We start from the raw sequence: 56,142 nt of genomic DNA on the forward strand, positions 1-56,142 counted from the left end.
GCCGCCGAGTCTCATCCTGATTGACGCTGAATCTCACCTTGATTGCCGCCGCGCAACCATCAGATCTATTCTCTTTATGGGATACGAACCGGTGTTGGCTCGTTCGTCTTTTGTGCAGGCACGTGATATGGCGATAGACGGCGAAGTATGACAGCCGGACATCATTCCAGAGTTCGGAAACACTGGACCGAAACTGGAGAGCATTTATGGGTTGGAAAACGCCAAAGTTTGAATACGTTAATGGGTATAAGATCGTCGAAGTCGATGGACCCGCCTTCAAAGTTTATGACGGTGACCGTCAGTTAGGGGACGATTTTCCCTACTCCGGCGAGGCCGCTGCTTACGCAAATTCTTTGCCGAAGCGAGATCATCAGCGCAACTAGGCAGGAAGCCTGCAAAAATCAAAGGCAAACTTTGTCAATGAATGCGAAGCAAAATTTGACGAACTCCTGTCTCCACTCAGCGTTGGAAATGCTTGGTTGGTCTGGCTTTTTTGCGGATCAGGTAAAGCCGACCGAGGAAGACCTCGTACCCATGCGCGTCGCATCGGTGCACCGGGCACGCATTGAGGCGATGGGCGCCACGGGGTCAGTCAGGCTAGAGCTACCAGCCAATGCCAATACGGCTGACTTCGCGGTGGGCGATTGGGTGCTTGCCGATCCCAAGTCCGACATGTTTGTCAGCCGGCTTGACCGGAAAACCGTGTTTATGCGACGCCCGGAAGTCGGACGTGGCCAACAACTTGTTGCTGCCAACATCGACACACTGTTGATCGTGACGTCGTGCAACGCCGATTTCAATGTTGACCGGCTGGAACGTTACCTGATCATGGCCAACCAGGCGGGCAGCAAACCGGTCATCGTGTTGACCAAGGCTGACACCGCGGACGACGTTGGAGTATTTCAGGCCAAAGCCGAGGCTTTGCAGCGTGACCTACCTGTCGTTGCCCTGAATGGGCGCTCAGCCGATGCAAGCTCCCTGTTGAGTTCCTGGTGCGGCGTTGGCCAAACGATCGCCCTGGTCGGATCGTCCGGAGTAGGCAAATCGACGTTGGTGAACACGCTGACCGGACCTGCATCTGACTCAAAGCAGAAAACCGGGACTATTCGCGAACATGACGCGCAAGGCCGTCACACCACGACCGCGCGCTCGCTGCATGCCATTCCGGGCGGCGGCTGGGTCATAGACACGCCCGGAATAAGAACACTTTACGTCAGCGATATCACCGACGGGATCGACACGCTTTTTTCCGACATAACGGAACTGGCACCGCGTTGCCGATTTCGCGATTGTACCCATGCGCATGAGCCGGGCTGCGCGGTTCAGGCAGCTGTCAAAAGCGGCACTTTGGCCGCCGACCGTATTGAACGCTGGCGAAGTCTTGTTTCTGAAAACCGTGACAGAACACCTGTCATCAGCGGACCACGCGGCAACAAGATCGTTCGCAAAAAGAAATATTGAAGGTCTGACGCCTTGAAGAGATACGAACACAGAACCCGTTTGCAAAGCGGCGTGGCGAAAACACTGAGCAACATCTCGCCGCGCTCGGCTATGCGCTGACGATATCGCTCCGGCCCTTTCAATGCCAGCTTCCCCCTCATCGACCGGGTTCTGAGCGCTTCCGCACGATCGGAGCGTACTCTCTCAATCTCCGTCATGTCGGTCGCGCCGCAACGGGGTGGCTGCCGGGCAGCTTGCATCAGATCTGCAATCGCGAACAAGATGTGTCGTGCGAACGCGCCCGGGTCCTGCCTGCTGACGGAATTTCGCAGACCCAGCTCGCGCCAGGCCGTCCAATGGTCCTGCGTGGTGCTGTAGAAGTCGCGGGCCAGAAGACGACGTCGATAGTGTCGGCAGTCCAACCGTGCGCCTTCGCAATGGCTGGAACAGTCGCGCCTGCAAAGACGGGTATTGAAGCTGTTCGTTCGCAACGGCGGCTGGTTGCAATTCTTGCCGTTGACATTGTTGGTTGTTCCTCATTGGAGCCGATAAGGCCCGAACCTTGGCAGCCGTAAAGGCGTGCCGGGGAGCGGAAAAAAGTGGGGGGGATCTTCGGGTAGTCGAGCCTTTTCGGAAGGGGTACACGGGCCGGGCCGTCCCGGGTGCTGCAGGAAGTCCTGCGAATACGGCACTTGCGACGCTTGACTCGAGTTTTTTCTCGAGGGCGTCGCCGAAACAGCGGATCAAGCATTTGAGACTGCCAACAGAAATTGGCGCGGGGGTGCAGCCTACGCCGCAACGAGAATACCGGCATCCGCATTGGCCGCGGGGACAATGTTGGTTCAGCCTCCTCGCGCGGTGGACGCGGCAATCGGAATCTTCCTATTGGCCATGATCCCGATGCGGCGCTGGCTTGCTGCAAATTTGCAGCGACTGAAGTTATCGCACCTCTCTTTAGCGGGCGCTATTGTCGGCGGGTGCAAGCCGCTTGCAAGTCCTGTGGCAAGCCGGTTAAATCGACCCGCGCCAGCAATCGCTCAAGCCCCTTCAGGCTCTCCTTGTCGCGCATGCTGAACAGGAAATGCGAATGTCGTCTTTTGGATCAACCCTCCTGAACGAGCTGTCGATCACGCCCAATCTCGCCATCGCCGCCTTCCTCGGTATGGTGATCGGGCTGGAGCGTCAGTGGCGACAGCGGTACACGGGTCTCACCACTCATGCGCTGGTTTCGCTGGGTGCTGCGGCCTTCACCTCGCTTGGCATGCTGATCGACGGCGGCACGGATGTGCGCATGGGCGGGCAGGTCGTGACCGGGATCGGCTTTCTCGGGGCCGGCCTGATCATGCGTGATGGGCTGAGCGTTCGGGGCTTGAGCGGAGCGGCGACGGTCTGGTCTACCGGTGCCGTCGGCGTGCTGGCCGGCTATGGCTATTTGCTTGCGGCGTCTGAGGCCTGCGCGTTCGTTCTCCTGATCAACCTCACCATGCCCCGCATCGGCGCGCTGATCGAGCGGCACGCGCCGGAGAAGGAAGCCGTCGAGCGTTATTACATGATCGAGCTGAAATGCCTGGCCCAGGAAGAGGCCGTCGTGCGCTCAGCCCTGCTGCAGGCGATGGAGGCGCGAAAGCTGCGTCTCCGGGGACTTGAAAGTCACTCTGCGAGCGAGGGTGGCATTGTCGCAGTCGAAGCCGTCGTCTACACCGCAAGGGAGCAGAACCAACTGGTCGAGCAGGTCGTCGGCGATCTCAGCCTGTCGCCACTCGTCCTGTCTGGCAAGTGGACATCGACGACCGCGCCCGAATAGCATTCGTGGGCCGTTTACTCGCCGGAATACAGCTTGCCGAGGATCTGCGTGACGACCAAACCCGCCGTTATCTGGTTGGTTTGCGATGGCAGCGACAACGATCCACGCGATTGGCTGCTCACCGTGCTGGTCTGGCGCTTCCGCAATAACCTCTTTCACGGTGATAAATGGGCATACCACCTCCAGGATCAGCTCCCTAATTTCACCCATGCCAACAGGGTCTTGCTGCGTCTCCTCGAACGACAAGGGCAATTAGCCCCAACGTATCATCAAATCTCCAGAAGATAACGTTCATGCGCGATCGAGAAGAACCGGAGCGAACCGATGTTTTCGGCGGGGCGGATGAAGATCTGGCCGGTCTAAAGGCCGCGGATGATGTCGTTGGTCGAACCGCTCATGATATGCAGCTCGATATCGGAATACTTGCGGCCGATGCGGGGCCAGGAGCGCCGGCAGCAGACCGATCGTTGCCGGATAGACGGTTCCGATCCTGATCTTGCGCCTCGGTTTGCTTCAACTGAGCGGATTTCGATTCTGCATCGAGACGCGTCATACGAAGGGCTTCTTAAAAACTTCGCAAACGAACAAAGGCGACCGCAACGACGCGCGTGGCATTGCGCACATGATGCGGGTCGGACTTTTCAAGAATGTGCACGTGAAGACGCTCACAAGCCAGAAGCGTCGTGCTCTGTTGACGGCTCGCGCGCTGCTGCAGGAAAAGGCGATCGCGCTCGAGAACGATATGCGTGGGCTCCTGCGCAACTTCGGGCTTAAGGTCGGCGTGGTATCGGCAGGGACGTTCGAGGAGAGAGTACGCGAGCTCGTTGCGGCGGACGCCGACCTACGGGAGATCATGGAGCCTTTACTCGCTGGACGGCGCAAGCTGCGCGCGGAATTCGCCAAACTGGACAAGAAGGTTGTTCAGGAGGCGCAGCCGGTTCCACAATTCGCGGTCGGCGGGAGCCGCTCTCGGACTCACGACCGTTCTCAACCAGTCCGGCGGAAGCAAAAGGATCGGCCATATCTCTCTATGCGGAGACGCGATGATGCGGTCACTTTTGTATGAGGCGGCGCAGACGATGCTGACGCGTTTAGTCAAATGGTGTTGGCTAAAAGCGTGGGCAATGAACATTGCCAGGCGGCATGGTAAGAAGAAAGCCAACGTTGCTTTGGCGCGCAGGCTTGCGGTGGTTATGCATCGGATGTGGGTAGACGGCTCAGAATTCCGGTGGACACGGGAATCGGCCGGCGCCTTGCCCGTGTAAGAAAGGCAGATCCAAAGAAGTCAGGAAAGCACATTCAGAGTTCCGCTGAGCGGCGGAAGACGTCCTTCGCGGACGATGGTGATGTGAGTTCGTGGGCGCCGCTATATCGATGAAATGTCATCAGGTTGCAGCATAGATTGGACCCATCATCTTGTGAACCCCATGGTGGGAGGGCTGATTGCCGATCCCCGAGAGAAGCACGGGCCGCGAAGGAATGTCGAACGCCGCGCCAGGTGGAACGCTCGAAAAGCGCTTGACCTCGACCCGCCGATTAGAGATGCGCTGCCTGAAGGGGCGGCGGGAACCCCGGGGTCTACTAGTCCCGGCACGCCGCTCCGGCAGCAATACCAATGTGTCCTGCCCTCACCTTCCCGCCCTAACCAACAACCGCGCAACATCGATGATGTTATCGCGCACAGCGGTCGGGTCGTCCTTGCTCCAGGCGAGCCAAGCCCGATCCTGAAGTCGATCTGCGTCACGTTCCTGAGCTCGCAATTGCGGATGGGATGATCCAGCGTCCATTCCGGCGCAGGAGTTTCGGCCAGGAACGCGTGCCAGCTGCCAAGACTTGAGCCACCATTTCTCATCTGCAACAGAGGCGGAGGCGCTCCTTCACAAACTTCCCCGCCGAAAGAACACGAGAGTGGAAACGCTGGCTGCAAAGCCGAAACCGCACTCTCTGGAACGCGCCGCATTGATAAATGCCTTCATCCCAAGGTTGAGTTGAAGGCGCCGCCATCGAGCAGAAGATTCTGCCCGACAATAAAGCCGGAATGCCGGCTGCACAGGAACGCCGCCGCTGCGCCGAACTCCTCTTTGGTTCCGAACCGGCCGGCCGGAATGGCGCCGTGGGCTTCGGCGCGCGCTTGTTCGATGGAGATCCCCCTGGCCACAGAGGTCTTTTCCAGAAACCCCTTGATCCGGTCTGTCTCGTGCGAGCCCGGCAACAGATTGTTAATGATCACGCCGTAGCGCGCCACCTGCCGAGCGGTTCCGGCGACAAAACCGGTAAGACCGCTGCGCGCGGCATTCGACAGGCCGAGCTGGGCAATGGGAGATTTCACCGAGCCGGACGTGATGTTGACCACACGTCCCCATTTGCGCTCGATCATGCCGGGGAGGATCGCGTTCATCAGATAGATCGGCGTCAGCATGTTGGCATTGACCGCCTTCAGCCATTCTTCTTCGTGCCAGTCAGACCAGAGACCGGCAGGCGGGCCGCCGGCATTGTTGACCAGGATATCCGGCTGCGGTTCGGCGGCCAGAAGCTCCTTGCGCCCTTGCTCCGTCGTTACATCCGCCGCAACGATCTGCACCTTGACGCCGTAGGTCTCGGCGATCTCTTTCGCCGTCTCGCGCAGCACCGCTTCCGAGCGCGCATTCAACGTCAGATCGACGCCCGCTTCCGCCAGTTTTTCCGCAACGCCGCGGCCTAGCCCCTTCGAACTCGCGCAGACAATTGCCCGCTTGCCTCTAATTCCCAGATCCATCCTGTCCTCACCTGTCCTTCGTTCCGTCAAGCGGCGGCCTGCTACGCAAGCGCAGCGACATTGTCGCAAAGACGGTCAATTTCATCTATTGTGTTGAGATAGCTCACCGAAGCGCGCGCAACCTCGTTAAGGCCGCGAGCCGTCATGTCGAGCGGAGTGTAGGGTATCCCATTTGCCGCGATCGTAATCCGCTTTTCCGCAAGTTTGCTGCGAAGAGTCTGCGGCGCAATGCCTGCCACCGTAAACGACACTAGTCCCGATTTCTCCGTGCCGAGGTCGCGAACGGTGACGCCCGGAATGCTCGTCAGCTGATCACGCAATTGCCCGGAAAGATGCCTGATCCGCTGGCGGATCGCATCCACGCCGAGGCTGCGCGCCTGTTTCAACGCTGCGCCCAGCCCCAACAGCAAGGCAATCGACTTTTCACTTGTTTCGAAGCACAACGCATCCGTTCGCACCTTCGGTCCATCCTCGCCCCACGATGCGGAAAGCACATCGAGATAGGCTGGCTCCAGCTTTTCGAGGAATGCTTTGCGCAGGTAGAGGATGGCCGCGCCGCGCGGGCCGCGCAGGAATTTTCGGCCCGAACCTTTGAGCATGTCGCAGCCGATGGCGCTGACATCCACGGGCAGCTGGCCGAGCGCCTGCGCCGCGTCAATGAAGTAGGGAATGCCGGCAGCGCGCGTTACCTTGCCGATGGCGGCAGCATCGTTGATGAGCCCGCCATTGGCCGGAAGCCATGTCAAGGCAACAAGCCGAACGCGATCATCGATCATGGCTGCAAGGGCATCGGCATCCACGCTGCCGTCTTCATGGACAGGGATGGTCTCGATGCGCGCACCGACCCTTTTGGCGGCCGCCTGCATGGTCGACAGATTGCCACCCCACTCCTGACGGCCGACCAGAATGCGGTCACCCGCCATAAGCGGTGGCAAGGCGGCAAAGGCCAGCCCCCAAGCAGCGGAACCGCTGCTGGAGAAGGCCATTTCGGCGGGTGTTGCGCCGACGAGACCCGCGGCATCCACCCTTGCCTCATCGATCAGGCCCGCCGCATTGGCGGCGGCTTCCATGGGACCGTAGAGAGATTCACGCTGCAGATGCTCCGTCACCTCCGCAAGCACGGCATTGGAAGGCAGTGACGAGCCGGCATGGTTGAAATGGGTATTGACGGCACAGCCTGGCGTCTCCGAGCGCAGCTGGTCAATATCGAGGGTTTGCGTCACGGTCAGTCCTCCAGTTCGACCAGCGCGTCCACCTCCGCGGCAACACCGCGTGGCAGCGAGCTGACGCCGACGGCGGCGCGGCTATGGCGTCCGGCATCGCCGAACACGGCAACCATCAGGTCCGATGCGCCATTGGCCACCTGCGAATGCTGGGTAAAATCAGGTGTCGCCGATACAAAGACACCGAGGCGGACGATACGGCGCACGCTTGCAATCGTCCCGTCGGTTGCTGCCGCAATCTGCGACAGCACGTTGATCGCCGCGATCTCGGCTGCTCTGCGGCCCTCTTCGGGGGAAACGGACGCACCGACAACACCCAGGACGGCGTTGCCGTCATCGATACGGCTGATCTGCCCCGATATGCTCAACAGATTGCCCGCGCGGACAACGGATACATAGTTGGCAACGGGCGCCGACGCGACCGGCAGGTCGTGACCAAGAGTTGCAAGCTTCTCTGCTATAGTGGCTGACATCATCATCTCCGGCTGAATGTGCTGGCATCATCGGCCGCGCCGCTCCGCAAATCCAATTCAAAACAGCGGCATTACCGATCGATCTGGCTAATGTCTGCAAAGCCCGATACCCTGATTGCCAACCCGATGACACGTCCGCGAAAGCACGAGGCCCGATGCGCTCCTCCACAACCTTGCCGCCGCTGCAGGCACTTCGAGCCTTTGAGGCAGTCGCGCGGCTGATGAGCTTCCGCCGGGCAGGCGACGAACTGCTGATCACTCAAAGCGCTGTCAGCCATCATATCCGTCAGCTGGAGGAGTTTCTCGGCCTGCCGCTGTTCGTCCGCAAAGCACGCGGCATCGTTCTGACCCCCGCGGGCGAGGAATATCATGCATGCACCATCGATGCATTCCGCCTCATCGCCGCCGCCACCACGAAATTGCGCAGCAGGAGCACGAGCGCTGTCGTTCGCATCAGCCTGCTGCCTTCCTTTGCCGCCAACTGGCTCGTGTCACGCTTGCACGGATTTCAATCGCTGCACCCCGACATCAACCTTGAACTCGATCCCACCCTGCGCACCGCAGACGTTGTCGCCGGGGAGACCGATATGGCCATCCGCTACGGCGCCGGAAAGTGGCCCGGGGTCAATGCACAGCTGCTCATGGCCGAACAACTCAGCCCCGTTGTCAGCCCGGCGCTCCTGCAATCGGACCGCACCATCGCAATGCCGCAGGATTTGCTCCACCACACCCTGCTGTTTGCGAAAAAGCCCGTCGACTGGCACGTCTGGGCGGATGCCGTGGGGCTTGATCTGTCCCGCGCCCGTTCCATCCAGCTGACGGACTACAACATCACCCTGCAGGCCGCGCTGGATGGACAAGGCATTGCCATCGGCCGCATGCTGCTCATCCGCGATCATGTGCGGACCGGGCGTCTGGTGCAGCCATTTGCGCAGACGATCACCTCCACCAGAACCGCCCATTGGCTGTTGACACCCAAAGGGTGCAGGATCGCTCCGGCGGCCCAAACGTTTATGGATTGGCTGATCGCCGAAACCAGAGCCGTGTCCGGCCACGAACATGGAGAAACCGACAAAGGCATATGAACTCTATTACTGGGACGGCATACAGGGGCGTGGGGAGTTCATTCTTCACTCGTTCGGCGCAGAAAGTCATAAGACAAGCGGTTTATGGTTTGACGGAAGCGTAGCCGACGTTGGCGAGATAGCTGTTGCATTCGTCCGGCTGGATTGTGCGAACGAGCACTCCGGCGTGACGCCAGGTGTCTTCAACAGTTCGCTTTGGGCATGCCACAGGAGCGCACCACCTCGGCCGATAGGAATTCCGACATGCACCGGGTGATCGAGGCCGAGCGGCTCATGCCGACGTCTCCCAGGGTTGATCACGGAGGCGCCTGTGTTTTCAAAATCCTTGACGGTGCGTGTGACAAGGATGAGATCGTGGACGATCGCGGTCGCGGCGATCAACCCGTTGATATCGCCGCGGGGGCGGATTGCCGCGATGCGGCCCCATTCGACCGCGATTTGGTCGGTTATCGGCAAAATGCGGTCGCCATGGTCGTGGCGCAGCTTGCGCAGCCATTCGGTGAGGTGCGCGGCGGTCTTCGGATCCGACCTCTGTTTCAGGGCAATGCCGCGCATGATTTCGCCGAGGGTGAGCGCACTCAGGTGGATGCCGAGCGGATCGATAGAGCGCAGCCAGGACACCGCCTGCGGCGTGCCGCCTCGCGCCTCTGAGACGGGGTTAGTGTCAATCAGATACATCAGAAGGCCACATCGCGGCTTGGCGTCTTGACGCGTACATTCACCGCAACAGCGAGTTGATCGTCCCAAGCGGGACCGCCAAGCAGATCGTCGACCAGCGTTGGCCGGCCGGCGCGCAGAGCGTCGTAGTCATGAGCGGACAGCACGACGGCCGCGCGCTCACCGCGCAGCATGGGATCGTTCAGCTACTCAGACTGCCGGAAATTGCGAATGCGGTCGAACAGGACCGCGAGGATGGTGGCGCCGCCGATGAACGTTCCTTGCCAGAATGCGTTGATGCCGAGCAGCCCGAGGCTATTGCGGATAACCTCGATGAGCGCTGCGCCAACCAGTGCGCCAAGAGCCGTGCCTGTGCCGCCGGCCAGGTTGGCACCGCCGATCACCGTCGCCGCGATGACCTGCAGTTCCATCCCGGCGCCAATATTGGTTGTCACCGCTCCGAGCCAACCGGTCTGGACGATGCCCGCAACGCCGGCCGAAAGGGCCGAAATCATATAGACACCAACTTTGATCGGGCGCACCGGAATACCGGTGGCAGTTGCCGCCTGTTCGTTGCCGCCGATAGCGTAGATATAGCGGCCCAGTCGTGTCCACCGCAGGACGAATCCCGTCAGCAACGTCAAAGCGATCATGTAGATCACCGGGTTCGCGATGCCGAACAGCCATGCCCCACCGCCAAGCGCAAGCAGCTTGTCGTGGTCCGGGCCAAACTGAAAAACCACCGTGTTGTTGGACGCGACCATCGCCAGACTTCGCGCAATCGAAAGCATGCCGAGAGTGACGACGAAAGGGGGAAACCCGACGTATGCGATGAGCAAGCCGTTGAATGCGCCGATAAGAAGCGCCGTTGCCACGGAGGCCGCAATGCCAACCTCGATACTGTAACCGGAATGCATGACCACCGCGAGGACCATGCTGCATAGGCACAACACCGACCCGACCGATAGGTCGATGCCCCCGGTGATGATAACCAGCGTCATTCCGAGGGCAATGATCGCCACGAAAGTGGCGTTGCGGGTGATGTTGTAAAGGTTCTTCGAGGTAGCGAACGAATCCGTCGCGAAGGACAGGAAGATGCACGCCAGTATGACGGCGAGCAACACCCAGAAGGTCTGGTTGGCGAGGACGGCAGCACCCAGCGTGCGCCGTTTCTGAGCCATCGTCTGGTCGAGCGTCGTTGCCATCGTTTAAGCATTCCCTCGATGCAGCTCTGCGGCGCTCATCCTCTTTCGATGGCGCCGGTAATCAATCCTGTCACTTCCTCAGGCGATGTCTGCGAGATCGGCTTGTCGGCAACCTTTCGGCCGCGCCGCATGACCACGACACGATCGGCAACGTCAAAAACGTCCGGCATGCGATGGCTGATGAGCACGACCGCAATGCCGCGGTCGCGCAGCCCTCGGATCAGATGCAACACTTCGGCGACCTGGCGCACCGATATGGCGGCCGTCGGCTCGTCCATGAGGACGATCTTTGCCTCGGAAATCATCGTTCTCGCGATCGCGACCGCCTGCCTTTGCCCGCCGGACATCTGCCGCACGAGATCACGGGGCCGCGTTTCGGATCGAAGTTCCCTGAAGATTTCTCCGGCGCGCCTGTACATCGCCTTATAGTCTAACACACGCAAAGGGCCGAAACCGCGCCTGAGCTCGCGCCCAAGGAAAACGTTGGCCGCCGCCGATAGATTGTTGCAAAGCGCCAGGTCCTGGTGAACGATTTCAATGCCGTGCTGCCTCGCCTCTATCGGCCGATGCAGCACGATTTCGCTGCCGTTGAGCCGTATCGTTCCCTGGCTCGGACGGTAATTCCCGGCAATCATTTTGACCAGCGTCGACTTGCCGGCGCCGTTATCTCCCATGAGGCCGAGCACCTGCCCCGCCTCCAGCGAAAGCGAAACGTCGCTAACCGCTTGGATGGCACCGAAGTGCTTGGAAATGTTGGTGATCTCAAGTGTCGCCACCAGCCTTCTTGCCTCCCGAAGCGCGCCGGAGCGCCAAGCGGCGCGATCGTTCCACAGTCTTCACCCAGCGGTCGACAGCTTATTTACGCAAATCCTTATGAAGGCGTCAATGACGTCCTCTGCGTAGAAACTGTTTTGTATGACAAATACACGTTGCCCTGTATATTAGGCATCGGTTGGAGACGAGCATGCTTATCCTTGTCACCGGTGCAACGGGCAAGGTCGGGCGGAACCTCATCGCGAGGCTGCTTGACCATCCCCGTTTTTCGAGGGCGCGAATCCGTGCGCTCTGCCACAATCGGCGGCTTGATCCGTCCGAGCGAATGGACGTGGTCTACGGAACGATTGCCGACCGCGGTGTCGCCGAAGCGGCAATGAACGGGGTCACCCATGTCGTGCACCTCGCCACCTGCAAGGAAACGCCGGACGATGTCATGGACATCTCGATCAAGGGAATGTTCTGGCTACTCGAGGCCTTCCGGGGCAGCCAGCCCGCGCGCCAATTCATCCTCGTGGGCGGCGACGCGGCGGTCGGCCATTTCTTCCATCGTCACGATGGCCCGGTAACGGAGAAGACGCCGCACCGCGCCTATCCCGGCTGCTACGCGCTATCGAAGGTCCTCGAAGAAGTGATGCTCGAGCAATACTCGATTCAATATGGAACGAACGGTTGCTGCCTGCGTGCGCCGTGGATCATGGAGAAGGACGACTTCAAACTGACCTTGTCGTTCGGCGACGATGTGTTCGGGGGACCCGACTGGAAGACCTTTTTTTCACCCGAAGAAGCGCGGCGATACGCCGACACAGGGACAGTGCCGCTCCTGCGCGATGCAGACGGCCGGCCGCTCAAACGCAATTTCGTGCATGTCAGCGACCTGGTGAACGCAATCCTTTCGGCGATCGACAATCCACGCGCGGCGCGGCAATTGTTCAACGTCTCTATGGATCTTCCGGTCGATTACGGTGAGGTCGCAGGCTACCTCGCGCGCACGCGCGGCCTCGCTTCGGTCGACGTCCCCAGCGCCTTCCACTCGAACTGGATGGACAACAGCAAGGCGAAATACCTTCTGGATTGGCGCCCTGACTACGATCTCGAAAAGCTTATCGACTCGGCCTGGCAATACGAGCGTCAGCCAAACGATCCTCGTATCGTCTGGTATCCGGGTTGATTTGTGCCGCGGACAGACGCTGTCCGCTTGTTCAATGGGAGGAAAGAATGAGAAAGACAGTATTGTTGGCCGCCGTTGCCGTCCTGGCGCTTTGTGCCGGCCAGGCATTGGCCAAGAAGCAGCTCGTCATCGTCGTGAAGGGGCTCGACAACCCCTTCTTCGAAGCGATCAACCAGGGTTGCCAGAAATGGAACAAGGAGAATCCGGACTCCGAGTATGAATGCTTCTACACCGGCCCTGCCTCGACATCCGACGAAGCTGGCGAAGCGCAGATCGTTCAGGACATGCTCGGCAAGGCCGACACGGCTGCAATCGCAATTTCGCCGTCGAACGCCAAACTGATCGCTCAGACCCTGAAGACCGCGAACCCGACGATCCCGGTCATGACGCTCGACGCCGACCTCGCCAAGGAGGATTCGGCTCTGCGCAAGACGTATCTGGGAACCGACAACTACCTGATGGGCGCGCGCATCGGCGAATACATCAAGAAGGCCAAGCCGAGTGGCGGCAAGATCTGCACGATCGAAGGCAATCCGGGAGCGGACAATATCTTGCGCCGGGCCCAGGGAATGCGCGACACGCTGACCGGTAAAGAGGGGCTAACGGAACTGAAGGGCGAAGGAGGCTGGACGGAAGTCGCCGGCTGCCCGGTTTTCACCAATGACGACGGGGCCAAAGGCGTCCAGGCGATGACGGACATTCTTGCAGCCAACCCGGACCTCGATGCCTTCGGCATCATGGGCGGCTGGCCGCTGTTCGGCGCACCGCAGCCCTACCGCGATCTCTTCAAGCCGTTAGCGGAAAAGATTGCCACGAACGAATTCGTCATCGGCGCCGCAGACACGATTGGTGATGAGGTGGCCATCGCCCGCGAAGGGCTGGTGACGGCACTTGTCGGACAGCGCCCGTTCGAAATGGGCTACAAGGCGCCATCTGTCATGCTGGACCTGATCGCCGGAAAGCCAGTGGAAGATCCGGTGTTCACCGGTCTTGATGAATGCACCAAGGATACGGTCGATACGTGCATCCAGAAGTGACAGGCCCGTCCGTGACACGGTCGTGCGTGTCCGGACAAAACCCTTCGCATCCGGCCGAGCCCGCGTCGCGCCTTTACGGCGCTGGCGCGGGCTGGATCAAGCTCGTCCCTGTTGACGCGAGCGACAGGGATCGACAGCATCGGAACGTGTCGATCGGCAGCCGCGAAACCAACCTTGCCGGCCCTTCGGGGCGAATTGGCGATGGCGATTGCCTGAGCCATCGACCTATGGTTTTTGAGCACATTGGCGCGAGCGAACGCGTATATTGCACATTGTGGGGAGCAGAATGACAAAGAGGATCATCTTCACCGGCGGCAGCGGAAAAGCCGGCCGCCATGTCGTTCAATACCTGGTCGAACGTGGGCACCAGGTGCTCAACCTCGACGCCCGGCCGCTTGACAATCCCAAGGTCAGGACGCTCATCACCGATATCACCGATAGCGGCCAAGTCTTCAACGCTCTGTCGAGCTACACCGGGCTGCACGAGTTCGACCCGTCCTTGAGACCGCAGCCGATCGACGCCGTCGTGCACTTTGCCGCCATTCCACGCATCATGATCGCTCCCGACAACGAACTTTTCCGCGTCAATGCGCTCGGCACCTATAACGTCATCGAAGCGGCTGTGAAGCTTGGCATTCGCAAAGTCGTCATCGCATCCAGCGAGACGACCTACGGCCTCGTCTTCGCCAACGAACCCCGCAACCCGACCTACTTCCCACTCGACGAAGAGTATGATGTCGACCCGATGGACAGCTATGCCCTGTCGAAAGTTGTCAACGAGCAGACCTCTCGCGCCTTCGCGGCGCGCAGCGGCATCGACATCTATGCCTTGCGCATCGGCAACGTCATCGAACCGCATGAGTACGAATTGTTTCCCGGATGGTTCGCCGACCCGGGCTTCCGCAAACGTATCGCCTGGAGCTACATCGATGCGCGCGACCTCGGTCAGATCACGCTTCGCGCCGTGGAAAAGGACGGGCTGGGGTTCCAGATTTTCAACGCAGCCAGCGACGACACCTCTTCCGATCTGCCGACCCGAGAGCTAATCGACCGGTTCTATCCGGGCACGCCGCTCAAGAGGGAACTCGGTGAATTCGAGACACTGCTCTCGAATCGGAAGGTCCGAGACGTGCTGGGCTTTCGCAGCGAGCATGGCTGGAGAAAATACGTCTCCGCTGACTGAAGTACGGGCAAACACTTTGGTGCATGGATCCGGACCTGAGCGGGGTGGGTATCTTTGAGGGGCATGATAGACCGTGGCCGACTTGCGGCGGACGGATTTCGGGCGTGCGCCGGCAAGCGTCCGGTTGAGCACGGCGCAGCCGATGGCGCACCGATTCCAACAAGCCTTCTGACTGCCGTAGCGGCAAGCCAAACACCACGCCCAACGTCAAGGTTGTCTCGATCGCCAGGTCAAAATGACGGTGCTGCCGCCACGTGTCTTGCGTCTTGGCGATAGCCTGAAGTGTCTGGCCGGCCTGCCAGTCGTTCGGGGTGTAGCCGGCGTCGACAGCGACGCGCGATGCGCCGCCCTTCTCCAGCTGCTGGCCGGTGTGGCGATTCTGCTAGAGTGATCCCCTCAGAAAACCTTGCCTTCCTTCAGGTGTCGTCGCCTTCATGTCTCGGCGAAGCTGCTTAAATGTTTCGCAAAGCATCCTGTCTTCATTCTGGGCTACGGGCTCATCGCCACCATGATGCAAGGCGGTCCAGCGGAAAAGTCATGTGAGACGCGGGCTGGTTGACGCGTTTTGTGGAGCGTCTGAAAAAGCTTGGCACTGCGATCCAGACCGCCGTTCTCGCGTAGCGCTTATCCGTTGATCAAGTCCTCGAACGCGTCCGAATTGTCCCCACCCGCTGTCAAATCTCCGGCAGGCCAGCCTTTCGGAAGCCGTCGACAAAGTGGTCTCGTACAGATGCATCGCGCAGCGGCTGGGAGCTGAGCCAATGGCCGATCGTGAAATGAGGGTGGGCGATCAGGAACAATTCTGCTTCTCGCCGCGCCTCCTCACGGTGGCCCAACTGCGCAAGCGTAGCAGCCAGGAATTTGCGTGAGTTGGTGCGATACGTATCTTTCCTGCGGAGTGTAGCGGTTGCCGCCTCATAGTCCCGCGCGGCGTATTGCGCCTGCCCAAGATGACAAAGATACCAGCAGGCTGGATAGGGATTGAGCCGCAGAGCTTTTTCGATCTGCGCTAGTCCGTCGGCAACCCTGCCGTCCAGCACGGACATGTCCGACATGGCGGCCCAGGTGTCGGCGTGGTTGGGGTCCAGCTCCAGGGCCTTCGCGAAGGCGGCTTCCGATTCGTCCCATCGCCGCTCATAAGCCAGAATGGTCCCCAGAACGTAACGGCAGCCGGCATCGTTGGGATCCAGGTCGACCGCCTTCTGCGCGAACGTCGCCGCCATCCGACGGTTGGGATCTTCGGGTTCGCCGAAATGAGTCCACGCAAGCCAACGGTTATAGGCGAGCAGACCGACCGCCTCGGCATATGATGGCTCGAGCTTAACCGCGCGTTGGAGCAGCATATAGGCCTCACGCTCAGTTTGTGGTGACTCTTCCGTCAGGAGGCGGGCGCGCACACACAGATCGTACGCCTCAAAGTTCTTCGGCCGATTGCGCTGCGTCGGGATGGTCAGCCGGCCGACGAGGGCTTCAACAATCTTGGCGTTAACTTCATCCTGTAATTCGAAAACATCTTCCACGGTGCTGTCAAACCGGTCGGCCCACAAGTGCTGGCCGCCAAGCGCATCGATCAATTGGGCATTGATGCGGACACGGCCCATTGCGCGTCTGGCGCTCCCCTCGAGGACGTAGCGGACGCCGAGTTCCTGGGCGACCAGCCGTACGTCGACCGGCTTGCCCTTGTAGCCGTATACGGAATTGCGCGCGATGACGAACAGGCCAGCCGTGCGGGAAAGGTCGGTGATCAGGTCTTCGGTCAAGCCGTCGACGAAAGGCGCGTCCGCTTCATCCGCACTCATATTCGTGAACGGCAATACAGCGATCGAGGGACATTCGGGCAGCGGCAATATGCTCTGCAGCGCATCCGGCCAATGCCACACGTGGACCGGGCGCGTCAGGTTCTTTAGGTAGCGTTCGCCTGCATCAAAGAACCGGTCGCCGATCTTGCCGACGATCTCGCCGTGAACTTTGGCTGAAATGCAGATACCTCCCGGTGCGGCCTGCGTCTCGAGGCGCGCTGCGACATTGACGCCGTCGCCGAGGACGTCTGAACCGTCGTCAATGACATCTCCCAGATTGACGCCGACACGCAAAAGCAGGCGCCGGTCTCCGGAAGCCTCAACAGCAGTGGTGGCCCGTTGCATTTCCAACGCTGCTGCGACCGCGTCCACCGCGCTACCGAATTCGATTAAGAATCCGTCGCCCATGACCTTGAAGATACGACCGTTGTGGCGCATCACAGCCGGCTCGATAACGCCAGAACGGAGTTCCCTGAGGTTCGCCAGCGTCGCGACTTCATCAGCTTCCATCAGGCGTGAATATCCCACCACATCGGCAACGACGATGGCGGCAAGACGACGCTGAAGAGATTGATCCGTCATGTGAGGACAAGCCTAACGACCGATTTAGCAAGTTATTGTTCAACCGCGGGTGAGTCAACAAGTGGCAAGAAGTATGTCCAGGCGATCTCCACCTCCATCGAGCCGTCATCCTTCCTTGTGACCGACCGCGTCGAAGTGGGCTATACGGAAATGAGTATCCACGGAAAGCGGAGGGTTCTTGAACGTCTGGTGATGGGCGGCGATCGGGGACTTTCGGCGGAAGTGCCCGGTTCTGTTCGCGAAATTGCGTTCCGGGGGAGACCCGAACTGCAACTGCGCTAAGTCTGCATTTCTGGCCAACTCTCCAGATGCGGCCAGTCTTCCTCCGTGAAGAGTTTCGGGCGCCGGCGGGCGTACGAAAGTCCCCGAAGAAGGAACCCGCGGGCCACAGTCGAAGGCTATGGAGATCTCGCTCTACGGCTGATTGGTGCGGTGGCGCGAGCACAGCCAGAGAGTGGAGCGATCGATGCGGGCAGGTCGCTTCGTTGCGCATCCGCGCGGCTTTGGCGGCACGGCACCCGGCTCGTCGCAACCCTGTCGGCAGCGATGATCACCACGGACGCATGCGGGTCGGTTGCCGGAGGCGTGAGGCCTGCGGCTGAAGACTTGCCCATTCCATGCCGGGCCATGAAGCCGTCTCCCGGTTTGTCGCCGTCGCATCCGGTGGTCCGCGCGGCTGCCTCCAGCGTTCAAACACCTCGATGACGATCATTCGTCCGCCGCAGCAGGGGCATGGGGAGCGGAAGTCATCCGGTTCGCCCGGTGTGCCGTCATCGATCGGTGTGGCGACGTGCAGAAGTTCGCGCGCGAGCGCGAGGCTGGTCTTGCGGGCTGAGCCGGCGAGCAGGCCGTAGTGCCGGATACGATGGAAGCCACGCGGCAAGAGATGGAGCAGGAAACGGCGGATGAACTCATCGACCGCGAGCGTCATGATCTGCTGCCGGTCGCGGCCGTCGCGGCGGTAGTCCTTGTAGCGGAAGGTGACGCCAGTTTCGTCGAAGGTGATCAGGCGGTGGTTCGAGATTGCGACCCGGTGGGTGTAGCGGGACAGGTAGGCGAGCACTGCCTCCGGCCCCGCGAACGGTGCCTTGGCATAGACCACCCAGCGCTTCTTGCGGACCGGCAACAGATGCCGCAAGAATGCCCGCCGCTCGGCGAGATGAGCAAAGGTGCCGAAGAAGCCGAGCCGCCCGGCGTCGTGCAGAGCGACCAGGCGAGCGAGGAACAGCCGTCGGAACAGCTTGCCGAGTACGCGTACCGGAAGCAGGAAGGCCGGGCGCGATGATATCCATCGGCTTCCATCTGGCGTGATGCCGCCACCCGGAACGATCATGTGGACATGCGGATGGTGCGTCATCGCCGATCCCCAGGTGTAGAGCACGGCGGTGATGCCGATGCGCGCGCCGAGATGCTTGCGATCGGCCGCGATGGTCAGCATCGTCTCCGACGCCGCCTTGAACAGCAGGTCATAGACGAGCGCCTTGTTCTGGAACGCTATGTCGGAGACCTCGGCCGGCAGTGTAAACACTACGTGGAAGTAACCGACGGGAAGCAGATCGGCCTCTCTTTCGGCAAGCCATGTCCGTGCCGCTGCACCCTGGCACTTTGGGCAATGCCGATTGCGGCAGGAGTTGTAGGCGATCCGCCACTGACCGCAGTCCTCGCGGGCCTCGACGTGACCGCCGAGGGCAGCAGTGCGGCAGTTCTCGACCGCCGACATCACCTTCAGTTGCGGCAGGCTCAGATGTCCTGCATGCGCGCGCCGGTACGCCGCCCCGGCTGCACGGAAGATGTCGGCGACCTCGATCGAGGCACGCAAGGCTCAACTGTCGGGGAAGGCTTCCGGCTTGATCAGGCCGAGTTTGTCGAGCGGACTCGTAACTGTGCGGACCGTCCTGGTCGCCACCTTGGCGTAGAGGGCGGTGTTGTTGAGTTTTGCGTGCCCGAGCAGGACCTGGATGATCCTGATGTCCGTCCCATCCTCCAGCAGGTGGGTGGCGAAGCTGTGGCGCAGCGTATGGGGCCCGACCCGCTTGGCGATGTCGGCGGCCTGGGCCGCCTCCACCACGATCCGATAGAGCTGCCGCGTGCTGATCGGCTTCATTGCGTGTTGGCCGGGGAATAACCAGCCGTCGCGATGCATCACACCCTGCTGCCTCCCCACCTTCCACCACTGGCGCAGCAGGGTGAGCAGGTCCTCCGAAAGCATGGCATTGCGATAGCGCCCACCCTTGCCACGCTCGACGCGCAGCAGCATGCGCTCGCTGTCGACGTCGGTGACCTTCAGCATGGAGACCTCCGCGACACGAAGGCCAGCGCCATAGGCGACCGACAATGCTGCCTGGTGTTTCATGCAGGTGGTGGCATTGAGTAACCGGGCAACCTCGTCGCGGCTCAGCACCACAGGCAGGTTACGCGGATGCGCCAGCCGGACGAGCCTGCGTGCCAGGTCCGGGCGGTCAAGGGTCCGGGTGAAGAGGAAGCGTAACGCCGACACGATGCTGTTCATCGTCGGAACGGGAACGCCATCCTGCTGCTGTTCGATCTGGAACCGGCGCAGGTCGTCGGCGGTTGCCGTGTCTGGTGAACGCCCGAGGAAGGTTGCCAGGCGACCGATGTCGCGCAGATAGTTGCGCTGCGTTTCGCGTGAGAAACGTCGCATGTTCATGTCGTCGATCAACCGCTGGCGCAGCGGGCTGACAGGCGTGTTGAGATGGGGGTACTGCATGGTCAAGCTCCTTGTTGAAGAAGCTCGTCATGCTCTGCCCTTGCCGGACGACGTTCAATTCAGGCCCCAACTCCAGCCGGGACACTTTACCTCAACCGCAGACGCCCTCCCGCGCAGCGGGTTCGTTCGACGGCCCAATTGAGACGCTCGGGTCGCACTGACGAAGTATCCGTCCTGACGCTCCTCGGGCGTTCAGATCACTCAACGACGGGAAGCCGGTGGCACGGATGCCTCCTATCCCTCGCCTTGATGGGATATGAACCCGCGGCTCCTGCAGTTGTTGAATTTCATGGATACGATGTCGACGCATAGCGCCGGCTAGGCCGCGCACCCACTTAGAGCCCCCCAGACAGGGCAAGCATGCCAACGTCGCCGGCTTTGCACGTACCAGAGTGGACACTAGGCGTGGATTTCGTCACCAAATGGTGCTATTCGTAGGCACCAAAATCAGGAAACCAAACGATGCGCTCGACTATCAACCTCGACGACGCGCTCATGGAGAGGGCGAGATCCCTAACCGGCACGAAAGAAACCGCCGCCCTGGTCCGCCAAGCGTTGGAGACGCTTGTTCGGGTTGAGTCGGGAAGACGCCTCATCGCGCTCGGGGGAACTATGCCGGATGCGGAAGCAGCCCCACGCCGCCGGAGCGCAGCTGCCAAGTGATCCTTGCTGACACTTCCATCTGGATTGATCATTTCCGACATGCCGATGCGGAGTTGCGTAGAATTATTGAGGACGATCGTCTCCTCTGCCATCCAACAGTGATTGGTGAATTGGCACTTGGCGGCCTTCGGGACCGGGGTAGCGTGATAGCTTTCCTGGCAGCTCAACGCGAAGCGTTCGTCGCAACGCACGACGAAGTCATGATGATGATTGATCGCCACGCCATTTTCAGTATGGGCATTGGCTACACAGATGCCCACTTGCTGGCCTCGGTTCTCCTCGATCCGCGAGCGACCTTGTGGACCAGAGACAAGCGTCTGCGGGCAGCGGCTGAAAAGGCGGGGGCTTTACTGTATGACTCTGCCAATGCGCAGAACTAAATGCTCAATCAAAGTGATAGCCGTTGTTCATGCAGGTCTGAGGGTTGCGCTGCCAGAGCGCAGAATTCCACTCGATACATTGTACGCCCTTCGAAGCAGATAACGAGAATACTGTTGTAGACGTTAGCGTTCGAACAGCGCGGCCGGCCGATCTTGGCACCGCCTTGGAATTTCACCCCGTGCCAACGGATTTGGGGTCAGTAACCCCATCTCAATGTTTGAGCATGTGGCGTTGACCCCGAGGAGGCTGCATCAAAACGCCTGTCAGAAAAAGTAGTCGGGCGACTGGAGCAGTTGGACCTCGTCGAAGAGAGCTCCGTGCGTGGCGAGCCGCTTCTGCAACTGACCCTCGCTGAGCAAGCGATAAAGGCGCGCCTGTTGCAATAGTTTTCCGCTCACGATTGCTGCCTTCGTGATCATTTCTGGAGCAACGAGGGGCAGAAGGGAGCGCAGACAGTAATCTCCTTCGTGCCGACCGCCAGCATTCATGCGCAACATTTGCGGGTCTCGCATCGGCCTTTGATAGTTTCGAGCCCGGCCATCATGTCGATCGCCGCAGTCGACGTGAATGCGATTCACGCGCAGGACTTGTTCGAAGTTCGGCCCGCAGCCGGGGCTACGGGCCGCTTTGCGGGGATTTACTCCTCGATGTCGACCTTCTCGAAGCGGTGCGAGCCCAAGGGCTCCATCACGTAGTTCTTCACCTTCTTCGACATCGGCAGCACAACGGTGGAGTGGGCAATCGGGACCCAGGGCGCCTGGTCGCTGATGATGGCCTGCGCCTCTTCGTAGAGCTTCGTGCGCTCGCCCTGCTCCGAGCTGGTACGCGCCTTCTGCAAGATCTCTTCGAGCGGCTTGGAGCACCAGTTGGCATTGTTGCTGCCGCCAACGCCGGAGCAGCTGAAGAAGTAACTGAGCAGATTGTCAGGATCGCCGTTGTCGCTGGTGCCGCCCAAGATGATGGCGCCATCGCGCGCTTCGTCGCGCGCTTTCTTCAGATACTCGCCCCACTCGTAGGAAACGATCTCGACGCCGATGCCAACCTTGGCAAGATCCGCCTGCATCAGTTCCGCCGCGCGGCGCGCGTTCGGCATATAGGGCCGGCTGACGGGCATGGCCCAGATCTTCATCTTCAGATCCTTGACGCCGGCGTCGTCGAGCAGCTTCTTTGCCGCCTCCGGATCGTAGCCGTAGCCATCGATGGTGCCGTTATAACCCCACATCGTCGGCGGCAGGACGCTTTTGGCGATCTGTCCCATGCCTTGGTAAACGGAATCAACGATCGCCTTGCGGTCGATCGCCATGTTGATGGCGCGGCGTACCTCCAGCTTGTCGAACGGCGCGACAAGGGTGTTCATCGCGAGATAGGAGACGTTGAGACCCGGCTGCTCCAACACGGTCAGGTCCGCATTTTCCTTCAGCCCAGCGATATCGGCCGGCGCCGGGTACGGCGCGACATGGCATTCGCCCGCCTGGAGCTTCTGCATGCGCGTCGTCGGATCGGTGGTGATCGCGAAGATGAGGTTGTCGATCTTCGGCGAACCCGCCCAATAATCCGCATTGGCCGCAAAGCGAATGGCCGCGTCCTGCTGGTAATCGACAAAGCGGAATGGTCCGGTTCCGACCGGCTTGCGGTCGAGGTCTTCGCGCCGTCCCTCCGCCGCCAGCTTGTCGGCATATTCCTTCGACATGATCGAGCCGAAGTTCAGGGCAAGCTTTGCCGGAAGCGAGGCATCCGGCTGTTTCAGCACGAACTTGACGGTCTTTTCGTCGACCTTGACGATGTCCTTGATGACCGACGGCATGTCCATCGCGTTGAACATTTCCCAGTTCGCACCGGGGAAATAGCTGTTCCAGGGATCGGTCTTGTCCAGCTGGCGATGGTAGGTGAAGAGCACGTCGTCGGCGTTGAAATCACGCGTCGGTGTGAAAGCATCCGTCTGCTGGAACTTCACGCCCTCGCGCAGTTTCAGCGTGTATTCGAGATTGTCGTCAGAAATGGTCCAGCTTTCGGCGAGACCCGGAATAACGTTGGTCGTGCCGCTTTCGAATTCGGTCAGGCGGTCATAGATCGTTTCGGCCGAAGCGTCCCAGGTGCTGTTGGCAGAGTAGAGCGCTGCATCGAACCCTTCTGGCGCGCCCTCCGAGCAGTAAACGAGCGTCTTGGCCATGGCCGGTGTCAGGGCGAGGCCCGAAAGCATCGTTGCTGCAAACAGCGAAAAAACGGTCTTGCGCGTCCGTGCGAATTTCAGTGTCATGGGCTTGTTCTCCCTCAGGAATGGAATGCGTAATCTTCGGCAAATGTCTTGCCAGCAGGTCATTCGGCTTTGCCGGCCGTGGTTCCGAGGCCGCGACCGGGCGTCCAGACCGGGTCTGGCGCGGTCCAGAGCACGTCGTTGCGGATCAGTTTCACCAGTTCGCCCGCCTGCAGGTCGAGGAAGCGCTCTCCCTTTTCGGCCGTTGCGCTGCGCGGATCGCCCCAGGTGCCGGTAACGGGCGCGCGCTCGGAGAACGAATAGAAGCGCGACACGTCCGCCGGCACATCGACGGGATGCTGCTGGTTGCCATAGGCCTGGCCGAACATCTCGGTCTTCACCGCGTCGGCAACGATCGCCAGCATGACCGATGCCTCACCTTCGCAGGCATGATGCGCGCCGGTGTCGACCTCGAAGATCTTCCCCGTCTCCTCCGGCGCCAGCATCCAAGGCGTCGTGGCGACGATCGGCATGGCGAACTCGACCGCCAGCTCACGCACGGCAACCGCGAGCGGATCCATGTTGCCGCCATGGCCGTTGACGATGAACAGCCGCGAAAAGCCTGATGTCTTCAGCGAGCGCACGATGCAGCGGATGAGGCGGCTAAGCGTATCGTAGTCGAGCGTGATGGTTCCGCCGAAAGGCAAGTGGTGTTCGCTCATGCCGAGCCAGAGGCCAGGCAGAACGGCGACCGGGATATCATCAGCAACCAGACGGGCAGCGCGAATGGCCACAGCCGATGCGCTGGCGGTGTCAGTGATAACCGGCAGGTGCGGCCCGTGCTGTTCCAGCGAGCCGATCGGCAGAATGGCGAGCGCCCCCGGCTTGCCGGCGATTTCGCGCAGGCTGGGTGCGGTCATGCGCGCCCATTCAACTTCCTTCGTCATGTCAGGCCCTTTCATCAGATCACCTTGAGTCCAGGTCGCAGGCGCCCGGACCGCCACACGCGCGACTGCGTCTGGCAACATTGCGAAACATGCGCAAACGGCAGCCGGCAGAGGGCGCCGATTTGCGCTGGTTCAGGTCACTGTTTTCTCCGGCAAGCGGTGGGTCGGGTTTCGGCTGAGCGCCGCGGAGCGAACAGCGCCAAATTTGCACAGTCGGAAATATCAATCAAATTATTTTTCGTATAAGAAAATTATCTTTCTCAAAAGCTCGACCGCACGCATTAAACGACATCGAGCCGTGCCGCCGCCCATGCCGAGAGGAGGCGGAACGCACCTGTGACGCTCGTCCGCCCTCAACCCTGCGCCAGATGGCACCTCGCCTGGCGCCTGCCATCGCCGAGCCGCTGGAGAACCTGCGGTGCCTCGCAACCAGCGACAGCCTTGGCGCATCGTTCCCGGTAAAAACAACCGGTCGGCAGTTTGCGGTTGTTGGGAAGCTCGCCGATCCGCAACTCTGCAAGGGTCGGCAAGGGCGTTTCGAAACTCGGAGCCGAGGCCAGCAGCGTCTGGGTGTATGGGTGCCGAGGATTGCCAAGAACTTCGTCGGCCGGTCCCGATTCAACGATCTGGCCGAGATACATCACAGCGACATCGTCGCAGAAATGGCGCACCAGTGCGACGTCGTGCGAAATCAAGAGGTATGTCAGCCCCCGCTCCCGCTGCAACTTCAAAAGCAGGTTGACGATCTGCGCCTGCACCGACACATCGAGCGCCGACGTCGGCTCGTCCAACACCAGGAGATCGGGATCCGTGCTGATGGCGCGGGCGATGGCGATGCGTTGGCGCTGGCCGCCTGAAAACTCGTGCGGCAGGCGATCCAGATGTTCCGGCCTCAAGCCGACGGCAGCGGCCAGTTGCTCCGCCTTCGCATGCAGCTCGGCATTGCTGTGGCCGCCGCGAATGTGCAGCGGCTCGCTGATCAGCCGCCAGACCGGCAGCCGCCGATCGAGCGAGGATTGCGGATCCTGGAAAACGATCTGCATCTTCTGCCGCAGGTCGCGCTTCTGCCTTCCCTGTGCTGTTTGAAAATCCTGGCCGTCGATTGCCACCCTGCCCTGCTCATAAGGCGCAAGCCCGATGATCGCCTGGGCGAGCGTGCTCTTGCCGCAGCCGGACTCGCCGACGATGCCGAGGCTTCTGCCGCCGCGAACCTGCAGGGTGACGCCGTTGACGGCGTGCACATGCGAGGTGGGACGGCCGAGCCAGTCTCGGGACGCGGGGAAGCGGACGTTGAGATCGGAAACCTCCAGAACGGGCCGGGTTATCGTGTGGACGCGTTCGGTCATTGCCGGCTCCCCTGCTCTGATATCTCCGGTCCGACACCACGCCGCCAACAGGCCACCTGTCGGCCATCGGCCCCCTCCAGCTGCGGAGACCGGGATCGACAGAGATCAACCGCTTCCTTGCAGCGCGGCTGGAAATAGCAGCCGGCAGGGGGGTGCATCAGGTTCGGTACCGCGCCGGTGATCGCCTCCAGCTCCTGCTTCGGCGCCACCCGTTCCGGCAGGCAGCGCAGGAGCGCCTGGGTATAGGGATGCTGTGGCGCATCGAGAACGGTTCGGGTTGCGCCCTGCTCCACGATTCTTCCGGCATACATCACGTAAAGTCGATCGCAGAGCTGCGACACGACCGCGACGTTGTGCGAGATGAAGATCACCGATGTCCCGGTCCGGCGGGCGCGGTTCTGAATAAGCCGCAGGATCACGGCCTGCACGGTGACATCGAGCGCAGTGGTCGGCTCGTCGGCGATGATGAGCCCAGGATTGCAAGAGAATGCCATCGCGATCAGAACCCGTTGCCGCATGCCGCCGGAGAGTTCGAACGGATAGAGGTTCATGACGCGCTCCGGCTCGCCGATCAGCATGTCGGCAAGAATATCCCGGGCAATGCGCCGGGCATCCGTCAAGCTTGCCTCCTCGTGACGCATGATGACGTCCGTCAGTTGCTTGCCGATGCGGATCGTCGGGTTGAGCGCGTTCATCGGTTCCTGGAAGATGGTCGAGACCATCTTGCCGCGCACATCCTGCAACTGGCTCTCGTCCATGGCGAGGGTGCTATGGCCAAAGATCCTGACGGAGCCGCCGGTGACCCTGTAGCGACCCTTGGGCAGCAGCCCGGTCGCAGCCATGGTCGTCACCGATTTTCCGCAGCCGGACTCGCCGACGATCCCGACGATCTCTGCCTTTGCGACATTGATCGACACATTGTCGAGCGCCTTGATCGCGCCGCTGAAGGTTGGAAACTCCAGCGACAGATTGTGAATGGCCAGTGCCTGACCGCGAGATTCAACGATACCGGTCGTCATCATCTGCCCCTCAAACGCGGATCGAGCATATCGCGGATGCCGTCGCCAACCAGATTGCATCCCATGGCGGTGATCAGAATGGCGAGACCCGGGAAGGTCGCGTACCACCACTGATCGAGCATGTAGCTGCGGCCGCTGCTGACGAGCGCGCCCCATTCGGCAGTGGGCGGCTGGGCGCCGAGGCCGATGAAGCTGAGAGCGGCCGCGATCAACACGACACCACCGAGATCGAGCGTCGCCTGCACGATGATCGGCGACATGGCGTTTGGCAGGATATGCCAGCGCAGAATGTAGAACGGCGAGGCGCCGAAGGTGCGCGACGCCTTCACGAAGACCTGCTCGCGCAAGGAAAGCGTTTGCCCGCGCGCCAGGCGCACATAGGCGGGAATACGCACGATCGCCACGGCCAGCATGGAGTTGAACAGGCTGGGCCCAAGGGCGGCGGCCAGCGCCATGGCCAACACCAGCGCCGGCAGGGCAAGGACGACGTCCATCAGCCGCATGATGGCGGTGTCGACCCGTCCGCCGACCACACCTGAGAAACAGCCGATCAGGACCCCAATCGACATCGAGATCAGGACAATCATGAAGGCGGCGCCGCAGGACGCCCTTGCCCCATAGATCACGCGCGAGAACAGATCGCGGCCAACCTCGTCGGTACCGAACCAGTGGGCGGTGCTCGGCGGCAGCAGGCGCGCCGTCAGCGAGACCTTGTCCGGGTTGTAGGGTGCGATCATCGGCGCAGCGATAATCATGATGAGAACGAGCAGGATGATGGCAGCACCGACCAGGGTCAGCGGGCTCCGTCGGCTGAGATACCAGAGATAGCGCAGCCGTTGGGTGATGGACTTGGTGCTGCGCATCGAGGGGCTCGCCGCGGCAGGTTCGGTCGGCATGACGGCGGACATGATCAGACCTCCCTGATCTGCGGATCGGCGAGCATGTAGGCGAGATCGACCAGGAGGTTGATCAGCACATACCCAATGGAAGCAACGATCGTGAAACCCATTATGGCGGGAAAATCGAGCGTCTGAATGGAGGTAACGACATAGGTGCCCATGCCGGGCCAGGCAAAGATCGTCTCGGTCAGCACGGCGCCATAGAGAAGATCGCCAAGGGCCAGCCCCAGCAGGGTGATGGAAGGGATCAGCGCGTTTCTGAGCGCATAGTTGAAGATGATCATGCCCTTGCGCAGGCCGCTGGCGCGCGCGGTGCGAATGTAGTCTTCCTGCAGGACATCCAGCATCGAGGCGCGAATCTGGCGCGTGATCACACCCATATTAGCAAAGGCCAGCACAAAGCCCGGAAGGATGATGTGGTAGACGGCGCTGCGAAAGGCGTCGAAACGGCCCTGCAGCAGAGAGTCGATCAACAGGAAGCCGGTGATGCGTTCGGGCGCAACGATGCCCATGGCCAGACGGCCGCCGCCGGGCAGGATCTGGAACTTGGCGTAGAAGAGATAGATCAGGATAAGCCCGAACCAGAACACCGGCATCGAGATGCCGCACACCGAGACCGTGCGCGCAATCTGGTCGATCGGGCCGTCCTTGTAGACCGCCGACAGCACGCCAAGCGGCACACCCAGACAGATCGCGATGAAGAGCGCGACTGTTCCAAGCTCCAGTGTCGCCGGCAGAAAGGTGCGGATATCGCCGGCAACAGGGCGGTTGGTGCGGAGCGATGTTCCCAGATCGCCCTGCAGCAGATTGCCGATATAGATGGTGAACTGTTCGACGACAGGTCGATCAAGGCCGAGGTTGCGCCTGACGTTTTCCAGCGTTTCGGCGCTCGCCCGGTCGCCCGCGATCATGCGCGCCGGATCGCCCGGTATGAGATGCGAGATCGTGAAGGTGATGACGGCGACGCCTAACACAACGAAAAGCAAAAGAACCAGACGCGGGATGATGATGCGGGTGATTGCCATGGACGTCGGCCCTTCCGGCAGGAAAACCCTGCCTTGCCTGGGAAACGATGAAACCCTGCCGCCACGGCCGTTGAGGCTGGCGGCAGGTGTTCCGTGGAATTAGGCCTGTCAAGGCCAGGGGATCGCTCTGATCCCGCTCGGTCATTCCGTTTTCGACATCGATCCGAAGTTGTAGACCTGGATCAGCATGGGATTGTAGACATAGCCTTTGACGACCGCACGGCGGGCGAAGATGTCGTTCTTTTCCATGATGTAGAGATAGGGCGCGTCCTCAGTCGAAAGCGTCTGTGCTTCGACATAGAGCTCCTTGCGCTTCGCCTCGTCGACGATGGATCCCGCCTCTTTTACGAGTTCGGTCACCTTGGTGTTGTCGTAGAAGGAGCGGTTGCCAGGGCCACCCATTTTGCCGGCGTCGAACCAATAGTTCATGAACATGTAGGGGTCGGCAAAATCAGGCGTCCAGGCACCGGGCGACATATCGAACTTGCCGTTGGCCACCAGTTCGCGTTTGGTGGTGTCGGCGACAGCCTGCAGATCGAGCTTGATGCCGATTTCCGCAAGAGACGCCTGCAATGCAAGCCCGACCGGCTCCCAGGCAGGATCGGCCTGGGAGAAGGTGTAGGTCAGGTGAATGTCGCTCTTGCCGGACTCGGCAAGCAGGGCCTTGGCCTTCTTGACATCGTATGTGTACTGGAAACCCTGCGGGTCGTGCCCCCACATGCCGCTCGGCACCGCGCCGCGCATCTGCTTGGCCTGGCCGAGCATGATGCCGTCGATGATGCCTTGATAATCGACCGCATAGGAAATCGCCTGGCGAACCCTAGCGTCATCCAGCGGCGGCTGGCGGTTGTTCATGTAGATGTAGTTCACATACATGCTGGGATTGCTCTCGACCACGACGGAGGCGTCCTTCTGCAGCGCCTCCGCCTGATCGAGCGGGATCTGTTCGATGATGTCGGCATCACCGTTGGTCAGTTGCAGACGGCGGGCCGAGACGTCGCCGACGATGCGGACGACCACTTGTTTCAGCGCCGGCTTGGTGCCTGCGTAGTGCTCGTTTCGATCGAGCACGATGCTCTGGTTGCGCTCCCATGAGGCGATACGGTAGGGGCCGCTGCCTGCGGTGTGCTCCGCAAGCCAGGCCTTCGCCATGTCGCCGTCCTTCTCGTGCTCCATCACCTTGGGATTGATGATCGCCGCACCGGAGACGGCGAGTGTTGAGATGAAGGGGGCAAACGGCGCCGTCAGATGGAATCTCACCGTCTGCGGATCGACGACCTCGACCTCCTTCAGCACCGGAAATGCGTCGGAGGGACCCGCCTTCAACTTCATCAGCCGGTCGAAGCTGAATTTGACCGCAGCGGCGTCGACCGGTGCGCCGTCATCGAACTTGTGGCCGCTGGCGAGCTTGAAGGTCCACACGAGGCCAGCGTCGTCGGCAGTCCAGCTTTCGGCCAGTTCGGGCCCGACCTCCGTTGTCGCGCCCTTGTAGGCCACGAGCCTTTCATAGGCAGCGTAAATCAGTGTGTAGCCGCTGTTGCTGATTTCAATGCCAGGATCGGCGGTCGGCGGATCTTCCGCGCGCGCCAGCACCAGCACGTCCTGCGCAGCGATCGCGCCGGAAAGAGGCGTTGATGCCAGAAGCAAGGCGACGCCAATCGATTTCCACTTGGAAGCGTTCATCTCGTAGTCCTCCCCAGAACTGCGGCACACGATGCCCTCCCGGCACCAACCGCAGCACTAGAGTAGGAAACGATTTTCCTAAGTGCAATATTTTTTCTTATCGTACTCGTTTTTAGTTAAATCAGCTTGTGAGTTTGTGCGTTCGCCAAGGTGGAGACCAATTCGGTTTCCGGGGTCGAGCAAACGCACAGTATTTGCGCAGGTTCTTCGCTCACGCTGAGATAGGCATGCCCCGTCATGGCATCGAAGTAGCAGGAATCGCCCTTCTTCAGCCGCAAGGGCGCATAGATCTCGGTATGGAGTTCGAGTTCCCCTTCGATCACGTAGAAGAACTCCTCGCCCTTGTGCCGGATAAGCGGCCCGAATTCCTCGAGCGTGCGGGCGCGGGCCACCGCCACGATCGGAACCATCGACTTCTTCGAAATCTCCGTACAAACATAGAGATAGTCGTAGTTTTGCGTGACGATCTCCCGCCCATCGCCGGACCTGGTGTAAGTGCGGCGCCCCAGCATGCTGGGGGCTTCCTCAGCACCCGCCGTGGTCCCGAAAAGCTCGACGATATCGACCTTCAGGCCTTGGGCCAGCTGGACCAACCGGTCGTAGGTGAGCTGCATCTGGTTGTTCTCGACCTTGGAAAGGGTCGAGACCGCGAGCCCCGTCATCGAGCTCACCTCTGCCAGCGTCCAGCGATTGCGGTTGCGAATCTCCTTCAGGATATCGCCGAGGGTGGATTTCGCATCGGTCATCGTAGGCGTCTCCAATTTGCCTGCAGCCGTCACGACCGCCCGCCGGTCACGGCTCAGCCCGCGACGCGGGCAGAATCCGATTGGCATGATAGGAAAACCATTTCCTATAATACGGGGCCGAAATCAACATCGGCCCGAAAAGCAATGCCACGCTTGCATGCCGGCGTCATCGACTCGACCTGTAGATCATCCGCTGTCTGCATGGACGACAGCGGATGGTTCGCCAGAGGTCTATGCAGTGAGTGCCGCCGCGTGGCATCCATCCTCCTGCGCGAACGGGTCGGCCACCTTCGGCCAATACGGACGCTTCAGCTTGGTGAAGGGCAGTTCCTCGAAGCTGGGTTGCAAGGCGCCAGGGCCGCCGACATAGAGGATTTCGCTGGCGATGGGTTCGAAGCCGGCGCGGAAGTGGTTGCTCGATTTGACCACGACGATCTTCTTCTGCGCCGGGTCGAGGCCCAGTGCCGTCATGCATTCCGGGTGGAAGACTTGTGTGCGCACGGTGTTCAGGACAATGTCGACGCCGCCTGCCGTAACCCACACCGCGTCGCCGATCCCGAGCGGCGTCGGCCCGAAGCGCTGGGTAACGCCGGAGGCGATGCGCCTGACATTCACGGTCAGATCCAGAGGGTCGCCGGAGGCCGGCCCGACCTTGCCGCCGATCCTGAGCGCCAGCGTCGCCCCTTCTCCCGCCTCGCGGCACATGCGCACCGCAATCGGATCCCAGTAGAGGCAGGTCGCCACGTCCTCGATGCCGCGCTCGATGATGCGGCGCAGGATGAAGGTCGAGTCTCCAGGCGCCCCGCCGCCGGCATTGTCGGAGACGTCTGCCAGCACCACCGGCCCGCTCTTCGCGGCGACGGCCAGGTCCAGCGCGGCATCGATGCCGAGATAGGTGCCGCGCATGTCCTCACGCGCATCGAATATCTCCCTGCCGAAGGCCTCCGCGGTGCGTGCCGCCTTCCCTGTATCGTTGTCGGTCACGACGAGCATTTTTGCACCGACATCTTCGACGTCTCCCCAGGGGAAGCCGTGACCGAAGGAGACCGAGAGAATGCCATCGCGCCCCTCCATCGCCTTCATGCGGTCGACGATGCCGCGCAACGGCGCGCGATGCGGGTGGAAGGTATTGATCATCCGGCAGTCATAGAGGGCCATTGCCGGACGAACCTCGCCTGCCAAGGTCCGCTTCATCAGCCGGAACAACTGGCCGGCAACCTCTTCGATGTCGGTATGGGGATATTCCTTGTAGGTGGCGATCATGGTCGCGCTCGAGAGCATGCGATCGGTGATGTGGCAATGCAGATCAAGCTCGGCGGCAACCGGGACATTCGGCCCGACCACTGCGCGCACATGCTCGAGCAGATCCCCCTCGACATCGTCATAGCCGTCTGCGACGCAGGCGCCGTGCAGGGCAAGCATGACCGCGTCGACCGGCATCGCCGCCTTGAGGTCGTCGAGGATGGTGGCGCGGAAGCTTTCATAGACGGCCCGCGTGGTCTTGCCGCCGGGCTCAGCCACGGCGCAGAGGCTCTCCACCACGTCCCAGCGCTCCTCCTCGGCCGCATTGCGCCAGACCAACATCTGCGACGAGCAGCACGTGAGTGGCTTGCTGGTTGCGTCGCCATAGGCGATCAGGTTTTCCCTGAAGGCCTCAAGGCCCGTCTGCATCGGCGAAAAGGTATTGGTTTCGGTATCCAGCCCCGCAATAAACAGTTTCATTTTTGCCTCCGCCAAAAAGAAAGATATTTTCTAATCATAAAACTATGTTTATCGTCGGAAAGTCAAATGCATCATTCGCGCCATCGCGCGGCTGGCCGGGGAGGCAGGAATGCGCATCTACATCTCAGCTGATATCGAGGGGATCGTCGGGGTCGTCAGCCGCGACCAGCTGATGCCGGAAGGTTTCGAATACGAAAACGCGCGCCGCTGGATGACGGACACTGTCGTTCACGCCTGCGAGGCCGCGCACGAGGAAGGCGTGACGGAGGTCATCCTCAGCGATTCCCACGGAAATGGCGAGAGCATCCTGATTGACCGCCTGCCCGACTATGTCCAGATCGTGCGCAGCTGGCCGCGGCCGCTGATGATGATGCAGGGCGTCGAGCTCGGTTCCTTCGTCGGTGCGATGCTTCTCGGCTACCACGCCGGGGCAAGCCATCCGGGTGGCGTGCTGTCGCATACAATCGGTGGCACGGCCTTCGCCGAGGTGCGGATCAACGGTGTCGTCATGCCCGAGGCCGGCATCAATGCCGCCATTGCCGGGCATTTCGACGTCCCGGTCCTGCTCGCCTCGGGCGACAACATCGCCCTGGACGAAATCAGGTCGCTGATTGGCGATATCGTGACGGTGCCGGTCAAGCAGGTTTACAGCACACAATCGGCGATCTCTCTGACGCCGGCTGTTGCGCATCGCCGCATTCGCGACGGCGTCAAGGCGGCGCTGGCGACAGCCGGTGCGGCGAAACCGTTCAAGTTGGAAAACCCTGTCCTGGAGATCGTGTTTCGAAATCGCCTGCCGGCCGAGTATCTCTCCTACCTCAAGGGCGTCGAGCGCACCGACGGTTACACGATCCGCTACCAGGGCGACGACATGGTCGACGTCTCGCGCTTCATCCAATTCGTGGTCGGCTACAATTCACGCCTGACCTTCTGACCAACTCCGCTACGGAATCCAACCATGACCACCTCCATCGTCCTCGGCGCCGGCATGGTCGGCGTCTCAACCGCGCTTGCATTGCAGGAGAACGGGCACCAGGTGGTGCTGCTGGATCGCCAGGCACCCGGACGGGAAACAAGCTATGGCAACGCCGGCATCATCCAGACTGAAGCAGTCGAGCCCTATGGCTTCCCCCGGAGCGTGAGCGACATCGCCCGGGTGGCGCTCAAGCGCGGCAACGACGTCGATTGGCGGCTTCGCGATATGCCACGCCTGGCGGGGCCGCTCTGGCGCTATTTCACGCAGTCGGCGGCGGCGCCTTACGCGAGAACCATTGTGGCCTATTCCCAGCTCGCGCTGCGTGCGAGCGACGATCACGCGCGGTTGATCGAACCCGCCGGCGCTGACGAACTGATCGTCCGGCAGGGGTGGCGCGCTGTCTATCGTACGCCCGCGAGTTTCGAAGCGGCTGCCGCGGCTGCGGACCGGCTGAAGCGGGTCTATGGCGTGCCGTCAGATGTGCTCGGCGCAGACGAACTTGCAGCGAGCGAGCCGGCGCTGCGGCTTCGGCTCGCAGGTGCCGTGCACTGGACCTCCCCCTGGACCTGCCGTGACCCAGGCGAGCTGGTTGCGCGCTACGCCGCTCTCTTCGTGGCACGCGGTGGTACAATGGCCCGCGGCGACGCCATGACCTTGCAGCAGAAGGACATCGGTTGGCGGGTGATGTCTGAGGATGGCGTTGTCAGCGCTGAAAACGCGGTCGTTGCCCTGGGGCCATGGTCGCCGACACTCGCGAGAACGTTCGGCTATCACATACCCATGGTGTTCAAGCGCGGTTATCACAGGCATTTTTCAGGCCAGGACGGGCCGCGCGTCTCAATGCTGGACGTCGACAATTCCACGCTGGTTGCGCCGATGAACGCAGGATGGCGGGTTTTGACCGGCGCGCATCTGACGCCGCCGGGAACCGCGCCGGCATCGCGACAAATTCGGCACGCGACCGACACCGCCCGTGAGCTTTTCGCGTTGCGCGACCCCGTCGAAGCAACACCATGGTCGGGGACCCGTCCCTGCATGCCCGATATGCTGCCTGTCGTCGGCCCGACGCGACACAAGGGCCTGTTTTTCCATTTTGGCCACGGCCACCAAGGCTTCACATTGGGTCCGACGACCGCATTCCTCCTGGCAGAGCTGATGACAATGGGCCGCGCTAATCCGCTTACGCGCCCCCTGCTGCCGTCAGCGCGGGGCTGGGCGTAACGCAGCCGCAAAGACCACGGCGGACAGAGCGACATCGTCAAGGAGCCTCGCACAGCACAGTCGAAGCAGATCGCTCCGGCCCTCGTGAGTTCCATCCGCTGTGTCGGAGCAATTTTGTGGCGGTTGTCGAGGAGCTGCATTTTGGTCGCGCGGCATCGCGAGTGCACATCCCCGAGCCCTCGGCGCTCGGTGGACTCTACACGGTTTTCGGCGATCTCGACGGGCTCATCCTTCGCGTCAATTCCGGCACCCTCATGGCGAAGTGGGCAGTAGCTTCTCGCTGTCCACTTTGTTTACCAATGTCTCTGGCCCTCCAGCTGCCCGTCCGCGCCAGCGGCCGGGCAATGTTCATGATGTCAAAGCCGTAAGGGTACGCGTGAAGTGCGAAAGGGTTCATTGCCCCTCGTACTCCGAGCTCTGTGGGAGGGTTCCTGGTCCAATTCTATTGGAGGCCCGGTCGCGAAGTAATACCTTCGAGAAATCATTCCTTACAACGGTATTTACAATGACGGTTACATCTAAAGGCCAGGTCACGATCCCCAAAACCAGTACGCGACCTCTTGGGGGTACATTCTAATTTGAAGTCCGACATGCCAATGATCCCAATGGTTTACCCTTGGATACTTTGGCATGTACCGACGCTATTCGCAGCTGAATCTGGCCGATGATGCTGTCGTGAGCCTTTGGTGCAGGGGCAGGATTCGCCATCTTGTCCGAGTTCCCAAAGTTAAGTCTGTGGATGCTTGCGCTCTTGCTCGGCATTGATTTCCTGGCGCACGGCCTAGCGTGGCTGAGATTTGCATTTCCCCCTCGGCCGGACAGAAGTGGAAACGATGCGGACCCCCACCCGCGCAGGATGGGTCTCAGTGGTCAGAACAGCCTCACTGTGAAGAACGACGGGGACCGAAAAGGTGTGCGGCCCACAACCGCGTTCCTGCGTTTCGGGCCTGTTCCTGGGATGCAAGTCGGCCCTTTTTGCCGCATCGCGACGTCTATGCCCAGTTTGCCGGGCGCCGGGGTTGGCTCTTCAGGCAGTAATCACGGCTTCTGACGCTGAAAGCAGGGCCCGTGTCAGCGGATGTCTGGCGTCGGCAAGGCCATCGATGACGTTGAAGTGATGCCTATCCGGCTCCACGACGCTTGCCGTTGTTGCGCCCAGTCCCGTCCAGATATTGGCAAGCAACGCGTTCTGGCGCAGGAATTCCGAGCGCTCGCCGCCACCGACCCAGCAAGTGAGGCGGGCATTCCGCATGGGTCGCAGCAATGCCGGGCTCTGCGAAAGCGCCTCGGCCTCGTCGATCGCCAGCCTCTCGTTCATTGCCGTCGACATGATCGGGCGCAGGTCATGCACGCCGGAGATCGAGACGACGTTGCGAATCCGCTCCTGGATATCAGGCGAAAGCGGCGCCGTCGCCGTGATCATCCGACTTACGAGGTGGCCGCCCGCCGAATGGCCGGTCAGCATCAACGGTCCGTCCACCAGTTTCGAGGCCTCGCCGATTGCTGCGGCGACCTCTTCCACGATCCCCGCTATGCGGATCTCCGGGCAGAGCGTGTAGGACGGCATCGCGACGGCGTAACCGCTGGCGATCGCCCCCTGGGCCAGATGCGACCAGAAGCTCTTGTCGAGTTGCAGCCAGAATCCTCCGTGCACGAAGACCACCAATCCCTTGGCCGGGCCATCGGGGAAAAACAGATCCATGCGGTTTCTGGTGCGCTCGCCATAAGAAAGGTCAAGCTTCGCAAGCCCCGATGCCGAGCGGGCGTTGCGGAATGCCTCGGACGGCCCAACCCATGCCTCCGGCCATCGGTCGCCGCGCGCGATGTTCGCGCCGTTGGCGTAGGCATCGTTCCAGTCCGAAACGTGATGTTCCACCATCGACAAAATCCTCCAGTTCATGTCTCCCCGAGCATAGAAATCACCCGTCTCATCAACAAACGCAATGGCGAGATTCGAAAAAAACTTTAGGCTTGAAATAATTTTAGACTGGTGCGATGCTGCCCCATGTTCAGCCGAGAAGTGGAGGTCTCGCTGTGCCCATCACGAACAATTGGAACCGTCGCAGCGGCGGCGCGGCCCATCGGCAACGATGCGGCGATGCCTGCGCCATGTCCGCACGACCGCACGAACTATAAGCCGGCTTTGAGAAATGCCTGAGCAACAGGCAGGAACTGAACAGGGGAACAGCCGCCACATGCTTGGACCGACCTCGCACGTCGATACGTTCACACGCGATCATCTGCCACCACCGGAAGAGTGGCCGGAATTCCTTCTCGAAGGGTTCGACTATCCGGATCATCTCAACGCTGCCGTCGAACTGACGGACGCCGTCGTTGCAAGGGGTTTTGGCGACCACACGGCGTTGATCGGCAATGGCCGCCGCCGAACCTACAAGGAACTGTCCGACTGGACGAACCGGCTGGCGCATGCGCTGGTCGAGAACTATGGCGTCAAGCCCGGCAATCGTATCCTGATCCGCTCCGCCAACAATCCGGCGATGGTCGCCTGCTGGCTGGCGGCCACCAAGGCCGGCGCCGTCGTCGTCAATACCATGCCGATGCTCAGAGCCGGCGAATTGACGAAGATCGTCGACAAGGCAGAGATCAGCCTGGCGCTCTGCGACACGCGTCTGATGGACGATATGATCGCCTGCGCGAAAGACAGCCGTTACCTGAAGCAGGTCATCGGCTTCGACGGCACCGCCAACCACGATGCCGAACTCGACCGGGTCGCGCTCGACAAGCCGGTCGTCTTCGAGGCCGTGAACACGGGCCGGGATGACGTGGCGCTGCTCGGCTTCACCTCCGGAACGACTGGGATCCCGAAGGCGACGATGCATTTCCACCGCGACCTGATGATGATCGCCGACGGCTATGCCAAAGAGGTTCTCGAGGTCACGCCCGACGACGTCTTCGTCGGTTCGCCGCCGCTCGCCTTCACCTTCGGTCTCGGTGGCCTTGCCATCTTCCCCTTGCGCTTCGGGGCGGCGGCAACGCTGCTCGAGTACGCGACTCCGGCCAACATGGTGGAGATCATCGAGAAATACAGGGCTACGATCTCGTTCACTGCGCCAACCGCCTATCGTGCCATGATGAAAGCGATGGATAACGGCGCCGATCTTTCATCTCTACGCGTGGCGATCTCGGCCGGCGAAACGCTTCCGGGCCCCGTCTTCGAGGAATGGACTGCGAAAACCGGCAAACCGATCCTCGACGGGATCGGCGCGACCGAAATGTTGCACATCTTCATTTCCAATCGTTTCGCCGACCGCAAGGCCGCCTCGACCGGCAAGCCCGTCGGTGGTTACGAAGCGCGGATCGTCGACGACGAGATGCGCGAGGTTCCCCGCGGCACGATCGGCAAGCTTGCCGTGCGCGGCCCGACCGGCTGCCGCTACATGTCGGATGCCCGCCAGCGCGACTATGTCCGCGACGGCTGGAACCTGACGGGCGACGCCTTCTATCAGGACGAAGACGGCTTCTTCCACTTCGCCGCCCGCTCGGACGACATGATCATCACCGCCGGCTACAACATCGCCGGCCCCGAGGTCGAAGCGGCCTTGATCTCTCATCCCGCGGTCGCCGAATGCGCTGTCGTCGGGGCACCGGACGGCGAGCGCGGCCAGATCGTCGAGGCCTATGTGGTGCTGTCGGCCGGGGTATCGGCAAATGACACGACGATCAAATGCCTGCAGGACCACGTGAAGGCGACAATTGCGCCCTACAAGTATCCTCGATCGGTCAAATTCCTGGAAAGCCTGCCGAAAACAGCCACGGGCAAGATCCAGCGGTTCCGATTGCGGTCGGAGACCTAAAACATGAGCAATTCATACGACCCTTCGAAAGAAGGCGCCCAGATGTCGTTCAAGGGACGCATGTCCTACAGCGACTACCTGATGCTGGAAAAGGTGCTAGACGCACAGGAGCCGCTGTCGAAGGCGCATGACGAGATGCTGTTCATCATCCAGCATCAGACGTCGGAGCTCTGGATGAAGCTTGCGCTTCACGAGATCAACGCGGCCGTCCGCTCGATCCGGCAAGATCGGCTGGAGCCCGCCTTCAAGATGCTGACGCGCGTGGCGCGCATCTTCGAACAGCTCAACAGCGCCTGGGACGTGCTTCGCACGATGACACCCAGCGAATACACCCAGTTTCGCGAGTCCCTTGGGCAGTCCTCCGGCTTCCAGTCGTGGCAATACCGGGCAATCGAGTTTCTCGCCGGCAATCGCAACGTCGCCATGCTCGGGCCGCATGCGCACCGACCCGACATCATGGAAAAGCTGGAAGCGATCCTTGCCGCACCATCGCTCTATGACGAGGCGATCCGGCTCCTGTCCCGCAAGGGGTTCGACGTCGGAGAGGAAGCGGTGAGGACCGACTGGAGCGAAACGCGCACGGAGAGCGACAAGGTTTTTGCCGCCTGGCAGATCGTCTACCGCGATCCGGAGCGCTACTGGATGCTCTATGAGCTCGCCGAGAAGCTGGTGGATTTCGAAGACTATTTCCGCCGCTGGCGTTTCAACCATGTGACCACGGTCGAGCGCATCATCGGCATGAAACGCGGAACCGGGGGAACATCCGGCGCGTCCTATCTTAGAAAGATGCTCGAAGTCGAACTCTTCCCCGAGCTCTGGCATGTGCGCACCGGTCTCTGATAGAACACAATCTAAGAGGGAATCCACAAGGAGGAGAACAGCATGAACCGCATTCTGGCAGCGAGCGTATTTGGCCTTTCGCTTGCGACATCGAGCCTTGCCTACGCCGAACCGGTAAAAATCGGCGTCATCACCACGCTTTCGGGCGGCGGCGCCGGTCTCGGCATCGACATGCGTGATGCCTTCACGCTGGCGATGAAGCAATCGGGCAACAAGGACATGGAGCTGGTGATCGAGGACGATGCCCAGAAGCCGGAACTTGCGGTGCAGATCGCCGAGAAGATGATCCAGGGCGACAAGGTCGACCTCATGACGGGCATCATCTGGTCGAACCTTGCCATGGCCGTCGTTCCGAACACGGTCGCGCAGGACGTGATCTATCTTTCGCCCAACGCCGGCCCCTCGGCGCTCGCCGGTGCGAACTGCAATCCGAACTATTTCAACGTCGCCTACCAGAATGACAATTTCCACGAGGCGATGGGCCAATACGCCAACAAGGATTACAAGAACGCCTTTATCCTGGCGCCGAACTATCCGGCTGGAAAGGATGCGCTGACCGGCTTCAAGCGCTATTACAAGGGGGCCCTTGCCGGGGAGATCTACACGCAGGTCGGCCAGACCGACTATGCCGCCGAAATCGCGCAGATCCGCGCCTCGGGCGCAGATTCCGTCTATTTCTTCCTGCCCGGCGGCATGGGTATCGCCTTCATGAAGCAATATGCCCAGTCGGGCGTCGGCATCCCGGTCACGGGTCCCGGTTTCTCCTTCAGCCAGGACGTTCTGCCGGCGATCGGCGATGCGGCGATCGGCGTCAAGAACTCCGCGACCTGGTCAAAGGACCTCGACAACGAAGCCAACAAGACGTTCGTCGAAGCCTTCAAGGCCGAATACAAGCGCCTGCCGTCGATCTATGCGGCGCAGAGCTGGGATACGGCAAACCTGATCCTTGCGGCCCTGTCGAAGGCTGATGTCAAGGACAAGGACGCTTTCCGCGCAGCCCTCAAGGCGGCGGACTTCAAGTCCGTTCGCGGCGAGTTCGCGTTCAACAACAACAACCACCCGATCCAGAACGTCTATATTCGCGAGGTGGTGAAGGAAGATGATGGCGTGCTGACCAACAAGATCATCGCGACTGCCTTCGAGCACCACAAGGACGCCTACGCCGAGAAGTGCGGGATGTAAGACTTGCACCCATCGTCGCCTGGATGCTCGGCCGCGGGGCCGACGTCCGGGCGATGGTCCATGCAACCCTGGCACCAAGCTCGGACCTGTTTCTTGTTCACCACACTCCTGATCGAACAACTGCTCAACGGGCTCCAGCTCGGTGTGATGCTGTTTCTGATGGCCGCGGGCCTCACCCTGATTTTCGGGGTCATGGGACTCATCAATCTTGCCCATGGCTCGCTCTACATGATCGGCGCCTTTGCCTGCGCCACCGTCGCTGCCGCCACCGGCTCGTTCTGGATCGGCCTGATCGCCAGCCTTGCGGCGGCAGCCGGCGTTGGAGCGATCATCGAGGTCGCCGTCATTCGCAGGCTCTATGACCGCGATCATCTCGATCAGGTGCTCGCCACCTTCGCGCTGATCCTGATCCTTTCTGAAGGCGCGCGCTGGCTGTTCGGTTCGTTCCCACTCTATCTCGACATCCCGCCTCAGCTTCAGGGCGCGGTCGCGTTGCCGGGAGGCGGCCAGTACCAGCTCTATCGGCTGGCGATCATCGGTGTCGGTGTCGCGGTGGCTGCAGGCCTCTATCTGCTGATTTCCAGGACCCGGCTCGGTATGCGCATCCGCGCCGGCGAGTCCGACCGCGAAATGATCGGGGCGCTCGGCGTTGACATCGGCACGCTTTATACGGTGGTCTTCGCGCTCGGCGCAGCACTCGCAGGCCTTGCCGGCGCCCTCGTCGGCGCGCTGCAGTCGGTCCAGGTCGGCATGGGCGAACCGGTCCTCATTCTTGCCTTCGTCGTCATCGTCATCGGCGGCATCGGTTCCATCAAAGGCGCGCTCGTCGGCGCAGTGATCGTCGGGGTCGTCGACACGATGGGGCGCTTCCTGCTTCCATCCCTGCTCGCATTGACCATGCCCGCGTCGCAGGCGACCACCATCGGTGCGGCACTCGCCTCGATGCTGATCTATGTCGTCATGGCCCTCATCCTTGCCTTCCGGCCGAGCGGCCTGTTTTCGGCGCAGTCGTGAGGTGCCTATGAGCCGCGAGACCGCAGTCAACCTCCTGCTTGCCCTTCTGCTTCTCGGCGCGCCGCTTATGGCCGCCGGCATGGGCGAGCCCTTTTACGTGACGCTTGCGACCCGCGTCGTCGTGCTCGCGCTCGCCGCCGTCGGCCTCAACCTGGCGCTCGGGCTCGGCGGCCTCTTGTCCTTTGGCCACGCTGCCTTCTTCGGCCTCGGCGGCTATGTCGCTGGCATTCTGGCGACCCACGCCTTCAATGCCGAACCGCTGTTCGCCGATATCCCCGGCACAACCTCGATGCCGCTCATCTGGATAACGGCCGTTGCGGTTGCCGGTCTCGTCGCATTGCCGATCGGCGCGATCAGCCTGCGCACATCAGGCGTCTATTTCATCATGATCACGCTCGCCTTCGCGCAGATGATCTATTACTTCGCCATCTCGTGGCCGGCCTATGGTGGCGAGGACGGCCTGTCGCTGTCGATGCGCAACGCCTTCCCCGGGGTCAACACCGCCAAGCCCCTGCCCTATTTCCTGATCTGTTATGCGGCCCTCATGGCAATGCTTGTCCTGTTCCACCGCGTCGAGGGCTCACGCTTCGGCAGTGCTTTGCAGGCGGCGCGCCAGAACGGAACGCGCCTTGCCGCCGTCGGCATCGCGCCCTTCAATATTCGCCTCGTCGCCTTTGCCGTCTCCGCCATGATCACCGGCTTTGCCGGTGCACTCTATGCCGACCTCAATCGCTTCGTCGGCCCGTCAATGCTCTCCTGGCACATGTCGGGCGAACTGATCGTGCTCATCATCCTCGGCGGCAAGGGACGGCTGTTCGGGCCGGTCGCCGGCGCCATGATCTTCGTGTTCTTCGAATACGTGCTCGGCGGCATCACCGAGCGTTGGCAATTCTTCCTTGGTCTCATCCTGCTCGGCATCGTGCTCTTTGCCCGCGGTGGATTGCTCGGACTGCTTTCTGGAAAGCCGCGTCATGTCTGAGCCAGTCCTCGAAATCCGCGATCTCCGAAAATCTTTCGGCGCACTGAAGGCGACCGACGGCGTCAGCCTCGAGCTTCGGCCTGGGCAGATCCATGCCCTGATCGGCCCGAATGGCGCCGGAAAGAGCACCCTCATCCACCAGATCGCCGGCTCGCTCAAAGCCGACAGCGGCACGATCCGGTTTCGCGGTCGCGATATCGGTGGGCTGGACATGGCAGCCCGTGCCCGGCTTGGTCTTGCCCGCAGCTTCCAGATTTCCTCGCTCGCGCAGGAGTTCTCGGCCCTTCGCAACGTCATGCTGGCGGTGCAGGCCAGGCAAGGCAGCAGCTTCCGCTTCTTTCGCCAGGTCACCCACGACAAGGCCCTGATCGAGCCGGCGATGGCAATGCTGGAGCGGGTCGAGCTTGCAGCCCGTGCCCACGTGCCGGCAGCCGAACTCTCGCATGGCGAACGCCGGCAGCTGGAGATCGCCATAGCCCTGGCGCTTTCGCCGAGGGCCTTTCTGTTCGACGAACCGATGGCCGGCATGGGACCGGAGGGTTCCAAGCGGCTGACGTCCTTCCTCGACGGCTTGCGCCACGAAGCGCCGATGCTGCTCGTTGAACACGACATGGATGCGGTCTTTGCGCTCGCGGACCGGGTATCCGTGCTCGTCTACGGCCGCATTATCGCGAGCGGCACCGTCGATGAAATCCGCAGCGATCCCGACGTTCGCCGGGCCTATCTTGGAGAAACCGCGTGACCCTCCTCGAACTGAAAGGCCTCGAGACGTTCTACGGCGCTTCCCAGGCGCTCTTCGGCGTCGATCTGGATGTACGGGAGGGCGAGGTGGTCGCCCTCATGGGTCGCAACGGCATGGGCAAGACGACGACAATCAACTCGATCCTCGGTCTCGTGCGCCCGCGCTCGGGCACGGTCACCTTCGCCGGCAAGACGATCTTCGGCATGCGGTCGCATCGCATTGCCAGGCTCGGCCTTGGCTTGGTCCCGGAAGGACGGCGCTGTTTTCCCAACCTGACCGTCATGGAAAATCTCGTTGCCACCGCTCGCGGGACGGAGTGGACCTTGGAGAAGGTCGTCGCACTTTTCCCAAGACTGGGAGAACGCCGCGACCAATACGCCAACACGCTTTCGGGCGGCGAACAGCAGATGCTTGCCATCGGCCGCGCGCTGATGACCAATCCCAGCCTGCTCATTCTCGACGAGGCAACCGAGGGGCTGGCGCCGGTGATCCGACAGGACATCTGGTCGGCGATCCGCACGCTCAAGGCGGCGGGACAATCGATCCTCGTCGTCGACAAGACGCTTTCGGAGCTGTTACCCGTCGCCGACCGCTGCTTCGTGCTGGAAAAGGGTGCCACGGTGTTCGAGGGGCCTCCGGCGGCACTGACATCGACGCTTCAGGATCGCTACCTCGGTGTCTGAGCTTGCCGTTCAGGCCGAAGGAATACCGCCGCCAAGCACCACAGAATAGGCAGCCGCATCGATGTTGCCGCCCGAGATCACACAGACGATGTTCCCTTTGAGATCCGGTCGCGAGATCGCGGCGGCGAGCGACGCAGCCCCCGCACCTTCGGCGACGATCTTCGCCTTCCTGAAGAGCAACCGCATTGCATCGGTCACCTGGGCCGGGCTGACGGCGATGGCGCCGTCGATCAACTCCCGTGCGACCGGCCAAAGCTGCGGCACCAAAGATGGAGCGCCGATGCTCTTGATGAAGGACGGACGGGTTTCGATCGTCACGATCCGCCCGGCCTCAAGGGCAGCGCATACCGGGGCGGCGCTGTCGTCTTCGACCGCAAAGACACGGCAACAGTCGGACGTGACCTTGACGGCGCTGGCGACCCCGGTGGTCATGCTGCCGCCACCAAAGGGCGTGAGCACCAGATCGACATCGGGCAGCTCCTCGACGATCTCCATGCCGATGGAGCCGTTTCCGGCCAGCACCGCCTGATCGGTTACCGGATTGATCAGCAATTCCGGCGCATCCGGTCGGTCCGCACCGACAATATAGTCCCACCAGGTCTCTGCGCTCACGAAGCGCACCTCGCCACCGAGCTCGCGCACGCCGTCGATCTTGGTCTGCGGCGCGCCGCGATACATGTACGCAACCATCGGAACGCCGATGAGGCGTGCGGCCCACGCCATGCCGTAGGCCATGTTGCCGGAGCTTGTGACCGCCACGCCATGTCGCAAAACGGTGGGATCACGCGAAAGCACGGCGTTCAGTGCCGGGCGCAGCTTGAAAGCGCCGATCGGAGAAAGGGTCTCCAGCTTCAGGAAAATCTGCCGGTCGGTTAACCCGAGGTCGAGCCTGACCAAGGGCGTGCGCGCGACGTGGGGAGCGATGCGCTCACGCGCTTGCGCGATTTCGTCCGGTGTCGGGCGGCGTGGCGCGATCATTGTGGACGTCTCCTGTTACGGCACCCCGACGCTCAGTCACGCCGTGTGCGACCCGCAAAACTGACAATGGATCTCAGGCAGCAGACCGCCCGCGACCTTCGAAAACATCGAGATCAGGTCACGGCGGCGCGAACGGCAAAACGCGCATCCTGCCACGAACCGGTGCGCAGGATGTCTTCGAGGACGGCCACCGCCCGCCAGACGTCGGCATAGCTGACGTAGAGCGGTGTGAAGCCGAACCGCATCGTCGTCGGGGCCCGAAAATCGCCGATGACGCCGCGGGCAATGAGCGCCTGCATGATCTCGTAGCTGTTCGGATGGCTGAACGAAACCTGGCTCCCCCGCTTGGCCCCGTTGCGCGGGCTTTCAAGCTCGAGGCCGTAGACACCGCATTTCGCTTCGACGAGCGTGATGAAGAGATCCGTGAGCCGGATGCTCTTCTCGCGCAGCTGCGCCATGTCGACCGTGTCCCAGATGTCGAGCGCGCCTTTCAGCGCACGCAGCGACAGGATCGGTTGCGTACCGCACAGGAAGCGGCGGATCCCCTCGCCGGCGGCATAGTGCTTCTCGAAGGCAAAGGGACGGGCATGTCCCCACCAGCCGCTGAGTGGTTGGCGGATATCGCCGTGGTGGCGCGTCGCGGCGTAGATGAAGGCGGGCGCGCCGGGGCCGCCGTTCAGATATTTGTAGCTGCAGCCGACGGCGAAATCGACATTGGCGCCGTCGAGATCGACCGGCAGGGCGCCGGCCGTGTGGCAGAGATCCCAGATGACCAGCGCGCCGTGCTCATGCGCCTTGCGCGTCAGCGCCGCCATGTCGCGCAGTTCGCCGGACTTGTAGTTGACATGGTTGACCAGAACCACGGCAACGTCACCGTCGATCAGATCCTCGATTTCGGGTGCATCGACCCCTTCGAGGCGCAGCGAGGCGCCGGGTCGCGTCGAAACCACGCCCTCGGCCATGTAGAGATCGGTCGGGAAGCTTCCGCCTTCGCTGACGATCACGGAGCGGTCAGGCCGCAGCGCCATGGCGGCATGCAGGGTCTTGTAGATATTGATCGACGTGGTGTCGCAAACGACGGTCTGGCCGGCGGCAGCCCCGATCAGCCGTCCGACCCGATCGCCGAGGACAAGCGGCATGTCGAACCAGCCGGCCGTGTTCCAGCTGCGAATGAGATCCTGTCCCCATTCCTCGGTTGCGGCCTTGCGAAGCTCTTCGAAGGCAGCAGTCGACGCAACGCCGAGCGAGTTGCCGTCGAGATAGATGAGGCCAGGCGGCAGGATGAAGCGGTCGCGCATCGGGCGCAGCACGTCGGCCGCGTCCATAGCCTCGATCGCTGCAAGATCAGGAACAGCACTCATGAAAACGGTCCTTGTTTATTCGCGTACGGTTTCGCGGGCGGGCGCAGGCCCGCGGCTTCGCTTGAGGCTCGGAAGAGCCAGCATGGCCAGAACGAACAGGCCCGTCGCAAGCTTCAGATCCGGCGGCGGCATGCCGGCGGCCAGGCAGAGCGAAACGAGCTGATAGTAGACGACCGCACCGACAAACGGAGCGGCGAGCTGGCGCAGCACGCTTTGCTTGCCGACAATCGCTTCGCCGATCATCAGCGCTGCCAGCCCGTTAATCAGGATGCCGAGCCCCATGTTGACGTCGGCAAAGCCTTGCGACTGCACCATCAGCGCGCCGCCGGCCGCCGAGAATGCGCCAGCGAGCCCGACGCCGCCGATGGTCGCCATCCACACATTGATGCCCTGGGCTTCTGCCATATCCGGGTTGGCGCCGACGGCGCGGATCGCCGTTCCCTTTTCCGTCCGGAAGAAATGATAGAGCAGGACGAAGACGACGAGCGCGATGAGGCCTGCCACGACGATCTTGCTTGCCGGGAAGCCCGGTTGCAGCCCCGGCACCCAGTCGAAGACTGTCGGCGCACCGAAGACCGAGATGTTCGAGCGACCCATGATGCGCAGGTTGATCGAATAGAGCATCGTCATCATCAGGATGCCGGCGAGCAGGGTGTGAATTCGGAAGCGCAGGTGAATAAAAGCCGTGCAGCAACCGGCGAGGAAGCCGGCCAACAGCGCAATGGCAATCGCGGCCAAGGGCGACATGCCGGCCGCCATCAGAACGCCGCAGACGCAGCCGCCGAGCGGAAAAGCGCCTTCGCTCGTCAGATCGGGAAAGCTCAGCATGCGGAACGGGATCATGATCCCCAAGACCACGAAGGCGAGGATCAGGCTTTGCGCCAGCGTGACGGGTACGAGCGAGACAAAGCTCGAGAGGGTGTTTTGAATGATATCCATGATCGTCAGCTCGCCAGGAACATGCGGTCGGTTTTGACGGAGAAATGGCCGATCAGGTCCGGCACCGTCGTCTGGGCCTTGTCCTTGCCGTCGATCTCCAGGCGAACGCGTCCTGCATCGAGCATGACGACCTTGTGGCCGAAATCCACGGCGTGCTGCATGTTGTGCGTCACCATCAATGTGGTCAGCTTCAGGGCTTCCACCGCGCGGATCGTTGCCCGCATGACGATATCGGCTGTGCGCGGGTCAAGCGCCGCCGTGTGTTCGTCGAGCAGCAGCAGTTCCGGCTTCCCGCCGACCGCCATGATCAACGACAGCGATTGCCGCTGGCCGCCCGACAGCAGTTCCACCCGGGTGTCGAGACGGTTTTCCAGGCCGAGGCCGAGCAGAGACAGCCGCTCCTTGTAGGACGCGAGCCGCGTCGCATTCAGGCCGCGGCGGAGCGTGCGTTTGTTGCTGCGCAGGTCGGCGAGTAACATGTTTTCCGCCACCGTCATGCTGGCCGCGGTACCGCGCATCGGGTCCTGGAAAACGCGTGCAAGCCGCATGGCGCGCTTGTGGACGGGCGTCGCCGTCACATCGTCGCCATTGATGACGATCTGGCCGGAGTCGAGCACGAGTGCCCCAGAGATGGCATTGAGCATGCTGCTCTTGCCAGCGCCGTTCGAACCGATGACGACGCCGAATTCGCCCGTTGCAAGGCGGAGGCTGAGGCCGTCGAGCGCGACCTTTTCGTCTGCCTGCCCCTTGTAGAAGACCTTGCGGGCCGATCTGATTTCCAGCATTGGCTCCCCCCTAACCATGAAGTGACGGCGCTCTTGGCGCCGCCACTATTGAGACCAACTGGAAATCAGTCGACGACGCACTTGCACTCAGTGGCGAGCACTGCCGGCACTTCGATGCCGAAAGCGGCCGCTGCCTTCTTCGAGATCAGCGGTGCGTGATCTTCATAGGCCGGACGCGACGGCGCGATCGTCTTCGGGTCCTTGCCCTTGAGAATCTCGGCGGCGATCTTGCCGGCATTCATGCCGACCTGCTCGTAGTTCACGGCAAAGCTTGCCGGCACGACGCCGTCGCGCACGGCACCGTCGTCGGAATTGACGATCGGGATCTGCGCCTGGCGGGCGGCTGCCGAGACGGCACCGATCGCCGGCTGGAGCAGGTTGGACGCAGGCGTATAGATCACGTCGGCCTTGCCTGCGAAGGAGGCGATGCGCTGCTGGATGTCGTTGACGTTGTCGACGCCGACAGCCACGACTTCAAAGCCGGCTGCGGGTGCCGCCTCCTTGATCTTGTCGAGCAGCGCGGTGTCGTTTGCCTCACCCGGATTGTAGGGCACGCCGAAGCGCTTGGCGTCCGGCAGGAGCTTGCGGGTAAAGGCCATCACGGCGGCCACATCCTGAAGGTCGGTAGCGCCGGTCATGCCGTCGTCACCCGCTTCCCAGGACGGAACCAGCTTGGCGGCCACCGGGTCGGTAACGGCGGAAAAGACCACCGGAATCCCGGATCCAGCGAGCGCCTTCTTGGCGATCTGCGAGACGGGCGTGGTGATCGTATAGACGAGTTTCGGCTGTTCCGCCTGCAGCTTGGCAATCATCTGCGGCACGAGCGAAGCGTCGAAGTTGGTGTGGCTTTCCGTGTAGACGACATCGGTGCCTTCCACGAAGCCGTTCTCAACCAGCGCTTTCTTGAAGCCGGCGATCGATGCGCTCAATTGCGGATGCTCGCCGAAATTGGCGATACCGATACGGATCGGATCGGCAGCGGCTGTTCCCGCTCCCCATGCCAGCGCGCCGGCGACAACCAATCCCGAAAGCCAGGTCTTCTTGCTCATACATCCCTCCCAGAATCTGACGAGCGTTACCGCCCTCCTCGGCGGCGTGCGTGGATGATGGAGGCGGTCAGAGTTCTTGTCAAACAAATATATATATTTTCAACGATGCCTCGGAACTATATATATTCGTGCCATGCGATGCGGGCGTTAAGGGAACGTGATGCAAGATCTCGAACAGTCGACCAAAACGGAAACGGCGTACCGGTTGCTGCGCCGCGACATCCTGGCGACGCGGCTCAAGCCCGGTGCGCCGATGAAGCTGAGCGCTTTGCGCGAAAGCTACGGGATCGGCTGGACGCCTCTTCGGGAAGCCCTGTCGCGACTGGAAGCCGAAGGGCTGGTCACGGCGATCAGCAACCGCGGCTTCGCCGTTGCGCCGGTTTCGCGCGAGGCGCTCGACGACCTCACGCGGGCCCGTTTGGTTGTCGAAGTACCTTTGCTTATCGAGTCGATCGAAAACGGCGACAGCGCCTGGGAGTCCGCCGTGGTCACGGCGCACTACCGGCTGTCGCGCTGCAAGATCGCCGTCGGAAACGTCTCCGAAAGCGAGATCGACGAGTGGGACGAGAAGCACGCCGCTTTCCACAGCGCCCTGATCGGCGCAGCGCGCTCGAGCTGGCTTTCCCGGTTTCAGGCGACGATCTCCGACCAGCTTCGCCGCCACCATCGCTTCCTCAGTCTAGCCCCGACATTGAGGGCGGCGGCAGGCATGAGCGAGGGATATGAAGAGGCCGTCGCCGCCCTAGAGGACGCCATGGCGATCGAACATCACACCGAACTGATGGAGGCGGCACTCGACCGCAACATCGAACGCGCCCGACAGCTCATGACATACCACATCGGTTTTACGGTGAACGTCTACGCCCAGTCCGAGGATGGCGTCTCTCCAGCCGGGCACAAATCCTTGCCGCGGCATGCTTCCAAATGACGGTGCGTGACGGCCTGTCCAAGAGCCGGAAACGTCTCTAAAAGCAAAGGGACGGGCGACTGCCCGCCGATGCGTGGGTGCAGGACAAGAAGCGGACGGTTGTTATGATGGGTGAAGACAAGTTCGACACTTCGCCGGAATGGGTTGATGGCGAGACCAAGGCGCTCGAAGCTCCGGGCGATCATCGCGCCGAGCTCAGGCTGTGGCTGCGCTTGCTCACCTGTTCGACGCTGGTCGAAAGCGAGATCCGCCGCCGGCTCCGGGAGGAATTCGATTCCACTCTGCCGCGTTTCGACCTGATGGCGCAGCTCGAGCGCGCGCCCGATGGCATGGTGCTTGGCGAGGTCTCCAAGCGCATGATGGTCTCGCCCGGCAACATAACGGTCCTGGTGGAGCGCCTGACCGAGAGCGGCCACATCAGCCGCACCACATTGCCGACGGATCGGCGCGTGCAAGTCATCGCGCTGACGCCCTTTGGCCGCGCCGAGTTCGAGAAGATGGCGGCAACGCATGCGGACTGGATCTCCGACCTGTTTGCGGGCGTTTCGCCCAAGGAAGGCGGCGTGCTGATGGATGAACTCGCCAAGCTCAAGCGTTCCGTCATCTCCGCGCTGGCAAAAAACACCTAACGGCGCTTCTGGCTTCGCCGGCCATTATCCAGACACCCGTGAATCAACTCTCCGCCGGCGGGCGTGCTAGAAATCCGCGCTTGCGGAAGGCGCTATAGCGCAAAACAATTTTAAGCTTGAAATTTATTCTGAACGAGTCCACCCTGCCTCCAGCAGTTCGGGATGACCGCCAATGGCATTTCGACGGCGAGGCACGCGGCCGGAGCTCGGGAGGAGAACGACATGCGGATCGTCTGTATCGGTGGCGGGCCAGCCGGCCTTTATTTTGCGCTGCTGATGAAGCGCCAGCACCCGGAACACCAGGTAACGGTCGTCGAGCGGAACCGCGCCTTCGACACCTTCGGCTGGGGGGTGGTGTTCTCGGATGCGACGATGCACTCGATGCGAAAGTGGGATCCGGAGACGGCTGAGGCCATCGAGGTCTCCTTCAACCATTGGGACGATATCGAGCTGGTCTTCAAGGGCCGCAAGATCAGGACGACGGGCCACGGCTTCGTCGGCATCGGTCGCAAGAAGATGCTCAACATTCTCCAGGAGCGATGCCTCGCTCTCGGTGTCGAACTGGTTTTCGAACAGGATGTGGAAAGCGACGAGCAATTTGCCGATGCGGACCTCATCATCGCTTCCGATGGCGTCAACTCCAGAATCCGCAACAGATACGCCGATGTCTTCCAGCCGGACATGGTCGTCCGTCCGAACCGCTATGTCTGGCTCGGCACCGACAAGCGTTTCGATGCCTTCACCTTCGACTTCCAGCGCACCGAACATGGCTGGTTCCAGGCGCATATCTATCGGTTCGACGAGGACACCTCGACGTTCATCGTCGAAACCACCGATGATGTTTTCAGAGCCCATGGCCTCGACCGGATGGACCAGGAACAGTCGATCGCGTTCTGCGAAAAACTGTTTGCCGAGACGCTCGACGGTCACAAGCTGATGACCAATGCGCGCCATGTGCGCGGCTCGGCCTGGCTGAATTTCGGCCGGTTGATCTGCGAGAAATGGAGCCATTTCAACGGCAACAGCCATGTCGTCCTGATGGGCGACAGCGCCCACACCGCGCATTTCGCCATCGGTTCCGGCACCAAGCTTGCGATCGACGACGCCATCGAGCTGACCCGCCAGTTCGATACGCTCGGCCACGACAAGGTCAACATCCCCGACGTGCTCCAGGCTTACGAAGAGATCCGCCGGGTCGATGTCGCCCGCATCCAGAATGCCGCCCGCAACGCCATGGAGTGGTTCGAGGTCGTCGGCACACGCTATGCCGACACGCTGGAGCCCGAACAGTTCATGTATTCGATGCTGACCCGCTCGCAGCGCATCAGCCACGAAAATCTCCGCCTGCGCGACAAGGACTGGCTCGAAGGTTTCGAGCGCTGGTTTGCGGAACGCGCCGGTGTTGCGCCCGCGGCAAACGGCGCCGTCCCGCCGCCAATGTTCACGCCGTTCAAGCTGCGCGGCCTGACGCTCAGGAACCGCATCGTGGTTTCGCCGATGGCGATGTATTCAGCGACCGATGGCGTGCCGAACGACTTTCATCTGGTGCATCTGGGCGCACGCGCCATGGGCGGCGCCGCACTCGTTTTCCCGGAAATGACCTGCGTATCGCCCGACGCCCGCATCACGCCCGGATGCCTGGGGCTGTGGAACGATGAACAGGCGCAGGCTTTCAGGCGCATCGTCGATTTCGTGCACCAACAGACCCCCGCCAAGATCGGGATTCAGCTCGGCCACGCCGGACGCAAAGGCGCGACCAAACTGGCCTGGGAAGGGATCGACCAGCCCTTGGACGAAGGCACCTGGCCCCTCATTTCCGCTTCGGCCCTGCCCTATCTCAAGCATTCGGACACGCCGCGCGAAATGACGAGGAGCGATATGGACCGCGTCGTCGCCGACTTCGTGCAGGCCACCGAGCGTGCCCGCGACCTCGGCTTCGACATCCTCGAACTGCACGTGGCGCACGGATACCTGCTGTCGAGTTTCCTGTCACCGCTCACCAACCTTCGCACGGACGACTATGGCGGCGACCACGCGGCCCGCGCCCGATTCCCGCTCGAAGTGTTCCACGCAGTTCGCACGGTCTGGCCCGAGGATCGACCGATGTCGGTGCGTCTGTCGACGCACGACTGGCACGAGGGCGGCAATACGCCGGAAGACGCAGCCGTCTTCGCCCGCCTGTTCAAGGAGGCTGGCGCCGACATGATCGACTGCTCTTCCGGCCAGGTGGTCAAGGAAGAACAGCCTGTTTACGGCCGGCTGTTCCAGACCCCCTTTTCCGACAAGATCCGCAACGAGATCCAGGTGCCGACCATCGCCGTCGGTGCGATTTCCGAGGCGGATCACGCGAATTCGATCATCGCTGCCGGGCGTGCCGACCTCTGCGCGATTGCCCGCCCGCATCTGGCGGATCCTTCCTTCGTCCTGCACGAGGCCGCGAGAATCGGTTATGACGGCGAGCCTTGGCCGAAGCAGTATCACTCCGCCCGCGCGCAGTATGTGAACAACCTGGCGCGCGCCGCAACGACGGCAGGCAAACCATGAACCGCAGGCACGCACTCGTCACAGGGGCCGGCAGCGGTATCGGCAAGGCGATCGCGCTCGCACTCGCAGCCGATGGCCATATCTTAAGCCTTGCCGGACGCCGCGCAGCACCGCTCGAAGCGGTGCGAGACGAAATTCTGTCGTCTGGCGGCCAGGCCCATGTCCTTGACGGCTTCGATGTGACCGACCCCTTAGCAGTCGAGCAGGGTATTACGGCTGCGATTGCGAAGTGCGGAGAGATCGCTGTTCTCGTCAACTGTGCCGGCGAGGCTCCTTCGGCGCCGTTCGAGAAAACCGATCTTTCGCTCTGGCAAAGGGTGCTCACGATCAACCTGACCGCGGTCTTTCTGGTGACGCAGGCAGCGCTTGCCTCCGTGCGCCGTGCCGGTAACGGCCGGATCGTCAATGTCGCGAGCACGGCGGGTCTCACCGGTTACTCCTATGTTTCGGCCTATTGTGCGTCGAAGCACGGCGTCATCGGCCTGACGCGCGCGCTGGCGCTCGAGCTTGCGCGCACCGACGTCACGATCAATGCCGTCTGCCCCGGTTTCACCGACACGCCGCTGATCGACGGCGCTCTCGATACGATCAGCGAGAAGACCGGCCGCTCGCGCGAGGAAGCGCGCGCAAGCCTGGCGCGCGCCAATCCGCAAGGACGCCTGGTGACCCCCGGCGAGGTGGCCGACACCGTCTCCTGGCTCGTGTCGGAGAAGGCGAGCGCGATCACCGGCCAGGCCATCGCAGTCGCCGGTGGCGAAGTTCTCGGAGGATAGAGATGACCAACCCGATGCAGGCCAAGAAGCGCCCCTTTAGGGATCACAAGGCCAAGCACTTCCTGTTCGAAACGGATGCCGACGGTCGGGTCGCCACGATCACCCTCAACCGTCCGGAAAAGAAGAACCCGCTGACCTTCGAGAGCTACGAAGAGCTTGTCGATCTCTTCCGGGCACTCGGCCGCGCCAGCGACGTGCGCGCCGTGGTGCTGACTGGCGCCAATGACAATTTCTCCTCCGGCGGCGACGTATTCGAGATCATCGAGCCGCTGACGCGCATGTCGATGCCCGACCTCATCGATTTCACCCGGATGACCGGCGAGCTGGTGCGCCAGATCCGCGCTTGCCCTCAGCCCGTCATATCAGCGGTCGACGGCATCTGCGCCGGCGCCGGCGCGATCCTGGCGATGGCTTCCGATTTCCGCGTGGCGACGCCGGAAGCGAAAACGGCATTTCTGTTCACGCGCGTCGGGCTCGCCGGAGCAGACATGGGCGCCTGCGGCATTCTTCCCCGCATCATCGGCCAGGGTCGCGCCGCAGAATTGCTCTTCACCGGTCGGGCGATGACCGCAACGGAGGGGCATGCCTGGGGGTTCTACAACGCGCTACACGGGCGTTCGGCGTTGCTTGCCGAGGCGCAGAAGTTCGCACGCGGTATCGCCGACGGCCCATGGTTTGCCCATGCGATGACCAAGAAGATGCTCGACCAGGAATGGGCGATGGGCATCGACCAGTTGATCGAAGCGGAAGCGCAAGCCCAGGCGATCTGCATGGCGACCGGCGACTTCCGCCGTGCCTTTGAGGCCTTTGCAGCCAAGGCCAAGCCCGAGTTCAAGGGGAACTGACGATGGACCTTCAGGAGAAGGCTCCACCTCAGCCGACCCGCGACCATCTCGACTGGCCGTTCTTCGAGGAGAGCCACCGTGCGCTTGCCACGGAGTTGGACGCGTTCATCGCCAACGGCGGCCTCGGCGAGATCGATCACGCAAATGTCGATGCCGCCTGCCGGCATCTGGTCGGCGCGCTCGGTGCTGCAGGCGTGCTTCGCCATTGCGTGCCGAAGGCGTTCGGCGGGGCGAGAGAAGAGATCGACAGCCGGTCGCTCTGCCTTGTCCGCGAGACGCTTGCCTACACCGACGGCCTTGCCGACTTCGCCTTTGCCATGCAGGGGCTCGGCACCGGCGCGATCAGCCTTTCCGGTTCGCAGGCGCTGAAGCAGGCTGTTCTGCCGAAGGTCGCCAGCGGCGAATGGATCTCCGCCTTTGCGCTTTCCGAGCCCGATGCGGGATCCGATGTCGCTGCAATGGCCTGTGCTGCCCGGCGCGACGGAGAGCATTTCGTGCTCGATGGCGAAAAGACCTGGATCTCGAACGGCGGCATTGCCGACGTCTACACCGTCTTTGCCCGCACCGGCGAGGCGCCCGGCACGCGCGGCATCTCCGCCTTCGTGGTGTTCGCCGACACACCGGGATTAGTGATTGCAGAGCGCATCGAGACGATCGCGCCGCATCCCCTTGCCCGGCTGCGTTTCGACACATGCCGTATCCCGGCGTCGCAGCTTCTCGGCAGTCCCGGCGAAGGCTTCAAGATCGCCATGCGCACGCTCGACATCTTCCGCCCGTCCGTTGCTGCGGCGGCCATCGGCTTTGCCCGCCGCGCACTCGACGAGGCGGTGGCGCACGCAAAGAGCCGCAGGATGTTCGGCGCGACCCTTGCCGATCTGCCGACGGCGCAAAGCACGCTCGGCGAGATGGCGACCGCAATCGACGCCGCAGCGCTTCTGACCTGCCGCACGGCGTGGCAGCGCGACGTGCAGAAGCGGCCGACGACCCGCGAGGCCGCAATGGCCAAGATGACCGCGACCGAGAATGCGCAATGGGTCATCGACCAGGCCCTGCAGCTCTTCGGCGGTCGTGGCGTGCGCGTTGGCGAGATCACCGAGCGGCTCTATCGCGAGATCCGCGCCTTGCGCATCTACGAGGGCGCGACCGAAGTTCAAAAGCTCATCATCGGCCGCGAGCTGATGAAGGGCACGGGACGATAACGAGGGGTGCCGAATGCGCATGATTCAAAGGCGCCGTTCGGCGATCACGCTTCATTAGCCTGGCCGGATTACATCCGCGCCGCGCTGTCACAACATCTGGAGACGACCCATGCACACCA

General features: G+C 61.8%; 50 protein-coding genes and 6 pseudogenes (1 of these 56 cut by a window edge). 27 read left to right on the forward strand and 29 right to left on the reverse strand.

What is annotated here, in order from left to right:
- The first annotated feature begins 206 nt into the window (after window positions 1-206).
- The 4 genes from BLJAPNOD_RS35765 (at window position 207) to BLJAPNOD_RS33900 (ending at window position 3,532) form a co-directional block, all read left to right on the forward strand.
- Window positions 207-383 carry a hypothetical protein gene (locus BLJAPNOD_RS35765; protein WP_171986842.1) on the forward strand — a complete coding sequence of 59 codons (177 nt, stop codon included), beginning with the start codon at window positions 207-209 and terminating at the stop codon, window positions 381-383.
- Between the two features lie 37 nt (window positions 384-420).
- Entirely contained in the window at window positions 421-1,461 is a 1,041-nt protein-coding gene (gene rsgA / locus BLJAPNOD_RS33885; protein WP_077502284.1) for a ribosome small subunit-dependent GTPase A, read from the forward strand.
- Window positions 1,462-2,527: 1,066 nt separating this feature from the next.
- On the forward strand, window positions 2,528-3,244 hold the full coding sequence (locus BLJAPNOD_RS33895; RefSeq protein WP_115423037.1) for an MgtC/SapB family protein: 717 nt from the start codon (window positions 2,528-2,530) through the stop codon (window positions 3,242-3,244).
- A 48-nt stretch (window positions 3,245-3,292) separates the two neighbouring features.
- Window positions 3,293-3,532, forward strand: a complete 240-nt coding sequence (locus tag BLJAPNOD_RS33900; RefSeq protein WP_147294635.1) for a hypothetical protein — start codon at window positions 3,293-3,295, stop codon at window positions 3,530-3,532.
- Here the strand turns inward: BLJAPNOD_RS33900 and BLJAPNOD_RS35770 are convergent.
- A pseudogene (locus BLJAPNOD_RS35770) lies at window positions 3,517-3,745 on the reverse strand (LysR substrate-binding domain-containing protein); the annotation flags it as partial. The gene BLJAPNOD_RS33900 and the pseudogene BLJAPNOD_RS35770 overlap by 16 nt on opposite strands.
- A gap of 34 nt (window positions 3,746-3,779) precedes the next feature.
- Between BLJAPNOD_RS35770 and BLJAPNOD_RS33910 the strand changes: the two are divergent.
- Window positions 3,780-4,509 (forward strand): annotated as a pseudogene (locus tag BLJAPNOD_RS33910) (transposase); the annotation flags it as partial.
- Window positions 4,510-5,216: 707 nt separating this feature from the next.
- Here BLJAPNOD_RS33910 and BLJAPNOD_RS33920 read toward each other — a convergent pair.
- Genes BLJAPNOD_RS33920 through BLJAPNOD_RS33930 form a run of 3 tightly spaced genes read right to left on the reverse strand, consistent with a single transcriptional unit; the run spans window position 5,217 to window position 7,695 of the window.
- Entirely contained in the window at window positions 5,217-5,999 is a 783-nt protein-coding gene (locus BLJAPNOD_RS33920; RefSeq protein WP_115423039.1) for an SDR family oxidoreductase, read from the reverse strand.
- A 41-nt stretch (window positions 6,000-6,040) separates the two neighbouring features.
- Window positions 6,041-7,222, reverse strand: coding sequence for an aminotransferase class V-fold PLP-dependent enzyme (locus tag BLJAPNOD_RS33925; protein WP_115423040.1), 1,182 nt, complete (start codon window positions 7,220-7,222; stop codon window positions 6,041-6,043).
- Between the two features lie 2 nt (window positions 7,223-7,224).
- Window positions 7,225-7,695 carry a RidA family protein gene (locus BLJAPNOD_RS33930; protein ID WP_115423041.1) on the reverse strand — a complete coding sequence of 157 codons (471 nt, stop codon included), beginning with the start codon at window positions 7,693-7,695 and terminating at the stop codon, window positions 7,225-7,227.
- Window positions 7,696-7,850: 155 nt separating this feature from the next.
- Between BLJAPNOD_RS33930 and gcvA the strand changes: the two genes are divergently transcribed.
- Window positions 7,851-8,780: a transcriptional regulator GcvA gene (gene gcvA / locus BLJAPNOD_RS33935; protein ID WP_115423042.1), complete on the forward strand. Its 930-nt coding sequence runs from the start codon at window positions 7,851-7,853 to the stop codon at window positions 8,778-8,780.
- Window positions 8,781-8,862: 82 nt separating this feature from the next.
- On the opposite strand, the pseudogene BLJAPNOD_RS36315 reads toward gcvA, so the two are convergent.
- From BLJAPNOD_RS36315 to BLJAPNOD_RS33955, 5 genes and pseudogenes are all read right to left on the reverse strand, one after another.
- Window positions 8,863-8,976, reverse strand: a pseudogene (locus tag BLJAPNOD_RS36315) (IS630 family transposase); the annotation flags it as partial.
- 92 nt (window positions 8,977-9,068) lie between these two features.
- A pseudogene (locus tag BLJAPNOD_RS33940) lies at window positions 9,069-9,458 on the reverse strand (type II toxin-antitoxin system VapC family toxin); the annotation flags it as partial.
- Complete coding sequence (locus BLJAPNOD_RS33945) at window positions 9,458-9,631, reverse strand: prevent-host-death protein (RefSeq protein WP_115423043.1); 174 nt, start codon at window positions 9,629-9,631, stop codon at window positions 9,458-9,460. The pseudogene BLJAPNOD_RS33940 and the gene BLJAPNOD_RS33945, both read right to left, overlap by 1 nt.
- 12 nt (window positions 9,632-9,643) lie before the next feature.
- Complete coding sequence (locus BLJAPNOD_RS33950; protein WP_115423044.1) at window positions 9,644-10,642, reverse strand: ABC transporter permease; 999 nt, start codon at window positions 10,640-10,642, stop codon at window positions 9,644-9,646.
- Between the two features lie 35 nt (window positions 10,643-10,677).
- Complete coding sequence (locus BLJAPNOD_RS33955) at window positions 10,678-11,475, reverse strand: ATP-binding cassette domain-containing protein (RefSeq protein WP_077498793.1); 798 nt, start codon at window positions 11,473-11,475, stop codon at window positions 10,678-10,680.
- A gap of 131 nt (window positions 11,476-11,606) precedes the next feature.
- Here BLJAPNOD_RS33955 and BLJAPNOD_RS33960 point away from each other — a divergent pair, with 131 nt between their 5' ends.
- From BLJAPNOD_RS33960 to BLJAPNOD_RS33970, 3 genes are all read left to right on the forward strand, one after another.
- Window positions 11,607-12,587: an NAD(P)-dependent oxidoreductase gene (locus tag BLJAPNOD_RS33960; RefSeq protein WP_115423045.1), complete on the forward strand. Its 981-nt coding sequence runs from the start codon at window positions 11,607-11,609 to the stop codon at window positions 12,585-12,587.
- A gap of 47 nt (window positions 12,588-12,634) precedes the next feature.
- Complete coding sequence (locus tag BLJAPNOD_RS33965) at window positions 12,635-13,624, forward strand: sugar-binding protein (protein ID WP_077498797.1); 990 nt, start codon at window positions 12,635-12,637, stop codon at window positions 13,622-13,624.
- Between the two features lie 286 nt (window positions 13,625-13,910).
- Window positions 13,911-14,807 (forward strand): NAD(P)-dependent oxidoreductase, encoded by an 897-nt coding sequence (locus BLJAPNOD_RS33970; protein ID WP_115423046.1) that lies wholly within the window; start codon window positions 13,911-13,913, stop codon window positions 14,805-14,807.
- A 148-nt stretch (window positions 14,808-14,955) separates the two neighbouring features.
- Here BLJAPNOD_RS33970 and BLJAPNOD_RS33975 read toward each other — a convergent pair.
- From BLJAPNOD_RS33975 to BLJAPNOD_RS34010, 4 genes and pseudogenes are all read right to left on the reverse strand, one after another.
- Window positions 14,956-15,083 (reverse strand): annotated as a pseudogene (locus tag BLJAPNOD_RS33975) (transposase); the annotation flags it as partial.
- A gap of 398 nt (window positions 15,084-15,481) precedes the next feature.
- Entirely contained in the window at window positions 15,482-17,188 is a 1,707-nt protein-coding gene (locus BLJAPNOD_RS33990) for an adenylate/guanylate cyclase domain-containing protein (protein ID WP_115423047.1), read from the reverse strand.
- A gap of 685 nt (window positions 17,189-17,873) precedes the next feature.
- Window positions 17,874-19,007: pseudogene (locus BLJAPNOD_RS34005) on the reverse strand (IS91 family transposase); the annotation flags it as partial.
- Window positions 19,008-19,010: 3 nt separating this feature from the next.
- The gene (locus BLJAPNOD_RS34010) at window positions 19,011-19,916 is read right to left on the reverse strand and encodes a tyrosine-type recombinase/integrase (protein ID WP_115423049.1); all 906 of its coding nucleotides are present in this window, start codon (window positions 19,914-19,916) and stop codon (window positions 19,011-19,013) included.
- A gap of 462 nt (window positions 19,917-20,378) precedes the next feature.
- On the opposite strand from BLJAPNOD_RS34010, the gene BLJAPNOD_RS34015 reads away from it, so the two are divergent.
- Both BLJAPNOD_RS34015 and BLJAPNOD_RS34020 read left to right on the forward strand, forming a co-directional pair.
- Window positions 20,379-20,579, forward strand: a complete 201-nt coding sequence (locus tag BLJAPNOD_RS34015; RefSeq protein ID WP_115423050.1) for a type II toxin-antitoxin system VapB family antitoxin — start codon at window positions 20,379-20,381, stop codon at window positions 20,577-20,579.
- Window positions 20,576-20,959: a type II toxin-antitoxin system VapC family toxin gene (locus BLJAPNOD_RS34020; RefSeq protein ID WP_115423051.1), complete on the forward strand. Its 384-nt coding sequence runs from the start codon at window positions 20,576-20,578 to the stop codon at window positions 20,957-20,959. Before BLJAPNOD_RS34015 ends, BLJAPNOD_RS34020 begins: the two co-directional genes overlap by 4 nt.
- A 264-nt stretch (window positions 20,960-21,223) precedes the next feature.
- Here BLJAPNOD_RS34020 and BLJAPNOD_RS35295 read toward each other — a convergent pair whose 3' ends face one another.
- From BLJAPNOD_RS35295 to BLJAPNOD_RS34065, 10 genes are all read right to left on the reverse strand, one after another.
- The gene (locus BLJAPNOD_RS35295; protein WP_147294636.1) at window positions 21,224-21,457 is read right to left on the reverse strand and encodes a hypothetical protein; all 234 of its coding nucleotides are present in this window, start codon (window positions 21,455-21,457) and stop codon (window positions 21,224-21,226) included.
- A gap of 140 nt (window positions 21,458-21,597) precedes the next feature.
- Entirely contained in the window at window positions 21,598-23,160 is a 1,563-nt protein-coding gene (locus tag BLJAPNOD_RS34025) for an ABC transporter substrate-binding protein (protein ID WP_244611216.1), read from the reverse strand.
- A 116-nt stretch (window positions 23,161-23,276) separates the two neighbouring features.
- Window positions 23,277-24,101 carry a creatininase family protein gene (locus tag BLJAPNOD_RS34030; RefSeq protein WP_115423053.1) on the reverse strand — a complete coding sequence of 275 codons (825 nt, stop codon included), beginning with the start codon at window positions 24,099-24,101 and terminating at the stop codon, window positions 23,277-23,279.
- Window positions 24,102-24,454: 353 nt separating this feature from the next.
- The gene (locus BLJAPNOD_RS34035) at window positions 24,455-25,447 is read right to left on the reverse strand and encodes an oligopeptide/dipeptide ABC transporter ATP-binding protein (protein WP_077498814.1); all 993 of its coding nucleotides are present in this window, start codon (window positions 25,445-25,447) and stop codon (window positions 24,455-24,457) included.
- The gene (locus BLJAPNOD_RS34040; RefSeq protein WP_077499069.1) at window positions 25,444-26,466 is read right to left on the reverse strand and encodes an ABC transporter ATP-binding protein; all 1,023 of its coding nucleotides are present in this window, start codon (window positions 26,464-26,466) and stop codon (window positions 25,444-25,446) included. The genes BLJAPNOD_RS34035 and BLJAPNOD_RS34040 overlap by 4 nt, the downstream gene beginning before the upstream one ends.
- The gene (gene ddpC / locus BLJAPNOD_RS34045) at window positions 26,466-27,374 is read right to left on the reverse strand and encodes a D,D-dipeptide ABC transporter permease (protein WP_077498816.1); all 909 of its coding nucleotides are present in this window, start codon (window positions 27,372-27,374) and stop codon (window positions 26,466-26,468) included. The genes BLJAPNOD_RS34040 and ddpC overlap by 1 nt, the downstream gene beginning before the upstream one ends.
- 2 nt (window positions 27,375-27,376) lie before the next feature.
- Window positions 27,377-28,390, reverse strand: a complete 1,014-nt coding sequence (locus BLJAPNOD_RS34050; RefSeq protein WP_115423055.1) for an ABC transporter permease — start codon at window positions 28,388-28,390, stop codon at window positions 27,377-27,379.
- 141 nt (window positions 28,391-28,531) lie between these two features.
- On the reverse strand, window positions 28,532-30,073 hold the full coding sequence (locus BLJAPNOD_RS34055) for an ABC transporter substrate-binding protein (RefSeq protein ID WP_115423056.1): 1,542 nt from the start codon (window positions 30,071-30,073) through the stop codon (window positions 28,532-28,534).
- A gap of 116 nt (window positions 30,074-30,189) precedes the next feature.
- On the reverse strand, window positions 30,190-30,819 hold the full coding sequence (locus tag BLJAPNOD_RS34060) for an XRE family transcriptional regulator (RefSeq protein ID WP_077498820.1): 630 nt from the start codon (window positions 30,817-30,819) through the stop codon (window positions 30,190-30,192).
- A 231-nt stretch (window positions 30,820-31,050) separates the two neighbouring features.
- Window positions 31,051-32,541, reverse strand: a complete 1,491-nt coding sequence (locus tag BLJAPNOD_RS34065) for a M81 family metallopeptidase (protein WP_115423057.1) — start codon at window positions 32,539-32,541, stop codon at window positions 31,051-31,053.
- 109 nt (window positions 32,542-32,650) lie between these two features.
- Between BLJAPNOD_RS34065 and BLJAPNOD_RS34070 the strand changes: the two genes are divergently transcribed.
- Both BLJAPNOD_RS34070 and BLJAPNOD_RS34075 read left to right on the forward strand, forming a co-directional pair.
- Window positions 32,651-33,475, forward strand: coding sequence for a M55 family metallopeptidase (locus tag BLJAPNOD_RS34070; RefSeq protein WP_077498824.1), 825 nt, complete (start codon window positions 32,651-32,653; stop codon window positions 33,473-33,475).
- A gap of 24 nt (window positions 33,476-33,499) precedes the next feature.
- Window positions 33,500-34,738, forward strand: coding sequence for an FAD-dependent oxidoreductase (locus BLJAPNOD_RS34075; RefSeq protein ID WP_115423058.1), 1,239 nt, complete (start codon window positions 33,500-33,502; stop codon window positions 34,736-34,738).
- 1,027 nt (window positions 34,739-35,765) lie between these two features.
- Here the strand turns inward: BLJAPNOD_RS34075 and BLJAPNOD_RS34090 are convergent.
- Window positions 35,766-36,617, reverse strand: coding sequence for an alpha/beta hydrolase (locus BLJAPNOD_RS34090; protein WP_077498830.1), 852 nt, complete (start codon window positions 36,615-36,617; stop codon window positions 35,766-35,768).
- 316 nt (window positions 36,618-36,933) lie between these two features.
- On the opposite strand from BLJAPNOD_RS34090, the gene BLJAPNOD_RS34095 reads away from it, so the two are divergent.
- The 7 genes from BLJAPNOD_RS34095 to BLJAPNOD_RS34125 all read left to right on the forward strand — a co-directional run bounded on the left by BLJAPNOD_RS34095 (window position 36,934) and on the right by BLJAPNOD_RS34125 (window position 43,993).
- Entirely contained in the window at window positions 36,934-38,553 is a 1,620-nt protein-coding gene (locus tag BLJAPNOD_RS34095; RefSeq protein WP_077498832.1) for an AMP-binding protein, read from the forward strand.
- Between the two features lie 3 nt (window positions 38,554-38,556).
- Window positions 38,557-39,393 carry a tryptophan 2,3-dioxygenase gene (kynA, locus tag BLJAPNOD_RS34100; RefSeq protein WP_077498834.1) on the forward strand — a complete coding sequence of 279 codons (837 nt, stop codon included), beginning with the start codon at window positions 38,557-38,559 and terminating at the stop codon, window positions 39,391-39,393.
- A 42-nt stretch (window positions 39,394-39,435) separates the two neighbouring features.
- Complete coding sequence (locus tag BLJAPNOD_RS34105; RefSeq protein ID WP_077498836.1) at window positions 39,436-40,575, forward strand: ABC transporter substrate-binding protein; 1,140 nt, start codon at window positions 39,436-39,438, stop codon at window positions 40,573-40,575.
- 93 nt (window positions 40,576-40,668) lie between these two features.
- The gene (locus BLJAPNOD_RS34110; RefSeq protein WP_115423192.1) at window positions 40,669-41,589 is read left to right on the forward strand and encodes a branched-chain amino acid ABC transporter permease; all 921 of its coding nucleotides are present in this window, start codon (window positions 40,669-40,671) and stop codon (window positions 41,587-41,589) included.
- 7 nt (window positions 41,590-41,596) lie between these two features.
- Window positions 41,597-42,568, forward strand: coding sequence for a branched-chain amino acid ABC transporter permease (locus BLJAPNOD_RS34115; RefSeq protein ID WP_077498840.1), 972 nt, complete (start codon window positions 41,597-41,599; stop codon window positions 42,566-42,568).
- Window positions 42,561-43,310: an ABC transporter ATP-binding protein gene (locus BLJAPNOD_RS34120; RefSeq protein ID WP_077498842.1), complete on the forward strand. Its 750-nt coding sequence runs from the start codon at window positions 42,561-42,563 to the stop codon at window positions 43,308-43,310. The genes BLJAPNOD_RS34115 and BLJAPNOD_RS34120 overlap by 8 nt, the downstream gene beginning before the upstream one ends.
- The gene (locus BLJAPNOD_RS34125; protein WP_077498844.1) at window positions 43,307-43,993 is read left to right on the forward strand and encodes an ABC transporter ATP-binding protein; all 687 of its coding nucleotides are present in this window, start codon (window positions 43,307-43,309) and stop codon (window positions 43,991-43,993) included. The genes BLJAPNOD_RS34120 and BLJAPNOD_RS34125 overlap by 4 nt, the downstream gene beginning before the upstream one ends.
- Window positions 43,994-44,002: 9 nt before the next feature.
- Here BLJAPNOD_RS34125 and BLJAPNOD_RS34130 read toward each other — a convergent pair whose 3' ends face one another.
- From BLJAPNOD_RS34130 to BLJAPNOD_RS34150, 5 genes are all read right to left on the reverse strand, one after another.
- A complete protein-coding gene (locus BLJAPNOD_RS34130) occupies window positions 44,003-44,971 on the reverse strand; it encodes a pyridoxal-phosphate dependent enzyme (protein ID WP_115423059.1) in 969 nt (322 codons plus the stop codon).
- Between the two features lie 113 nt (window positions 44,972-45,084).
- A complete protein-coding gene (gene kynU, locus BLJAPNOD_RS34135) occupies window positions 45,085-46,332 on the reverse strand; it encodes a kynureninase (protein ID WP_077498848.1) in 1,248 nt (415 codons plus the stop codon).
- 15 nt (window positions 46,333-46,347) lie between these two features.
- Window positions 46,348-47,271, reverse strand: a complete 924-nt coding sequence (locus BLJAPNOD_RS34140; RefSeq protein WP_077498850.1) for an ABC transporter permease — start codon at window positions 47,269-47,271, stop codon at window positions 46,348-46,350.
- 5 nt (window positions 47,272-47,276) lie between these two features.
- Window positions 47,277-48,056 (reverse strand): ABC transporter ATP-binding protein, encoded by a 780-nt coding sequence (locus BLJAPNOD_RS34145; RefSeq protein WP_077498852.1) that lies wholly within the window; start codon window positions 48,054-48,056, stop codon window positions 47,277-47,279.
- 65 nt (window positions 48,057-48,121) lie between these two features.
- Entirely contained in the window at window positions 48,122-49,105 is a 984-nt protein-coding gene (locus BLJAPNOD_RS34150) for an ABC transporter substrate-binding protein (RefSeq protein WP_115423060.1), read from the reverse strand.
- Between the two features lie 160 nt (window positions 49,106-49,265).
- Between BLJAPNOD_RS34150 and BLJAPNOD_RS34155 the strand changes: the two genes are divergently transcribed.
- The 7 genes from BLJAPNOD_RS34155 to BLJAPNOD_RS34190 all read left to right on the forward strand — a co-directional run.
- Window positions 49,266-50,033 carry a GntR family transcriptional regulator gene (locus BLJAPNOD_RS34155; RefSeq protein WP_115423061.1) on the forward strand — a complete coding sequence of 256 codons (768 nt, stop codon included), beginning with the start codon at window positions 49,266-49,268 and terminating at the stop codon, window positions 50,031-50,033.
- Window positions 50,034-50,140: 107 nt separating this feature from the next.
- Complete coding sequence (locus BLJAPNOD_RS34160; RefSeq protein ID WP_077499071.1) at window positions 50,141-50,662, forward strand: MarR family transcriptional regulator; 522 nt, start codon at window positions 50,141-50,143, stop codon at window positions 50,660-50,662.
- 222 nt (window positions 50,663-50,884) lie between these two features.
- Window positions 50,885-53,206 carry a bifunctional salicylyl-CoA 5-hydroxylase/oxidoreductase gene (locus BLJAPNOD_RS34165; protein ID WP_115423062.1) on the forward strand — a complete coding sequence of 774 codons (2,322 nt, stop codon included), beginning with the start codon at window positions 50,885-50,887 and terminating at the stop codon, window positions 53,204-53,206.
- On the forward strand, window positions 53,203-53,979 hold the full coding sequence (locus BLJAPNOD_RS34170) for an SDR family NAD(P)-dependent oxidoreductase (RefSeq protein WP_115423063.1): 777 nt from the start codon (window positions 53,203-53,205) through the stop codon (window positions 53,977-53,979). Before BLJAPNOD_RS34165 ends, BLJAPNOD_RS34170 begins: the two co-directional genes overlap by 4 nt.
- Window positions 53,980-53,981: 2 nt before the next feature.
- Window positions 53,982-54,824 carry an enoyl-CoA hydratase family protein gene (locus BLJAPNOD_RS34175; RefSeq protein ID WP_115423064.1) on the forward strand — a complete coding sequence of 281 codons (843 nt, stop codon included), beginning with the start codon at window positions 53,982-53,984 and terminating at the stop codon, window positions 54,822-54,824.
- A gap of 2 nt (window positions 54,825-54,826) precedes the next feature.
- Window positions 54,827-56,023, forward strand: a complete 1,197-nt coding sequence (locus BLJAPNOD_RS34180; RefSeq protein WP_115423065.1) for an acyl-CoA dehydrogenase family protein — start codon at window positions 54,827-54,829, stop codon at window positions 56,021-56,023.
- Window positions 56,024-56,132: 109 nt separating this feature from the next.
- Window positions 56,133-56,142, forward strand: partial view of a RidA family protein gene (locus tag BLJAPNOD_RS34190; protein ID WP_077498865.1) — the 5' portion only. 386 nt of this gene lie beyond the right edge of the window; only the first 10 of its 396 coding nucleotides appear in the window; the start codon lies at window positions 56,133-56,135; the stop codon falls past the right edge of the window.

It is taken from the genome of Ensifer sp. M14 (assembly GCF_003355565.1).
In the GTDB taxonomy this organism is placed as follows: Bacteria; Pseudomonadota; Alphaproteobacteria; order Rhizobiales; family Rhizobiaceae; genus Ensifer.

What these genes read in the sequence shown, in the direction of transcription:
- BLJAPNOD_RS33970 (WP_115423046.1), top strand. Translation starts at nt 13,911, where the DNA reads ATGACAAAGAGGATCATCTTCACCGGCGGCAGCGGAAAAGCCGGCCGC.
- rsgA (WP_077502284.1), top strand. Translation starts at nt 421, where the DNA reads ATGAATGCGAAGCAAAATTTGACGAACTCCTGTCTCCACTCAGCGTTG.
- BLJAPNOD_RS35295 (WP_147294636.1), bottom strand. Translation starts at nt 21,457, where the DNA reads ATGTTGCGCATGAATGCTGGCGGTCGGCACGAAGGAGATTACTGTCTG.
- BLJAPNOD_RS34160 (WP_077499071.1), top strand. Translation starts at nt 50,141, where the DNA reads ATGGGTGAAGACAAGTTCGACACTTCGCCGGAATGGGTTGATGGCGAG.
- BLJAPNOD_RS33930 (WP_115423041.1), bottom strand. Translation starts at nt 7,695, where the DNA reads ATGTCAGCCACTATAGCAGAGAAGCTTGCAACTCTTGGTCACGACCTG.
- BLJAPNOD_RS34130 (WP_115423059.1), bottom strand. Translation starts at nt 44,971, where the DNA reads ATGATCGCGCCACGCCGCCCGACACCGGACGAAATCGCGCAAGCGCGT.
- BLJAPNOD_RS33950 (WP_115423044.1), bottom strand. Translation starts at nt 10,642, where the DNA reads ATGGCAACGACGCTCGACCAGACGATGGCTCAGAAACGGCGCACGCTG.
- BLJAPNOD_RS34060 (WP_077498820.1), bottom strand. Translation starts at nt 30,819, where the DNA reads ATGACCGATGCGAAATCCACCCTCGGCGATATCCTGAAGGAGATTCGC.
- BLJAPNOD_RS33965 (WP_077498797.1), top strand. Translation starts at nt 12,635, where the DNA reads ATGAGAAAGACAGTATTGTTGGCCGCCGTTGCCGTCCTGGCGCTTTGT.
- BLJAPNOD_RS34070 (WP_077498824.1), top strand. Translation starts at nt 32,651, where the DNA reads ATGCGCATCTACATCTCAGCTGATATCGAGGGGATCGTCGGGGTCGTC.
- kynA (WP_077498834.1), top strand. Translation starts at nt 38,557, where the DNA reads ATGAGCAATTCATACGACCCTTCGAAAGAAGGCGCCCAGATGTCGTTC.
- BLJAPNOD_RS34150 (WP_115423060.1), bottom strand. Translation starts at nt 49,105, where the DNA reads ATGAGCAAGAAGACCTGGCTTTCGGGATTGGTTGTCGCCGGCGCGCTG.
- BLJAPNOD_RS34025 (WP_244611216.1), bottom strand. Translation starts at nt 23,160, where the DNA reads ATGCTTTCGGGCCTCGCCCTGACACCGGCCATGGCCAAGACGCTCGTT.
- BLJAPNOD_RS34105 (WP_077498836.1), top strand. Translation starts at nt 39,436, where the DNA reads ATGAACCGCATTCTGGCAGCGAGCGTATTTGGCCTTTCGCTTGCGACA.
- BLJAPNOD_RS34050 (WP_115423055.1), bottom strand. Translation starts at nt 28,390, where the DNA reads ATGGCAATCACCCGCATCATCATCCCGCGTCTGGTTCTTTTGCTTTTC.
- gcvA (WP_115423042.1), top strand. Translation starts at nt 7,851, where the DNA reads ATGCGCTCCTCCACAACCTTGCCGCCGCTGCAGGCACTTCGAGCCTTT.
- BLJAPNOD_RS34075 (WP_115423058.1), top strand. Translation starts at nt 33,500, where the DNA reads ATGACCACCTCCATCGTCCTCGGCGCCGGCATGGTCGGCGTCTCAACC.
- BLJAPNOD_RS35765 (WP_171986842.1), top strand. Translation starts at nt 207, where the DNA reads ATGGGTTGGAAAACGCCAAAGTTTGAATACGTTAATGGGTATAAGATC.
- BLJAPNOD_RS34155 (WP_115423061.1), top strand. Translation starts at nt 49,266, where the DNA reads ATGCAAGATCTCGAACAGTCGACCAAAACGGAAACGGCGTACCGGTTG.
- BLJAPNOD_RS33960 (WP_115423045.1), top strand. Translation starts at nt 11,607, where the DNA reads ATGCTTATCCTTGTCACCGGTGCAACGGGCAAGGTCGGGCGGAACCTC.
- BLJAPNOD_RS34145 (WP_077498852.1), bottom strand. Translation starts at nt 48,056, where the DNA reads ATGCTGGAAATCAGATCGGCCCGCAAGGTCTTCTACAAGGGGCAGGCA.
- BLJAPNOD_RS34055 (WP_115423056.1), bottom strand. Translation starts at nt 30,073, where the DNA reads ATGAACGCTTCCAAGTGGAAATCGATTGGCGTCGCCTTGCTTCTGGCA.
- BLJAPNOD_RS34015 (WP_115423050.1), top strand. Translation starts at nt 20,379, where the DNA reads ATGCGCTCGACTATCAACCTCGACGACGCGCTCATGGAGAGGGCGAGA.
- BLJAPNOD_RS34030 (WP_115423053.1), bottom strand. Translation starts at nt 24,101, where the DNA reads ATGACGAAGGAAGTTGAATGGGCGCGCATGACCGCACCCAGCCTGCGC.
- kynU (WP_077498848.1), bottom strand. Translation starts at nt 46,332, where the DNA reads ATGAGTGCTGTTCCTGATCTTGCAGCGATCGAGGCTATGGACGCGGCC.
- BLJAPNOD_RS34065 (WP_115423057.1), bottom strand. Translation starts at nt 32,541, where the DNA reads ATGAAACTGTTTATTGCGGGGCTGGATACCGAAACCAATACCTTTTCG.
- BLJAPNOD_RS34040 (WP_077499069.1), bottom strand. Translation starts at nt 26,466, where the DNA reads ATGACGACCGGTATCGTTGAATCTCGCGGTCAGGCACTGGCCATTCAC.
- BLJAPNOD_RS34090 (WP_077498830.1), bottom strand. Translation starts at nt 36,617, where the DNA reads ATGGTGGAACATCACGTTTCGGACTGGAACGATGCCTACGCCAACGGC.
- BLJAPNOD_RS34115 (WP_077498840.1), top strand. Translation starts at nt 41,597, where the DNA reads ATGAGCCGCGAGACCGCAGTCAACCTCCTGCTTGCCCTTCTGCTTCTC.
- BLJAPNOD_RS33990 (WP_115423047.1), bottom strand. Translation starts at nt 17,188, where the DNA reads ATGACGGATCAATCTCTTCAGCGTCGTCTTGCCGCCATCGTCGTTGCC.
- BLJAPNOD_RS34035 (WP_077498814.1), bottom strand. Translation starts at nt 25,447, where the DNA reads ATGACCGAACGCGTCCACACGATAACCCGGCCCGTTCTGGAGGTTTCC.
- BLJAPNOD_RS34095 (WP_077498832.1), top strand. Translation starts at nt 36,934, where the DNA reads ATGCTTGGACCGACCTCGCACGTCGATACGTTCACACGCGATCATCTG.
- ddpC (WP_077498816.1), bottom strand. Translation starts at nt 27,374, where the DNA reads ATGTCCGCCGTCATGCCGACCGAACCTGCCGCGGCGAGCCCCTCGATG.
- BLJAPNOD_RS34170 (WP_115423063.1), top strand. Translation starts at nt 53,203, where the DNA reads ATGAACCGCAGGCACGCACTCGTCACAGGGGCCGGCAGCGGTATCGGC.
- BLJAPNOD_RS34175 (WP_115423064.1), top strand. Translation starts at nt 53,982, where the DNA reads ATGACCAACCCGATGCAGGCCAAGAAGCGCCCCTTTAGGGATCACAAG.
- BLJAPNOD_RS33945 (WP_115423043.1), bottom strand. Translation starts at nt 9,631, where the DNA reads ATGCTGCGCGGTGAGCGCGCGGCCGTCGTGCTGTCCGCTCATGACTAC.
- BLJAPNOD_RS34180 (WP_115423065.1), top strand. Translation starts at nt 54,827, where the DNA reads ATGGACCTTCAGGAGAAGGCTCCACCTCAGCCGACCCGCGACCATCTC.
- BLJAPNOD_RS33895 (WP_115423037.1), top strand. Translation starts at nt 2,528, where the DNA reads ATGTCGTCTTTTGGATCAACCCTCCTGAACGAGCTGTCGATCACGCCC.
- BLJAPNOD_RS34120 (WP_077498842.1), top strand. Translation starts at nt 42,561, where the DNA reads ATGTCTGAGCCAGTCCTCGAAATCCGCGATCTCCGAAAATCTTTCGGC.
- BLJAPNOD_RS34010 (WP_115423049.1), bottom strand. Translation starts at nt 19,916, where the DNA reads ATGCAGTACCCCCATCTCAACACGCCTGTCAGCCCGCTGCGCCAGCGG.
- BLJAPNOD_RS33920 (WP_115423039.1), bottom strand. Translation starts at nt 5,999, where the DNA reads ATGGATCTGGGAATTAGAGGCAAGCGGGCAATTGTCTGCGCGAGTTCG.
- BLJAPNOD_RS34140 (WP_077498850.1), bottom strand. Translation starts at nt 47,271, where the DNA reads ATGGATATCATTCAAAACACCCTCTCGAGCTTTGTCTCGCTCGTACCC.
- BLJAPNOD_RS34165 (WP_115423062.1), top strand. Translation starts at nt 50,885, where the DNA reads ATGCGGATCGTCTGTATCGGTGGCGGGCCAGCCGGCCTTTATTTTGCG.